This is a genomic window from Rhodococcus sp. 15-649-2-2 (assembly GCF_002258645.1).
GTDB lineage: Bacteria > Actinomycetota > Actinomycetes > Mycobacteriales > Mycobacteriaceae > Rhodococcoides.
In genome coordinates, this window is the sequence record NZ_NPFM01000004.1 from 1 (window position 1) to 56591 (window position 56591).

The window sequence follows — 56591 nt, forward strand, 5'->3', positions numbered from 1 at the left end:
CCTGATCGACACGACGAACACGGGGTGGGGACTTTCAGTTGGCCACCAGTGGGGACCTCGACCTGGCCACCAGTGGGTACTTTTTCATGGCCACGGACAGCAAGCAGGCAGGAAGGTTACTACGGAACTATCTGGTCGACAATCAGATCGGGAATTATGTTCGACAACACGACTGTGGCTTCGAACCTCGACAACGGTGCAGGACTCAGCTGGCAGCTGACAATTCCTGGGTCAGCGTCCACTGCAATCCGGTCACGCTTCTCCCTTGACGAACCGGAAGGAATCGGCCAGTCCGCCAGAAGAGGACAGATAGACGACGGAAGTCAGGATCCGCCCAAGCCCCAATTCGGATAGCTGACAGCGAGACAGGGACCGCGTGCAGATACGCGGTCCCTGTCCATTTGAGCGGGATGACTAAGCGGGACTGCGTGCACGGACGTGCCGTGCTCGAGCGGGATCCCGTCGATGGGGCCCAGTAGTGTGCAAGCCTGCCCAAGACGACGGTCCCTACACTCCCCCACCGAATGCGAGTCCCAGCAAATACGTTGCCCCAGCCGCGCCGTAGCCGATGGCCAGCTGGCGCAGTGCACGTTTGACGGGCGGGCCACCGCTGAGGAGGCCAACCACCAGGCCGGTGCAGATCAGCGCAATTCCGACGAGGACGGCCGCAACGGCAAGGGCCACATAGCCTTCGAGACCGAACAGGTACGGCAACACCGGGATCACCGCTCCCGAGGCGAAGAAGCAGAAGCTGGCTCCCGCCGCTCCGAGTCCTGTTCCGATGGACTCGTGCTCGTCGACGTCGGGTGCCATCTCGTCGTCGGTGGGCAACAGCCGCAACACTTCCGACGCTTTGGCGTCGGCCTCCTCGTGTGTCATTCCCCGGGCCCGGTACACCAGCGCCAGTTCGTTGGCGTCGACGTCGAGATGTTGGACGGCATCGCGCGCCGCACTGTCCGGGGACGACGCTTCGAGCAACTCGCGTTGTGAACGGACGGAGACGTATTCGCCCGCACCCATCGACAGCGCACCGGCGAGCAATCCGGCCAGTCCGGTGACCAGCACGATGTGATTGGACACTCCGGAGCCGCTGATGCCGAGCACGAGCGCGAGGTTGCTCACCAGCCCGTCGTTGGCACCGAACACTGCGGCCCTGAACGTGCCGGACAGCCGATTGCGACCGCGCGCGGCGAGCGCTCTGATGACCTCGGCGTGGATCTGCTCGTCGGCAGTCATCGCCTCCGTTGCATCGGCGTCCGTGGCGTACGGCGAGCGAGTCTCGGCTCGTTGCGCCAACGCGAGTACGAACACCGAACCGAAGCGACGCGCCAGGACACCGAGGATTCGAGTGCGAATGTCGCCTTTCAGCGGCATGCCGACCCGCTCACCCAGCAGATTTCGCCAATGCTGCTCGTGGCGGCCTTCCGCATCGGCGAGTTCGAGCAGTATCTCTCGCTCCTCGCCGGTGCGTCGGCCTGCCAGATCGCGATATACGGCGGCCTCGGCCCGCTCGTCGGCGAGATACTGCCGCCATCGCTTCACATCTCGCGAACTGGGTCCATCGTTCATGATCGTCAAGATAGACCCGTCGGAGATCAACTCGGGTCGTACACCCCGGACTGCACTGCTTTGATCAGTCTGCGCGGCACTCGAAACTCCTGGCCACCCACGCGCACCGTCACCAGATCCGGGGCGACGGCCTTCCACTGCGCTCGCCTGCTTCGGGTGTTCGAGCGCGACATCTTTCTCTTCGGAACAGCCATGACTAGACGTCCTTTCGGCTTCGGCGGCCGTATCGCTTCTCGAACTTCTCGACGCGTCCCTGGGTATCCATCACGCGTGCGGCTCCGGTCCAGAAGGGGTGCGATTCGGACGAGACGTCGACGACGACCAGCGGGTAGGTGTTGCCGTCCTCCCACTCGGTCTCGCGCGCAGACGTGAGGGTGGATCTGGTGAGGAACTTGTTTCCGGTGCTCGAGTCCTGAAACACGACCGGGTGGTAGTCGGGATGAATGCCTGGTTTCATTCTGTTGCCTCTCGTGATTGTTCTGCGTACGGGGATTCGCTGCTCTCGCAGGGGTCTTCGTGCCACTGACCGAACGGGTCGGTCCAGGTGGACCACACAGTGGGGTCGATCATCTCGTCATCGGAGACCAAGGCCCACTGGAGCGTTCGGTCGATCTCGGTGGGATCGGCCTCGTGAACGAGGATCACCAGCGAGGTATCGCGATCGCCGAACTCGTCGTCCCACCGCAGTGCCGCCATCGCCCGTCGAGTGGTGTCGATGCGATCCTGCTGCTCCGGAGTCATTGCGGCGAGCCACTTTCCGGCGCTCGCAACCCGCAATCCGCCGCCGGCCGATTCGATCCAGAGCGCCTCGTCGGGCTGTGTGGCAACCCAGGCCCGTCCGCGGGCAGTGACAACGCCGTCGAGCAGCACGTCGATGGCCTCGTGCAATCGCTCCGGATGAAACGGCCGGGTTGCGGTGAACTCGACAAGTGCGACGCCGCAGTCGACGGTCAGCGGGGGCTGACCCCGCAGCAGCGGCGAGTGGGCATCGGTGATCGCACCGCGCCGGGCGTCCGCGGGCACAGAGGCGAGAAGCGCCGGGGCGTCGACCATTGCGTCCTGGGCGACCCAGACAACAGGTGCGTTCGGTGCCAACCGCGCGAGGACAGCGGCAAGCCGAGCACGTTCCCACGCGTCGACCTCGGGACCGGCGGTGACGACAAGGGCGTCGGCGTAATCGACCTGGCCGACGACCAACTGCGCGACCGTTCGATCGTCGTCACCACTGGCGACGACGCCTCGATCGGCCATCGCGTCGTCGCCGGTGGCGTCGGCCAACCAGGTTGCGGCGTCGAGGCAGTCGATCACTGCTTCGACGCGGACGTCACGCGAGGCCGGACCGTCGATTTGCCCGACGATGCCCGCCACGACGACGTTCTCGACAGCCCAGCACAATGCCTCGGGTTCGAGTGCGGGGTCCATCGCGAGCACGATGCGATCGACACTGCTGCGGGTCGACAGTGCACGCAGCAGCGGCAGCAGGTCCTCGCGGAGTGTGCAGGACACACAGCCGTGCGCCAGTTCCAGGATGGTCTCGCGGGGATTCTCGCCCAGTACACAGAGCGTGCGCCGCACCACTCCTTCGGTGACTCGGCTCAGATCGTGGCGGACCGCAACGGTCCCGGGCGCGAGCAGCGACGTCACCACTGCGTCCATGGCTCCGGTCCAGCCGGAGACGAGGACCATCGGGGTTCGATCGTCCGGTGAGTTGTTCACGAGCACCCTTCTTTTCGACAACGATTGTCATTACCTGTGGATGCACGCTACATTCGAGAACACGCTTTGTCGAAAACGATTGTCATAACGGCAAGAAAAGGAGTGCTCATGTCAGCGCACTGCCAAGTCACCGGCCGCACCCCGGGATTCGGAAAATCGGTCTCGCACTCCCACGTGCGCACCAGCCGCAGGTGGGACCCCAATATCCAGCGCAAGACGTACTACGCGCCGAGCCTCGGCCGTCGCGTCACCCTCACGCTCTCGGCCAAGGGGATCAAGACCATCGACCGCGATGGCATCGACGCCGTGGTCGCCAAGATCCGCGCACGCGGGGAGAAGGTCTGATGGGCAAGAGCACCGACGTCCGGCCGATCGTCAAACTCAAATCGACTGCCGGTACCGGCTACACCTACGTCACTCGCAAGAACCGTCGCAACGACCCCGACCGATTGGTGATGAAGAAGTACGACCCGGTCGTCCGCAAGCACGTCGATTTTCGGGAAGAGCGTTAGCCATGGCAAAGAAGTCGAAGATTGAGAAGAACGAGCAGCGCAAGGTCATCGTCGCCCGCTGGGCAACGCGTCGCGCAGAGCTCAAGGAGACCATTCGCAAGCCCTCGAGCAGCGATTCCGAGCGCGTGCAGGCCCAAGCAGCACTGCAGCGTCTGCCACGCGATTCGAGTCCGGTACGATTGCGCAATCGTGACGCTGCGGATGGACGTCCGCGCGGTTACCTTCGGAAATTCGGGCTGTCCCGCGTGAAAATGCGCGAGATGGCACACCGTGGGGAGCTGCCAGGCGTCCACAAGTCGAGCTGGTAAGGGAAAAGGTAGAGATGGCAGTCAAGAGAGCACCGTCGAAGAAGGTCCGCGCAGAGGCGGGTCGTCGACCGAAGAAGAACCCGTTGAACGCCGCCAAGGTCACCACGGTGGACTACAAGGACATCAACCTTCTTCGTCAGTTCATTTCCGACCGCGGCAAGATCCGCAGCCGTCGGGTCACCGGGCTCACCCCGCAGCAGCAGCGCCAGGTCGCTGTCGCAGTGAAGAACGCTCGTGAAATGGCATTGCTGCCGTTCACCAGCCGCTGAATCAGCTTTCGAGAAAGGCCACGTAGCCATCCGGCTACGTGGCCTTTCTGTCGTTCCCTAGCAAGAGATGAGCACTTCGACGATGTCCGGCGTTCTCGAGGGCTTCACCGTCATCTTCGTCGTCATCGCACTGGGTTACCTGCTCGCCCACCTGAAAGTGCTCGGCGAGCACGGCCAATTCGTCCTCAGTCGACTCGTGTTCTTCGTCGCGACACCGTCACTGCTGTTCGTCACACTGGCGAACTCGGACCTGTCGGTCATCCTCTCGCCCGTGTTGGCCGTCGCCGGCTCCACGGCACTGCTCGTCGGAGCAATCTATTTCGTCATAGCGAAGCTCGCGCTGAAACGGGCCGTGCCCGACGCGACCGTAGGTGCGCTGGCGAGTTCGTACGTCAACGCCGCCAACCTGGGCATCCCGATCGCCGTGTTCGTACTGGGCGACGCCAACTTCGTCGCTCCCCTGCTGCTCTTCCAGATCATGATCTACACCCCGATCGCCGTGACCATCCTCGACATCTCCACCAAGATCGACGAGGTCTCGCTGTTCAAGACCGTCACAACGCCGTTCCGAAACCCGATCGTGCTGGCCGGAGCCGCGGGACTCGTTCTGTCGATCACGGGATTCGAGCTGCCCGAGGCGTTGATGCAGCCGTTCCAACTCGTCGGAAATGCTTCCGTACCCGGTGCCTTGCTTGCCTTCGGTCTGTCCCTCTACGGTGCCCGCGTGCTGCAGAAGGGCATCAGTCCGCGGCGGGACGTCGCCCTGGCGACGGTGTTCAAAATGGCGCTGCAGCCACTGCTCGGATACCTGATGGCCCGGTTCGTCTTCGGTCTGGACGGTCACGACCTGTTCGCCATCGTCGTCGTTTCGGCACTGCCCACCGCACAGAACGTGTTCGTATTCGCCAGCCGCTACCAGCGCGGAGTGGTACTCGCCCGTGACACTGCGTTCGTGACCACGCTCGTCTCGATACCCGTCATCGCACTCGTGACGGTGTTCCTCGCGTGAGCCGAACACAAAGGTTCTCCTCAGCTCACGGCGCTAGTTTGGAAGCATGAGGTTTCTCGCTGCAGGTGTCATGTTGTGCCTGCTGCTGGCGGGCTGCAGTACGGTCTCCGGTGGCGACGAGGACACAACGCCCACGGTCGGTTCCACCACTCCCGTCGGCCACATCCAGCAGCCGAGCGCCCCTCCGGTTCCACACGAGGTTCCCGTCGGCGACGTCGGCACCATGTTCGAGCCGACTCCTGATCTGATCCGAGCCACCACCACTCCGTTCGAGTCGTGGAGCCAGGTTTCCCCCAACACCATCGCCGTGCACTTCGTGACCGGAACTCCGGAGTGCTACGGGGCCGACGCCACGGTGACCGAGACCGACGCGACGGTCACCGTCGAGCTGCGTACCGGCACCAGACCCGACGCCGCCGACAAGTCCTGCATCATGGTTGCCGTCTACGCCACCATGCAGATGACGTTGGCATCGCCTCTCGGTAGCCGCTCAATCTTGAATGCGGCCTGACCGCTACGCAGGTAGGGTCCGAGCGGTGAGCGATCAACTCCCCGACCGAGATCGAAGCCAGGTACGCGCGGCCGACGCCGACAGGAACCTGGTCGCACAGTTGCTCAGTGATGCTTTCGCGAACGGCCAGCTCACCGTGAGCGAGTACGACGAGCGCACTGCCGCGGTGTACCAGGCCAAAACCTACGGCGAACTCGATCTGCTGACCGGCGACCTGGCACTGTCTCCGCCTCCCGCGTCTGCACCGTCGGGTGGTTCCTCGAACGACCGCGTGATCGCCATCATGAGTGGTGCCGTGCGCAAAGGTGAGTGGACAGCCGCCTCGCGCATCGACGCTGTCGCCTTCTGGGGCGGAATCGAACTCGACCTACGACGGGCCTCGTTCTCCGCACCGGACACCACCATCAACTGTGTGGCCATCATGGGCGGCATCGAGGTCACCGTGCCGCCCGGGGTGAGCGTGGAAGTACGTGGCATGGGCATCATGGGCGGTTTCGAGCACGTCAGCGCGGCCCACCCCGGTGCACCGCGCGTCATCGTCACCGGCTTTGCGTTCTGGGGCGGCGTCAGCGTAGACATCAAGGCTCCCGACAAGTGAGCTAGGACCGCCGACGCTTGAGGTAGTCGCTCACCACCGCAGCACCCAGCCCGTCCAGATCCGGCGCGATGACACGTCCACCCACCCGTTCGGCCATCTTGTCGACGACTCTGGCCAGGCCGGGATCGTCGCCGAGCCGGAAGATCGTCACCTGCGCACCGAGTTTCGCGACGGTATCGAGTTCCCGCACGGTCAGTCCCAGAGTCTTCGACGACGGCGGGTAGTCGAAATACGCATGGCCGTCCGGCTCGAGATGCGCAGTCGGCTCACCGTCCGTGACGATCAACACCACTGGCTGCGCGTTGGGATGACGCCGCAGATGACGCACTGCCAGCATCAGTGCGTGGTGCAGATTCGTGCCCTGATCGTAGGCACCGTCCAACCCCGCCAGCTCCGACGCCGTCAATGTCTGTGCGTGCCTGCCGAATCCGATCAACTGCAGATCGTCCCCGCGGAATCGAGTGCTGACCAGATGATTGAGAGCCAGTGCAGTGCGCTTCATCGGCACCCAGCGGCCGTCCATCACCATCGAGAACGACGTGTCGACCAGCAATGCAACCGCGGCCTGGGTTCGAGTCTCGGTCTCGCTGATCTCCACATCGGTCACCTGCAGCTGCACCGGAAAGCTTGATCCTGTTGCCGCTGAACGCAGTACCGCATTGTTGACGGTGCGCGTCACGTCCCACGGTTCGGTATCGCCGAACTCCCACGCCCGCGACGCTCCCGTGGGCTCGCCCATCGCACCCGCCTTGCGAGTGTCCCGCTCGCCGCCACGTCGAGACAGTTTTCCCGCGACATCCTTCAGCGCGGACTGCCCCAGCTGACGCATGGCCTTGGGTGACAGTCGCCATTGGCCGTCGGCACCCTTGTCCATGAAACCCTGCTGCTGCAGCGCCTTTTCGAGCTCGGAGAGCATCCGCGCATCGGCCGCCGCCTCGGGCCCGAGTTGCTTCAGCAGAGCGTCCGCGTCGATGTCGTCCAGTGCAGCACCGTTGTACTGCTGCGAGAGCTGATTACCCAGGTTCTCCAGGTCCGCGATGTCCTGGAGCGCACCGGTACCATCGCCCAGACCCATTCCGTTCTCGCCGCGGAAGTTCTGCGAGCCGTCCCAGTCCTCACCGGGCCTGGCCTGCTGCAGGTTCTGATCGAGTTGATCGAGCTGGTTCAGCAGGTTCGAGTCACCGAAAGCCTGCTGCGCCAATGCATCCAACTCGGCCCGCTGCTCGGGAGTCAACGAGTTACGCAGCCGCTGCGCCGCTGCGGCCCGCTGCGCGAGCGAATCCAACAACTCGTCGACGTTCTTCGGGTTCTCCGGGAAGTGCTGACCGTGCTTGTTCATGAACTGGTCGAACTGCTCGTCGGTGTCCTCACCCTTGTTGTGGGCGTCGAGCAATTCGTTGAGGTCCTTCAGCATCTCGCTGATGGCCTGACGGTCCTCGTCGGTGGCACCTTCGAGGGCCTGCTTCATGCCGGCGAAACGCTGATCGAGCATTTCGCGTCCGAGCAGGTCCTTGATCTTCTCGTAGTTCTCGCGACCCTCCGACGAGCGCCAGTCGTAGTCCGAAAGCTCCTGCACTGCTTGGGCAGTGGACGGTGAGAGGTCGCCGATCTGCATCTCCTGGAACCGAGCGTCGTCATCGAGCGCACGCGCCAAGGCCTTGCGCTCCTCGAGCACCGCCTTGTCCAGCAGCTCACGCACTTCTTCCAGAGTGCCGTCGAGGTTGTTCTTCTTCAAGAGGTCTCGACGACGCTTGGCCGCCTGAGCGGCCAGGTCGTCGAGCCCACGCAGGTTCTTCGTCCCACGCCGCAGCATCTCCTGCAATGCCCGACGCGGCGACGCCCCCTCGAGTACATCCTCGCCTATGGCGTCGAGCGCCTCGCGCAGATCCACCGGTGGTGCAAGGGGATCCGGCCCGTCGTGATACCGCCCGTATCGCGAGCGTCGCATCAGCTGTACACCGTCTGACCGTCGTCGTCGGGATCCTTGGAGATCCGACGTGCGAGGTAGAGACCTTCGAGTGCGAGTTCGACCGCGGCTGCTTTCTCGCCGTCCGAGGTCGCGTTCAGCCGCTCGTGGATATCGCCGATGACCTCGACGTCAGGTAGCTCGTCGAGCAGAGCTTTGGCGGTGATCCGGTCGCCGGTGACGATCGGCTCGCCGGTCTCGACTGCCGTCACCAGCGCAGCGAGGTTGATGCCGCCGAGATGTGCCCGGACGGTATCGGCGGTCGCGCGGCGCAGCATGTGCTCGAGTACCTCGATTTCGCGTCCTTCCTCACCCGACTCGAACTCGACCTTGCCGCGCAGCACCTCGATGATGGTGCCGAGATCGACCGGCCGGGCCACGGGCTCGGCCTCGCCGAGTATCGCGGCCCGGTGAACGGCTGCGGCAGCGATGGTTTCGGCAGCTGCGATCGCAAATCGAGCGGAGACGCCGGAGCGCTGGTCCACCGACGGCGACTCCCGCAGCAGTCGAGTGAAGCGAGCGAGCACCTCGAGGAGGTAGGTCGGGACGGCGGCCTGAAGATCCGCTTCCTGTTCGATGACGGCTACTTCATCGTCCAGTTCCAGGGGGTAGTGCGTCCTGATCTCGGCACCGAAGCGGTCCTTGAGCGGGGTGATGATGCGTCCGCGATTGGTGTAGTCCTCCGGGTTCGCGCTCGCCACCAGCATGACGTCGAGTGGCAAACGCAGGGTGTAGCCACGAACCTGAATGTCACGCTCCTCCATGACGTTGAGCAGCGAGACCTGGATGCGCTCGGCGAGGTCCGGAAGCTCGTTGATTGCCACGATGCCGCGATGGCTGCGCGGAACGAGCCCGAAGTGAATGGTCTCCGGATCGCCGAGGCTGCGACCCTCGGCCACCTTGACCGGATCGACGTCACCGACGAGGTCGGCCACCGACGTATCCGGAGTGGCGAGCTTCTCCGCGTATCGCTCGCTGCGGTGCCGCCACTCGATGGGAAGGTCGTCGCCGAGTTCTCCGGCTTTGCGAATACTGGCCGGCGTGATCGGTTCGTAGGGATGCTCACCGAGTTCGGCTCCGGCGATCACCGGCACCCACTCGTCGAGCAACAGATTCAGGGTGCGCAACAGGCGCGTCTTGCCCTGACCACGCTCGCCGAGCAGTACCACGTCATGACCGGCCAGAATCGCGCGCTCGAACTGCGGCAACACCGTCGAGCCGAATCCCACGATCCCCGGCCACGGATCCTCGCCGTCGCGCAATGCCTTCAGAAGATTCTCTCGCAACTCTTCCTTGATCGACCGCTGCCGATGTCCGGATGCCTTGAGTTCGCCGAGAGTGGAGATGCCAGGTTTGGTAGAGGTCACTTCTCCACGCTACGAGCGTTTGGCAATTGCTGCCATCGAGAGTGGAAGACCGCTCCCGCCGAACTCGAAGTTATGGACAAAATTCGGGCAAATTCCGTCCATAACTTCGAGTTCGGCGGTCGATGCACACCTGGGCCCCAGATCAATCACAGGCACATAACTGTGGACAACTATTTTGTTCATCCACAGCCAGCGCACGACCCACTTTTCGCGTGAATCCGATGCCACTGTGCGTGGATGGACAGCGCACCGTTCGTCGGATCCGAGGCAATCGCCAACGGATTGGTCACCCGCCAAGACCTACGACATCGCTTCCGTCGCATCTATCGTGACGTCTACATCGACCCGGGTTGCGAACTGGATGCGACGACCAAGGCAAGGGCGGCGTGGTTGTACTCCCGAGGCAAGGCAGTGGTCTCCGGCGTCAGTGCCGCGGCAATCCACGGATCGGACTGGATCTCGGCAGACCAGGATGCCGAACTCATCTGGACGGAACATCGACAGAAGTTGGCAGGACTTCGGATCGGCTTCGACGAGCTGGCAGCGCAAGAAATCGAGATCGTCGACGGTCTGGTAGTCACAACGGCGGCACGCACCGCGTACGACCTCGGCCGCCGCAGACCGTTCGGCACTGCGGTGGCAAGGCTCGACGCACTGTGCCGTGCGACCGGGGTGGGCATCTCGGACATCACCCGGCTTGCCGAGCGTCATGGTGGAGCGCGCGGGGTCGTCCAGTTGAGGGAAGTCCTCGACGTCGTCGACGCCGGTGCCGAATCACCGCAGGAGACACGCACCAGACTGGCACTGATGGCCGCCGGCCTGCCTCGACCGCAAACCCAGATAGAGGTGGTGGGATCGGACGGCAGAGTGTTCGCACGCATCGACATCGGATGGGCACGCTGGAAGGTGGCGGTGGAGTACGACGGCGAGCAGCACTGGTCCGACGAAAGGCAGCGAGCCTGGGACATCGAGCGTCAACACTTACTCGAAGCACTCGGCTGGACCGTGATCAGGGTGAGCGCACTGCAACTGCGCACCGACCCGTGGGGCGTTGCAGCGCGGGTTCGCGACAAATTGCGCGCCGCAGGGGCAAAGGTCTAGTCGAGCTCGAAGTTAGGGACGGATTTCGCCGGAAATCCATCCATAACTTCGATCTCGGCGGGGTCGCTCAGTGAGCGAAGTGCCGCGAACCCGTCAGGTACAGCGTCACGCCTGCGTCCTGTGCGGCAGCGATCACTTCGTTGTCGCGAACCGAACCACCGGGCTGTACAACAGCTTTGACGCCTGCGCTCATCAGAACCTGCAGGCCGTCGGGGAACGGGAAGAAGGCATCGGAGGACGCGACCGAACCGGCGGCGCGATCCCCTGCCCGCTGCACAGCGAGGTGGGCGGCGTCGACGCGGTTGACCTGGCCCATTCCTACGCCCACCGACGCACCGTCGTGAGCCAGCAGAATCGCGTTGGACTTGACGGCTCTTCCTGCGCGCCAAGCGAATTCGAGATCCTTCAACGTCTGCTCGTCGGCGGGTTCGCCGGCCGCGAGAGTCCAGTTGGCCGGATTGTCGCCGTCTGCATCGAGTACGTCGCGCTCCTGCAGCAATGTGCCGCCGGAAATCGGCTTGAGCTCGACGCCGGAGGTGGGCGGCGCCTCCGCCAACAGGACGCGAATGTTCTTCTTGCGCTGCAACACTCCGAGGGCACCGTCGGCGTAAGCCGGCGCGATGATGACCTCGGTAAAGATTTCGGCCACCTGCTCGGCCATCTCGACGGTGATCTCACGGTTGGCTGCGATGACGCCGCCGTAGGCACTCACCGGGTCGCAGGCGTGCGCCTTGCGGTGCGCCTCCGCGATGTCCTTGCCGACGGCGATGCCACACGGGTTGGCGTGCTTGATGATCGCGACAGTGGGCTCGGCATGATCGAAGGCCGCCCGCCACGCCGCGTCGGAATCGGTGAAATTGTTGTAGGACATCTCTTTACCGTGCAGCTGCTCCGCCTGCGCGATGCCGGAGCCCGCAGGGTCGACGTACAGCGCGGCAGCTTGGTGCGGGTTCTCGCCGTAGCGAAGCACGGCCGCGCGGTCCCAGGTTCCGCCGATCCATTCGGGGAACGAAGACTCGGACTCGACCAGCACGTTGCTCATCCACGACGCCACCGCGACGTCGTAGGCAGCGGTGTGCTGAAATGCCTGCGCTGCAAGCGAAGTCCGCTCGGCGAGGGTGAATCCGCCACCTGCGACGGCAGTCAGCACGTCCTCGTAGCGGTTGGGGTCGACAACCACGGCAACCGACGGGTGGTTCTTGGCCGCGGCGCGCACCATCGAGGGTCCGCCGATGTCGATCTGCTCGACACATTCGTCGGGCGTCGCACCACTGGCGACGGTCTCGGTGAACGGATACAGGTTCACCACAACGAGCTCGAATGCCTCGATGCCCAGCTCTTCCAGCTGCGAAAGATGCTCGGGCTTACGGGTATCGGCGAGCACTCCGGCATGTACCCGGGGATGCAGCGTCTTGACGCGTCCCTCGAGGGTCTCGGGGAATCCGGTGAGGTCCTCGACCTTGGTCACTGGGATTCCGGCGTCGGCGATCTTGCTCGCCGTCGATCCGGTGGACACCAGAGCGACGCCCGCGCCGTGCAAGCCCGTCGCCAGTTCGATCAGTCCGGTCTTGTCGTAGACGCTGACCAGTGCGCGGCGCACTGTTTTACGTTCACTCATCGGATTATCTGAGCCTTTCGTCCATCGGAGGTGACACCTGTGGTGGCCACGGCTGCGATCACGTCGACCAGCAACCGTCGCTCGACAGTCTTGATGCGTTCGTGCAACGCGGCTTCGTCGTCGTCGTCGAGAACCGGAACGGCTTCCTGCGCCAGGATCGGCCCGGTATCGACGCCGGAATCGACCAGATGAACCGTCGAACCGGTCAGTTTGACGCCGTGATCGAGTGCATCCCGAACGGCGTGCGCACCCGGAAACGACGGCAGGAGCGCGGGGTGAGTGTTGACGATGCGTCCGGCAAAAGCGTCGAGAAATCGCTCGCCGAGGATTTTCATGAAGCCGGCGGTGACCACCAGATCCGGCTCGTGACCCAGGACGGCATCGGTGAGCGCAACATCCCACTCGGCACGCTCGGCATAGTCTCGCAGCCCGATCCGAAAGTGCGGTATCCCGGCTTCGTCCGCACGCCGGGCTGCTTCGCAGTCGCGATCGACTCCGACGGCGACGATGCGCGCGGGATAGTTCTCGGACGCTGTCGCCGCGATGATCGACTGCAGCAGCGAGCCGGTCCCCGACGCGAGGACGACGACCCGCGCGGGTGTCTCACGCAAGGCAGTCAGCGCACTACTCCTGAGGTATCGAGGGGGAACGTTCGAGCCAGCAGAAAGCCTAGTCGCTGCGCCCCACACACCGACTACCGGGCAGGTCCGTCCGTGTCCCCGGGCGGGGCGACGATCTCGGCGTCCAGCGGCTCGTCGGTATCGGCATCGACCGCCGGCTCGGCGACCGGTTCCTGGGCAGGCTCGGCCGGAAGTTCGTCCACGACCTCCGCCTCGACGACGTCTTCGACGTCCAAACCGTCCTTCGGCTCGGAGGCGGGAGCCGCTTCGATTGCCACCTCGGCGGCGGGCACCACAGCCGAGGCCGGTTCGTCGTGTTCGGGTTCGGGTTCTGCTCGACGCCACACGACGATGGCCGCGGATATCGTGCCCGCGACGGCCAGCCAGGCAAATGTCAACAGTCCAAAGCTCCAGACGGTGACCTCGACGGTTCCGAAGGTGCCGAGGCTTCCACCTGCGGCGTATCCGAACAGGGCTGCGAGTACTCCGGCTGCAGCTGCCACCACCCACACCGAGGACACAGCGACCTGGATGTCGACGCTGCGGATGGCGCAGTCACGGCCGAGCAGCAGCCCCGCGCCGATCGGGACGGCGAGCATGACGACCCAGATCGTCTGTGCAGGGCCTTCTGGAAGGACGGCCAAGATCGGCAACGGCGGAAGCGGGCCACCCGTCGTCGCGAAGAGACTCACCGATGCGTCGCCGAAACCAGCTGTGGACCCGGTCGCCACGGCGAGCGCGCCGATCAGGACGTTGGGGAGGTAGAGCACCGACAGAGCGGTCAGGCCGAGCATGCCGACGAAGTCGCGCCCACTTTCGACCAGTGCACCGGCGGTTTCCCAGGAGGCGAGCAGAGCGAGCAGCACCACGGCCGCGCCACCTGCGACGAGGATCGACAGTGCGCGCACGAGCGGTGCGACGAGGGCACGAACCCATTCCGGGACACCGCGGCGGAGCACAAGGGAATCCCAGCGCGCAAGGATCAACCCGGTTCCGGACGCGGCCGCGTGAACGCCGGCTACCCAGGAGAAGGCCGCGAGAGCATTGGGGCTCGACAGGCCGATGACGGTGGACGCGTCCCCGGCAACAGCCAAGGCGATCGCGGTGACGGCGAGCGGACCGGCCAACGAGGCGGCGAACACCCACCGAACCATGCGGCGTTCGGTGTCCGGATCCACCGCGCGGTGGACGGTACGAGCGACGGACCAGCCGATGATCAGGGTGGGCAGTAGCGGTGCGACGCCGAGGGACGTCCCGCCGATGGTCAGGGGAACCAGATGCACGGCGAACCACGTGCCGGCAATAGCTCCGAGAGTTCCGGTGAGATCGCTGTTCACCGAGACGAGAGTGACCAGAACGAGGGTGGTGGCGATCACCACGACCAGCCCGGAGGTCTTGAACGCCACGGCGGCGAGCATGCGCGACTGGTCCGGGGTAGGCCCGGTGCCGACCCGGGCAGTCCTCGCAGCCGCGCGTCGAGTGTCTCGATTCAATAGATCGCTCATCGCAACGAGAGTCGCATCAACTTCGCGGCACGCCGGTCAGGCGCGCCGCGAAGTGGGATGTGATGCCTGAATCAGTCGTGCTTCTTCTCGTCGTCCACGGCGGGCGTGGCACCGAACGACTGCGTGGGCGCGCCGTAGGGCGTCGACTGATCGCCCGATGTGGGCTCCTCGGGCTTCACCGGGGGCTGGCCGTAGCCCGACGGCTGACCGTACTGATACTGATTCGGTGGGTACGCCTGCCCCGAGGCGGGAGTGCTCGGACCGGTGTAGGGCGGCGGCGAGTACCCGCCCTGCGGCGACGTACTGGGCGCAGATGGACCGCCGTACGACGGCTGCCCACCCGGGTTGTACGAATGCTGACCCGACGACTGTCCGCTCGGAGCCTGACCGTAGGTCGACGGAGCTCCCGGAGCCTGTCCGTACGACGGCGGATTGTTGTAGTTCTGGGGCTGCGACGGCCCACCGAACGATGTCGTGGGCGCGTTGTACGGGTTCTGCTGTCCGTATCCGGCCTGCTGATTCTGACTGCCGTAGCCTGCGGGCTTGGGGGCAGGTGCCTTGACGATGCCCGCGTCGAACAGCAATGCCACCACAGCGGCCGCAGCTTGTACGAAGCCGAGGACCAGCACCAGGATTGCGCCGATACCGAGCGAACTGGTGGTGCTGGCGAACTCGTTGCCCTCGGCGCTCGGCAGACTGAACGACTGGAAGACCAGCACCAGGAATCCGGTGATCGCCAAGGCGGCAACCACGGCCTGGTTCTTGACATCCTTCTGCAGCAGCGACGCACCGGCGATCAGGCCGGCGGCCAGCAGCAGCGCCACCGACACCGCGCTGCCACCGGAAGCGAAGAACGTGGTGCTGAACGACGTCTGGATGCTGCTCGGCAGTTCCTGCGCCGAGCTGACTTCGGCAGTGACGAGATCGAGCAAACCGAGCAGGAAGTTCACGATGCCGAGCCCGAGCACCACGAACGTGAGAATCCTCGGCAGGTTCGTCAATCCCGATCCGGGCGACTTACGTTCGGGTGCAGGGGATCCGGGCGCTGACGTCCCGGGCGCGCCGGGTGCCGAGGTGCCCGGCACCGGAGGCCCGAAAGGATTGGATACCGACGGTTGATGGAACGGCTGACCCTGACCGTGGCCCTGCGCAGGTGACGGAGGCTGATTCGGCGAGGAGGACTGACCGTAGGAAGGTCCGCCTCCGCCGTAGCCACCAGAGTTGGAGCTGCCCCCTGATTCAGGGCCGCCGGGCGAGTAGGTCATCGCGTCTCCTCATCCTGATAGTTACGTACCCAGGGTCGGTCGGGTCCTTTCGACTCACGCTACTGCACGGACCCGACCGATCCAGGCACTCCAGGTCAACGGGCCCCGACGAGCTCCTGGTCGTCGGCTTCGGCGGCCTCGAGTTCCCGAACCAGCGGAAGCACCTTGGCTCCGAAGTACTCGATCTCCTCCTGGAAGTGCAGGAAGCCACCGAGAATCAGGTCGACGCCGCGGCGCCGGTAGGCAACGATCCGCTCGGCCACTTGCTCCGGCGTCCCGATCAACTGGGTCTTGAAGCCGTCGTTGTACTGGACGAGATCCTCGAACGACGAGTCGGCCCACATACCCTTCTTGTCACCCGTCGAATTCCCGGCTTGCTGCACCGCTCCCTTGAAGCCTTCGACGGCGGGCTTGTTCGCCTTCTCGATGATCTCGCGCAGCGTGTCTCGCGCTTCCTTCTCGGTGTCGCGGGCAATGATGAAGCCATTAAGGCCGAACTTGACCTCGCGCTGATGATCACGCGCGATGCGTCGAAGATTGTCGAGTTGCTCGGTGACGCCGTCGAAATCCTTGCCGTTGCTGAAGTACCAATCCGAGTACCGACCGGCATTCTCCTGCGCCGCAGAAGAATTCCCGCCCTGGAACAGCTCGGGATTGGGCCGCTCCGGGGTGTTGAGCGGTTTCGGCTTGAGGGTGAAATCGTGGATACGATAGAAGTCGCCCCGGAAGTCGACGTCGTCCTCGGTCCAGATCTTGCGCAGTACCTGCAGGAATTCGGCGCTGCGACGGTATCTTTCGTCGTGCTCGAGCCACGGTTCACCCAGGTGGGTGAACTCGTCCTTGAACCAACCACTGACGACGTTCACCGCGAAGCGGCCGTTGGACAGGTGATCCGCGGTAGCGCCCAGCTTGGCCAGAACGGCCGGCTGCCACAGCCCCGGATGCACCGCCGCAATGACTTTGAGCCTCTCGGTGGCCAGCAGGAGTGCGAGCGAGAAGCTGGTGGATTCGTGCTGGAACTCCGCCCCGTAGCTGGCCTCGTAACGCACCTGACTCAGCGCGTACTCGAAGCCGTTGTTCTCGGCGGTCTGCGCCAGCTTCTTGTTGTACTCGTAATCCCAGCTGGTGCGTTGCTCGATGGTGCTGGTAACCAGACCACCCGAGACATTGGGTACCCAGTACGCGAATTTGATTGCGCCGGCGATTTTTTCGGTGCTCACAGTCCTTCTCCTCCGAACATGTTCTACGAATACCAGGTGGGCTCGGGCAGCTCGCCGGTGAGAACCCAGCGCCCTACCTCGCGTCGCTTGTACGCGACCGGATCGTGCAGAGTGTGGGTACGCACGTTGCGCCAGAAGCGGTCGAAGCCGTACTTGCTGGCCGTCGCACGCGCACCGAGGGCCTCGAACACCGTCGACGTGATCTCGAGCGACACCTCGGTGGCGCGAGCCTTGACCGCGGCCACCCGTACCTCGTGATCACCGCGCTCCTCGGCGGTGACGTTCCAGGCATTGTCGTGAATCTTTTTGCCTTCCAACGCTACTGCGTCGGCAAGGGCTTCGACGGCCCACAGCTTGGCGGTCAGGTCGCCGTAGATGTCGATGATGTACGGCTCGTCGACCGCCTTGTCCACCGTGCTGTGCAGCCACGCACGCGTCTTGTCCTTGGTGTACGACGCCGCCTCCTCGAGAGCACCCCTCGCGATTCCGAGGTAGAAGTTGACGAACACCAGTTGGATGGTCGGGACGTTGAGCGTGTTGTAGACGCGAGGCTGAAAAGCCTTGTCCACGAATCCTGCTGCGCTGGCCCAGTCGACGCGAACCTTGTCGATGGTCACGCTGCCGCTCTCGGTCTGGCGCTGGCCGATGTTGTCCCAGTCGTCGTGGAAGGACAGGCCCTCGATGTTGGACGGCACGATCGCGAACACGTGATCGGTACTGCCCTCGAGCGCACCTTCGAGCACGGTCACGTCCGAGACACGGCTGCCGGTGGAGAAGGTCTTGGAACCGTCGAACACGATGGTGTCACCCTCGTCGGTGACGGCAACGTCGTTGTCCCGAGGATTGACGGCACCGCCGAAGAACCACTTGTTCTTCGTTGCGTCGGCTTCGACGGCCTCGATCTGCTCGGGTGTGCCGACGAGTCGGGCGGCCCAGAACCACAACAGGTGATAGCCCAGCAGCTGACCGATGGATCCGTCGGCGGCGGCGACGGTACGGATCACCTGGTACGCCGTCGGCCAATCCTGCCCTGCACCGCCATGTTCGACGGGGCCCAGCAGCGTGACGAGACCGGCGTCCTTGAGTAACTGAACTTCGGCGGTGGGAGCCTCACGTCCCTTGTCGCGGGCGACCGCGTCGACGGCGAGAAGCTGCGCTACCTCACCGGCGCGAGAAATCCACCCGGCAGCGGTGGTGGGAGCGTCGGGCCAGTCCTTGGTGAGAACACGGTTTTCTGTGGTTGTCATGACGCACAGTGAAGTCCTGCGCCGAAGCAATGACCACAGTTCGATTCATCGTGATTCCAACCCGATCGTCAGCTACGCAGAATCTTCGTCATTGCCTTGCCCTTGGCGAGTTCGTCGATCAGTTTGTCCAACAGCCGGATCTTCTTCATCAGCGGGTCCTCGACATTCTCGACGCGAATGCCGCAGACGACTCCGGTGATCAGTGTCGCGTTCGGGTTCAGGTTCGCTGCCGCGAAGAAGTCCTCGAACGTCGTCTCGGCCTCGAGATGTCGATCGAGGGTGGCTTGGTCGAATCCAGTGAACCACCGGATGATCTCGTCGACCTCCGCTGCAGTGCGGCCCTTTCGTTCGACCTTCTTGACGTAGAGCCGATGGACCGTCACGAAGGCGGTGGTGAAGATGTTGTGCACGGGGGTCAATCTAGTCCACTGGTGTGCCCGCGAAATAGGCCCGCACGCGCGGAGTGAACAGCAGCAGTGCCACCGCCAGCAGGATCACCACTTGAATCGCTTGCACCACGTGGGTCCACGGAAGATTCGGGGTGAAGATCAGGTAGGAGTAGGCGGCCACTCCGAAGATGCTCCAGCTCAACAAGAGCCGATGTTCGGATGGACTGCGCCTGGAGAGTCGCTGGACAAGATACGAGTAGCCGAAGATCAGGCTGACCACAGTGATCACCCGCAGCGAGTAGGCCCCGTAGACGATCGCTTTCGCCGAGGCCGGAAGGGAGCCGTCGTCCATGCCCTGTCGATGCATCTGGAAATCCGCCAGCGACTTCGCCAGCGCCACCGAGGCGAGTGCATACAGACACGAGACCACCATGGCCGCGATCATCAACCGGCCGACCGGTCGCACGGCGGGGTCTGCCTGCCATCCCTCCCGATGCAGGCGACGCAGAAACTCGGACATGCACCCAGTGTCTCAACTTATTGTTACTTCCGCTATTGATATCCGTTTGACTCGACTTTGGAAACGAATTACCTTGCTGGACAGCCCTTTCGGTGCACAATAGAGTCAGTCCAGTGGGGAGGGAGACATGACGCGTAAGAGATTCGAGTACTTCAAAGTCGGCCTGTTCCTGATCTGCGCAATCTTGATGGCGTGGGCAGCCGGAACATTCGGGTCGATCTACTACGCCCTGATGTCGGCACTGTTCGGCGCGATGACCGTGTTCGTTCTGTGGCGAGTGGACAAGTTCGAGACTCAGTAGCGCCGCCCGGTCCGCGTGAATGTCACATTGCCGCGCCCAGACGTATGCAGTGGTCTATTCACGCGGCGCGAGCGCACGAAAAAGCCCGCCACCGGATTCGGTGGCGGGCTTCTTACGATGTGAAAATTACTTCACAGAAAGCGATTCCAGGATTTCGCGCGCGAGTGCAGCGGTCTCGGACGGCGTCTTGCCGACCTTGACGCCTGCGGCCTCGAGTGCGTCCTTCTTCGCCTGCGCCGTTCCCAGCGAGCCGGAGACGATGGCGCCGGCGTGGCCCATGGTCTTGCCCTCGGGAGCGGTGAAGCCTGCGACGTAGCCGACGACCGGCTTGGTCACGTTGGCCTTGATGTAATCGGCTGCACGCTCTTCGGCGTCGCCGCCGATCTCACCGATCATGACGATGATCTTGGTCTCGGGGTCCGCCTCGAACGCCTCGATGGCGTCGATGTGGGTGGTTCCGATGACCGGGTCGCCGCCGATGCCGATGGCCGTCGAGAATCCGAAGTCGCGGAGCTCGAACATCATCTGGTAGGTCAGCGTGCCACTCTTGGAGACCAGGCCGATGGGGCCGGTTCCCGAGATGTTGGCGGGCGTGATGCCGACCAATGCCTCACCGGGAGTGATGATTCCGGGGCAGTTCGGGCCGATGATGCGGGTCTTCTTGCCCTTCTCCACGTTGTAGGCCCACGCGTACGCGGAGTCCTGCACGGGGATGCCCTCGGTGATGACGACGAGCAGCGGGATCTCAGCGTCGATGGCCTCGACGATGGCGTCCTTGGAGAATGCCGGCGGCACGAACGCGATGGACACGTCGGCTCCGGTCTTCTCCATGGCCTCGGAAACCGAAGCGAACACCGGCAATTCGATGTCGTTGCCCTGAGCGTCGACGTGCTTGACCGTGGTTCCGGCCTTGCGCGCGTTGACGCCGCCGACGACCTGGGTGCCGGCCTTGAGCATCAGGGCGGTGTGCTTGGTGCCTTCGCCGCCGGTGATGCCCTGGACGATGACCTTGTTGTCCTTGTTCAGAAAGATAGACATTGTTTCCTCTACTTCGCTGCCAGCTCGGCGGCCTTGTCGGCGCCCTCGTCCATGGTTCCGGCGAGCGTCACCAGCGGGTGCGCGGCGTCGGCGAGAATCTTGCGGCCCTCTTCGACCTTGTTGCCGTCGAGACGGACGACCAGCGGCTTGTTGGCGTCGTCGCCCAGCTTCTTCAGCGCGCCGACGATGCCGTTGGCAACCGCGTCACAGGAGGTGATGCCACCGAAGACGTTGACGAACACACTCTTGACCTGCTCGTCGCCCAGGATGACGTCGAGTCCTGCGGCCATGACCTCGGCCGACGCGCCGCCGCCGATGTCGAGGAAGTTGGCGGGCTTGACGCCGCCGTGTGCCTCGCCTGCGTATGCGACTACGTCGAGGGTCGACATGACCAGTCCTGCACCGTTTCCGATGATGCCGACCTGTCCGTCGAGCTTGACGTAGTTGAGGTCGTGCTCCTTGGCCTTGGCCTCGAGGGGATCGGCTGCGTCCTTGTCCTCGAACTCGGCGTGCCCGGGCTGACGGAAGTCAGCGTTGGCGTCGAGCGTGACCTTGCCGTCGAGGGCGAGGATCTGATCGTCGGGGGTGCGAACCAGCGGGTTGACCTCGACCAGGAGAGCGTCTTCGTTGATGAAGACCTCCCACAGCTTCTGGATGGTCACCGCAGCGGCGTCGAGCACCTCGGCGGGAAGCTTGCCCTTTTCGGCGATTTCACGAGCAAAAGCAAGATCGACACCCTTGACGGCGTCGACCGGGATACGTGCGAGTGCGTCGGGGTTCTCCTCCGCCGTCACCTCGATTTCCACTCCACCCTCGACCGAACACATTGCGAGGTAGGTGCGGTTGGTGCGATCGAGCAGGAAGGAGATGTAGTACTCCTCGGCGATGTCGGAGGCTTCTGCAACGAGAAGCTTCTTGACGACGTGGCCTTTGATGTCGAGTCCGAGAATCGCTTCTGCGTTCTCGGTGGCTGCTGCGACGTCCTTGGAGTACTTGACTCCGCCGGCCTTGCCGCGTCCGCCGACCTTGACCTGTGCCTTGACCATTACTGGCTTGCCGATTTCTTCGGCAATCTCTGTTGCTCCGGCGACCGTGTCGGTGACACGACCGGCGGAGGTGGGTACGCCATGCTTGGCGAACAATTCCTTCGCCTGGTATTCGAAGAGATCCATCAGCTCACCGTCTCGTCTACGTTGACGCCCGCTCCAGGGGTGTGAGCGGGTCTGAGCATGGACTTTATCCAGGTGCCCCGACGGCGCATCGGGCGCATGCATGCTATGTGGCCTATCTCACCGCCGAGGGCGCGATGAAATGGCCGTCACCGATCGGCGCGGCGGGCCGAAAGTGCCGCAGCGACACCGAGAACGACGATTCCCACCACCAACGGCAGAACGGCGGGCCCCATCACCGGATCTGTTGCACGCGCAGATGTCAGCGGCCACGACGCGAGATGAACGATGCCGGCGACCGCTGCTGCCGCGAGCAGAACCGTGCCGCGCGCGGCCCGAGCTCGCGCGGCGACGAGGGCTGCGACGACGATGCCGACGGCGAGCACCATCTGCCCCCAGGTATCCCAACCCCACGGAAATTCGGTGACGGTTGCCGCGGTGACGTCGCTGCCCCGATACAGCGGCAGCGCCAAGCCGATCGCGAGAAGTGCGGCACCGAGCAACCCGGCGCCCAGCACGACGCCGTCCGTCGACACGTCTGCGGATGTGTCGACATCGTCGCGTTCGGCCGATCCGGCGAACAGTGCCAGGAGTCCCGTCACTGCCGCTACGACGACGCCCGCGATGACCGCCAGAGCGCCGATGCCGGTGTCGACTCCGTCCACGTCCTCGGCGAGCACGACCGATTGCAACACCGAAGCCGCTGCCGACACCGCGCCGAGCCAGAACAAGGCCACGAACGGGCGTGCAGCAGAGGCGAATTCGGAGAACATCAGCGGCACCGAACCCAGAATCATCACGAAGCCGGCGACCAACACCACCCGGGTGGCCAGGATCTGCGGCACGGCGGTGCCCGAGTCGGTCTCGAGAATCGGCAGCAACGATCCGACGACGAACAGCGCGCCGGCGAGAACGCCTGCACTGCCGGCTGCGGCATGCCATCTGGTCGCTCCTGGACCGGCAACGCCGCGGGCACGTCGCGCACCCGCCTCCCGTTCCTGCGCGCGCTGCAGCGCGCGCCGGTCTCGGGCAGCGGCGACGGGTGCGAGCGCTGCGCCGCAGACCAGCAATCCGATTCCGGCCGCGGTCCCCAGATAGGCCCCGAGCCCGGCGCTCACCCGAGCGCCAGTGCTCAGTCCGGCGAGCAGACCGACGCCCGCGAACCCCAGCACGCCGAGTCCGGCTCCGACGGACGCGCCCGAGGCCACCAGCGGCGACAGCGAGGCCAGCGCCGACGCAACCACCACGAGTGCCGCGACGCCGACGACCCCGGATCCCACGGCGACGAACACCGGCGATTCCACGATGGCGGTGACGATCACCACCGGGTCCTCCGAGCGGTACAGCGACGAGAACGCCGCGACGGCCGCGAGCACACCGAACGCGCCGAGCAACGCCCCCAGCAACGAACCGACCCGACCCGCCGACGCGCGCCCCACATGCTCGGAATAGACCGAGTGGCCGTACCCGTCACCGAGCCCGGCGCGATGCACCGCAGACCACCCCGCAACGCCCGCCAGCACCGACGCTGCGTGACCGACGAGCAGAATCTGGGCACCGATGGTGGAGTCGAGCATGGCGGCGCTCAGGGGACGAAAGAGCTCGAGCCGATTCGCGTCGATCGGATCCGACAGCAGAGCGATGTCCAGCAGCGTGATTCCCAGAGCCACCGCGCCGTACCCGGCCAGGAGTGCCGCGGCGAACTCCATACGCCTCGTGGCAGCACCCACCGCCGCTGCGACGGCAACCAGGATCGGAAGAGCGACGGCAACAACCGCGGCCGACGCGGCGCCGCTTCCCACCGGCGAACCGTCGACGCTTCGGACGACGCCGACGAGTGGGGCCGCCACCGCGGCAGCTGCTGCGATCAGAGCGAAGACGAGTGCAACCGCGACGCGCGACGTGGGTGACGGATCGTCCGCTCTGTCGCCCGGCCCATCGAGCGGCTCGATTCGTTGCGGTTCCGCACGCTCGGAACCGCGGGCGGACGAGTCGTCGAAGGTGGGAGTCGGCATTCGGATCACGGTATCGGCTCGACGGACGTGGACACCGTTACTGTTGCTTCATGCACTCCGGGTGTCCGATTACGGATGTGGCTCCTCACGACATAAACACTGGTCGGCCTGTGAGCCATCTCACATATCCTCTCAGTTTGGGCTGTTAACTTGCGCGCCCCGCAATCATTTCGTTACCGTCTGCCGAGTCTTTCAGTAACGGCCAGGTCACGGATAACGGAGGTTGTAGGTCTTGCAGCAACACCGTGCGTCCTTCACCTCCAGCCGGTTTTCTCGACCCGCCGCTGAAGAAGCGACCACGGTCTACAGCTACGAGCCTGCCGACGACAACGGCGCGTACGACGCTTACTCCTACCCCACGCACCAATACGCCGAGGCCCAGTACGCCGAGGCCGAGTACGTCGACACCGCCTACGTAGCACCCGACGAAGCACCAACCGTCGTCACGACGTTCGCGACCACCGCAGACGCCACCCCCGTGGCCCGTCGCGGCGGCGCACACCGAATCCCGCTTCCCCCCACCGCCCTCAAAGGCCGCGCTGCTGTACTCGCCGTGGCTGCCGGTGCTGTCGTGGCTGCAGGCCAGGCCGTCATCAACGACGACTCGCCCACCGCGGTCGCCACCTCCGAGTACGCGCTCGCCGCCGGTGAAGCACCCGCCGCCGCAGTCGCGGCCACCACTGCCCCGCAGACGGCCGAACTCGACGCAGATTCGTCGAGCGCAACACCGTCGCAGGCACCGCAGATCCTCAGCGTCGCGGCACCGGCCGATCTGAGCCAGTTCAACGACTTGCTCGCCAAGGGGCAGCGCTTCAGCGAAGAGCGTGCTGCACGTGAAGCAGCCGCCCGCCGGCCCCTGTTCGCCCTCCCCGCGCAGGGCACCTATACCTCCAACTTCGGTACTCGATGGGGCGTTCTCCACGCCGGTGTCGACGTTGCCAACGCCATCGGAACTCCGATCTACGCCGTCGCCGACGGCAAGGTCATCGACTCCGGTCCGGCCGCAGGCTTCGGCATGTGGGTTCGACTGCAGCACGCCGACGGCACGATCACCGTCTACGGCCACATCGACAGCACGCTCGTCACCGTCGGCCAGGATGTCATGGCCGGCGATCAGATCGCACGTATGGGCAACCGCGGCTTCTCCACCGGACCGCACCTGCACTTCGAGGTCCACCTCCCGGGCGAAGTCAAGATCGACCCGCTCCCCTGGCTCGCCTCCCGAGGAATCTCCCTCGGACCCGAAATGGACTGAGTCTCTTCCACTACTGCACAACAAGCCGGACCCCGCTCTCGCAGGGTCCGGCTTTCTGTTGTCGGGGCTTCTACAGCTTGGTCATCGGGACGCCACCGATGAGCATCATCTTGACGCGGCCGGCCGAGCCGAAGTCGATCAGGACCATCGCTTTGACCCCGGCACCGGTCGATTCCAGCACCGTACCCAGGCCGTACTTGTCGTGACTGACTCGATCACCAACGGCGAGCACAAGATTGGAGTTGCGCCCCTTGGCGGCACCGAAGCTGGGCGACGAGCTCTGGCCGCGTGACGAGGAACCGCCGTAACCACCCGAGCCATAGCTGTTCGAGCCGTAACCACCGCCCGAGCCGTAACTGTTCGAGCCGTAGCTGCCGGATCTCCCACCGCCGATCGCGCGGCCGCCGCCGGTGCCGGGATCCTCACGTCGCCAATCGATCAGGTGTTGCGGGACTTCTTGCAGGAAGCGCGATTCCGGGTTCGCGATAGGCTGGCCCCACGCCGACCGCATGATCGCGCGCGTGAGATAGAGCCGCTGCCGTGCGCGAGTAATGCCCACGTATGCCAGGCGTCGTTCCTCGGACAGTTCGTTGGGGTCACCCAGTGCACGCATGTGCGGGAATTGGCCGTCCTCCCAGCCGGTCACGAAGACGACCGGAAACTCCAGGCCCTTCGCGGTGTGCAGCGTCATCAATGTGACGACTCCGGTGCCCGAGTCGGGAATCTGATCGGTATCGGCCACCAGGGAGACCCGTTCGAGGAACGCCGCGAGCGACCCCGGTTCGGCCAGCCCGTCGACGCCACCGTCGTCCTCGCTTCGGTCGTCGCCTGTCTCGAGCGCTTCCTCCGCCACCGCGGCCTGGTTTCGCGCCTCGGACGTGAACTCCCTTGCCACGCTCACAAGTTCGTTGAGATTGTCCAGGCGTGCACCGTCCTGCGGATCACTGCTGGCTTCGAGTTCGGCGCGGTAGCCGGTGCGGTCGAGAACGGCTTCGACGACATCACCGATATCTGCGATGTCGTTTCCGTCGCCGTCGGTCGCGGTGAGTACGGCGCGCAGTTCGTCGAGCAATTCCATGAACTGTGCGATCAACTTCTGCTGCCGCGAGTTGAGCAACGCCACCTTGCCCGCGGCCGCGTCGTGCAGGGCGCGCGAGAAGCTGATGTCACGTTGCTCCGCGTGGACGGCGACACACGCCTCGGCACGATCGCCGATACCTCGGCGCGGGGTGTTCAGGATGCGTCGCATGCTGACGGTGTCGTCCTCGTTGGACAGCACCCGCAGATACGCGACCAGGTCCCGTACTTCCTTGCGCTCGTAGAACCGGACGCCGCCGACGACCTTGTACGGCAGACCGAGTCGAATGAAGATCTCTTCGAGCGCACGCGAGGAGTTGTTGGTGCGATAGAACACCGCTACCTCGTCGAAGCGCACATCTCCGCCGTCGACGAGTCGGTCGATCTCCGAGGCCACGAACGACGCCTCGTCGTGCTCGTTGTCTGCGACGTAACCGACGATCAGCTCGCCCTCGCCGGTGTCGGTCCACAACTTCTTCTCGCGGCGACCGATGTTGCGAGAGATCACGGCATTGGCGGCCGAGAGAATGTTCTGCGTCGACCGGTAGTTCTGCTCGAGCAAGATAGTGCGAGCGTCGGGGTAGTCGCGCTCGAATTCCTCGATGTTGCGGATGGTCGCGCCGCGGAAGGCGTAGATGGACTGATCGGCATCGCCCACCACACACAGCTCTCCCGGAGCGACGGTGCCCTCGAGCGCTCCGTCGGCATCGGGAGTGCCCACCAGCTCTCGCACGAGCATGTACTGAGCGTGGTTGGTGTCTTGATACTCGTCGACCAGCACGTGCCGGAATCTGCGGCGGTAGTACTGGGCCACCTGCGGGAAGGCCTGCAGAATTCCCACTGTCTCGCCGATGAGGTCGTCGAAGTCCATGGCGTTGGCCGCGCGCAGACGCTGCTGATAGATGCGATAGACCTTCGCGACGAGCCGCGGCAGCTCGGCAGGGTCGCCGTCGGCGTCCTCGGTGGCCTTGTCCGGGCCGATCAGTTCGTTCTTGAGGTTGGAGATCGCCGTCGAGAGCAGCCGCGCCGAGAACTTCTTGGTGTCGATCTGCAGATCCTTGGAGATCATCGTCAGCAATCGGCGCGAGTCGTCGGCGTCGTAGATCGAGAAGTTCGAGTTCAGCCCGGGCAGCAGCGCTGCCTGTGCCCGCAGAATTCGCACACAACTCGAGTGGAACGTCGATACCCACATCGCATTCGCTCGCGGTCCCACCAGACCGGCGACTCGCTCGCGCATCTCCGCGGCGGCCTTGTTGGTGAACGTGATGGCCAGAATCTGACCTGGGGACACCCCGCGCTCGGCGAGCAGATACGCGATACGACGCGTCAGCACCGCTGTCTTGCCTGAACCGGCTCCAGCCACGATGAGCAGCGGCGATCCGGTGTGCACAACGGCCTCACGCTGCTGGGGATTGAGCCCTTCCAACAACGCGTCGGACGCAGCATTCTTACGGGACGCGAGGCCTTGAAGGAATGTGTTCATCGTCAGGTCAGGTTACCGGCGCGTACCGACAAACCCACATCGCGTGGTCCCGGCCTCGACGGATGACTTTTCAGGACGGTCGGCCCGTGGCACACTGGATCGGTGATCGAAAAAACCGTACGTCATCGCCTGCGTCGGGTCGGCCGCTCCTCAGCCACACGTACGGGAGCCTGTCGATAGACGCAACGCCCCTGGTTCCAGGCGGGGGCTCGAAGGTCCGGGCAGGAAATTCGAGCCGGGAACCGAGCCGCCGAGCGATGCAGCTCCGAATACGAAAGGCGTAACGGTGACGGACGACGCAGCGATCCAAGATGTGACCCGAGGAGAGACGATGGCCATGACGACGAAGATCGACTCAGAGATTGCAGTGCCTTCCAGCGAGGCCGAGATCAACGATTTGCGCCAGGAAATCGACCGCCTCGATGCCGAGATCCTGACGGCAATCAAGCGTCGCTCCGAGGTCTCGCAGATCATCGGCCGCACCCGCATGGCCTCCGGTGGTCCGCGCCTGGTGCACAGCCGCGAGATGAAGGTCCTCGAGCGTTTCAGCAGCCTCGGTCAGGAAGGCCACACGTTGGCCATGCTCCTGCTCCGCCTCGGTCGCGGTCGCCTCGGACACTGATAGACCCCTCGGTTGGGCGCGCGGATGCACGCCCAACCGACGTTCTACTTCAACGCGATGTACTTGGTCTCGAGGTATTCCTCGATGCCCTCGGATCCGCCCTCACGGCCGAATCCCGATTCCTTGACTCCACCGAACGGCGCAGCCGCGTCCGAGATCACTCCGCGGTTGACGCCCACCATTCCGCTGTCGATGGCGTCGGCCACCCGTAGTGCGCGGTCCAGGTTCTCGGTGTAGATGTACGACGCCAGGCCGTATTCGGTGGCGTTCGCTGCGTCGATACCTTCCTGCTCGGTGTCGAAGCCGACAATGGGAGCGACAGGCCCGAACACTTCCTCTCTCAGGATCCTGGCCTTGGCTGGCACGTCGGTGAGCACGGTCGCCGGGTAGAAGTACCCATCTCCGCCCGGTGCGGTACCGCCGAGCGCGACCGTCGCTCCCTTCTCCACTGCATCGTCGACGAGCTCTTGCACGGTTTCGAGCTGATCTGCGTTGATCAGTGGCCCGAGCTTGGTGTCGGGGTCGACGCCGGGTCCGAGCTTCATCTCGGACATCTTCGCCACCAACTTGTTGGTGAACTCCTCGCGAACGCTGTTGTGCACGTGCAGCCGGTTCGCCGCGGTGCAGGCCTCTCCGCCGTTGCGCATCTTCGCCAGCATCGCGCCGTCCACCGCGTCGTCGATGTTCGCGTCGTCGAACACTACGAACGGGGCATTGCCACCCAGTTCCATCGACGTCCGCAGCAACCTCGTCGCAGATTTCTCGACGAGCGATTTACCGACTCCCGTCGAGCCGGTGAACGTGAGTTTCCGCAGGCGTGGGTCTTCGAGAAGTGGTCCGGTGACGTCGCCGGACTTCGACGTCGTCAGTACCGAGAGCACACCTTCGGGCAAGCCGACCTCGTCGAAGATCTGCGCGAGCAGCAGCATCGTCAGCGGGGTCTCGCGGGCGGGCTTGACGACGATGGTGCAGCCGGCGGCCAGAGCAGGCCCGATCTTCCTGGTACCCATCGCGAGCGGGAAGTTCCACGGGGTGATCGCCAATACCGGGCCCACGGGAGCCTTGGTGACGAGAATTCGACCGTTGCCCGCAGGAGCCGGGGTGTAGCGCCCGCCGATGCGCACGGCTTCCTCGGCGAACCAGCGGAAGAACTCGGCACCGTATTTCACTTCGGCCTTGGACTCGGCGAGTGCTTTGCCCATCTCGAGCGTCATCAGCAGCGCGATGTCGTCGGCGCGTTCGGTGACCTTCTCGAAGGCCGCTCGCAGAATCTCGCTGCGCTCGCGCGCAGGCGTTGCCGCCCAGCTCTTCTGCGCTGCAGCGGCGGCGTCGAGCGCCTTCATCGCGTCGGCGGGCGATGCGTCCGCCACCTCGGTCAGGGGCTTGCCGGTCGCCGGATCGTTCACCGCGAACGTCTTGCCTCCCTCTGCGTCGACGGCCTTGCCGCCGATCCACAGTTTTGCCGGAATCGATTCGATCAATGCACGTTGGTCCATACCGTCCATGATGCCTCCGCAGGGCCTGACGCAAACGACAAACGACGCGCGCGCGACTCGGCACGGGATTACTGTTGGTTCGTATGAGCGTCGATATCACCGGCACGGATGCCTGGCAGAAGCTGACCGATCACCACTCCACGATCGCCAATACTCATCTTCGGACACTGTTCGCCGAGGACTCCGACCGAGCGCACACATTCACCCTCGACGCCGCCGATCTTCACATCGACTACAGCAAGCACCGAATCACTCGCGAAACCGTCGAGTTGCTCGTCGAGCTCGCCCGCACCGCCGATGTCGAAGGCAAGCGCGACGCGATGTTCTCGGGCGAGCACATCAACACCTCCGAGGACCGCGCCGTTCTGCACACCGCGTTGCGTCTACCGGCCGACGCGTCGTTGACCGTCGACGGCCAGGACGTCGTCGCCGATGTGCACGAAGTCCTCACTGCTATGGGCGAATTCACCGATCGTGTGCGTTCGGGCGAATGGGTCGGTGCCACCGGCGACAAGATCTCCACCGTCGTCAACATCGGCATCGGCGGATCCGACCTCGGACCGGTCATGGTCTACAACGCGCTCCGGCACTACGCCGACGCGGGGATTTCCGCGAAGTTCGTCTCCAACGTCGACCCAGCCGATCTGGTCGGTGCACTCGACGGACTCGACCCGGCATCGACGCTGTTCATCATCGCGTCCAAGACGTTCTCCACCCTGGAAACATTGACCAACTCGACCGCGGCCCGTCGCTGGCTCGTCGACGCACTCGGTGAAGACGCCGTCGCCAAGCACTTCGTCGCCGTGTCCACCAACGCCGAGCGCGTCGCGGATTTCGGCATCGACACCGCCAACATGTTCGGCTTCTGGGACTGGGTCGGCGGACGCTATTCCGTCGATTCGGCAATCGGTCTGTCGGTCATGGCCGTCGTCGGCAAAGACGCGTTCGGCGAATTCCTGGACGGCTTCCATCGGATCGACGAGCACTTCCGGTTGACGCCTCTCGCCGAGAACGCACCGGTGCTGCTCGGCCTGATCGGCCTGTGGTACAGCTCGTTCTTCGGCGCGGAAACCCGTGCAGTGCTTCCGTATTCGAATGACCTCTCCCGCTTCGCCGCGTACCTGCAGCAGTTGACGATGGAGTCCAACGGCAAGTCCGTCAAGGCCGACGGCTCCCCCGTCACCACCCCCACCGGCGAGATCTTCTGGGGCGAGCCGGGCACCAACGGCCAGCACGCCTTCTACCAATTGCTGCACCAGGGAACACGTTTGGTGCCTGCCGACTTCATCGGATTTGCCGAGCCCACCGACGATCTACCCACCCGCGACGGCACCGGCTCGATGCACGACCTGCTGATGAGCAACTTCTTCGCCCAGACCAAGGTGCTCGCCTTCGGCAAAACGGCCGAGGAGATCGCCGCCGAGGACACACCGGCAGATGTGGTGCCGCACAAGGTGATGCCGGGCAACCGTCCGTCCACCTCGATTCTCGCGTCGAAGCTCACGCCGTCGGTGGTCGGCCAATTGATCGCCCTGTACGAGCATCAGGTGTTCGTCGAAGGCGTCATCTGGGGCGTCGACTCCTACGACCAGTGGGGCGTCGAACTGGGCAAGACTCAGGCCCTCGAACTGACACCGGTGCTCACCGACTCCGAAGCTCCTGCTGCACAGTCGGATTCATCGACCGATTCCCTGGTGCGCTGGTACCGGGCGCAGCGGGGTCGCTCAGCCTGAGGTCGGTCGGTGGATCTACGGCCCTGGTAGGAATCTGCGCACCCTGCAGGCGGTGCGGATCTCTGGACGGGCCGTAGATTGCCGCTCGGCGGATCCAAACAGAGCGGCCGTGCGTCCAATCGAGCATGGACTTCGACCAACGTGGGCTCTTCACCCGTGCCGATGCGCTCGCGTCGGGCTTCACCGATGACGACCTTCGCCGGGCACGCGCACACAGGACCATCGTTGCAGTCCGTAGAGGCTGGTTCGTTCGAGGCAACGTTTTCGCGACACTGAACTCTGCGCAGCAGCATGCCCTCCTGGCTCAGGCGACTTATATCGATTCCGGCGACGACGTCGTGCTCAGCCATGTGTCCGCAGCGGTGGTTCTCGGACTCGACGTGTGGAACTTGCCGCTCGACACGGTGACGATGACCACGACGCGCGGCCACTCGGGCAAGCGCAGTCGACGCCGGTTCCTCCACGGCACCGAATTACTCGACGACGAATGGCTCCATATCGACGATATGCGTGTCACACGCCCAGCGCGCACAGTCGTCGACATTGCCAGGACTCATCCACTCGACGTCGCAGTGTGCCTCGGCGATCGGGCATTGCGGCACGGCCTCACCACAATCAAGGAACTCGAGAAGTATTGCGAAGCAGCGCAACACAGAAGTGGTGCCGGACGCGCCAGACGTGCTGTCAGCATGATGAGTGCGCGCAGCGACAGTGTCGGCGAGAGCCGATCGCGACTGATCCTGCAGACGGTGTCGACTCCGCTGACCAATCAGACGATCTTCGACGAAGGCGGTCGACGCATCGCCCGTACCGACTTCCTGTTTCCCGACCTGGCCGAGGTGATCGCCGAGTTCGACGGGGAAGAGAAGTATGGTCCGCAGCCACGGAAAGCCGTCATCGCAGAGAAGAATCGCCACAACCGACTCGCCGAGCAGGGCAGGACCGTATTCAGATTCGACTGGCGGGACTTGTCGACTCCGCATGTCATCATCGACCGGCTTCATGCTGCCCATCGGCGCGCAGTGGTCCTCGGCCCGCCGAGTGGACGGTACGCCGAGCTACCCCTCCCCACATCTACGGCGCTCGTAGGAATATGCGCACCCTACAGGCGGTGCGAATTCCCACGAGGGGCGTAGATCCGCGGCATCACACCCGCGCCAACACCGCTGCCGTATCTACTCCCGTCGGCAGGGTGCCGAAGGCGATGCCCCAGTCGCGGTCGAGTCGAGTGGCGCAGAACGCATCGGCCACAGCAGAATTCCCGTGCATCACCAGCTGCGCACCCTGGAAGGTCAGAGCCATCAGTTCGACGACTCGCCTGGCCCGATACTCCATGTCGGAGGTGTCGGAGAGCTCTTTGCCGACACGCGCGATGGCGTCGTCGAGGCGAGAATCCACGCCCGATGCCTGGCCGATCTCACCGAAGAAGGCCTCGACGCTGTCGGGCTGCCGCGCCAATGCGCGTAGGGAATCGAGTGCGGCGACGTTGCCCGACCCTTCCCAGATCGACATCAACGGCGATTCGCGGAACAACCGAGGCATACCCGATTCCTCGACATAGCCGTTGCCGCCGAGACATTCGAGGGCCTCGGCGGCATGTGCCGGTGCCCGCTTGCATACCCAGTACTTGGTGATGGCCAACGCGATTCGGCGCAGTGCGCTCTCCTGCTCGTCGCCGCGGGCCGAGCCGTCGGTGGCCTGCGCCAGACGAATCATGGCGGCGGTCGCGGCCTCGGATTCGATGGTCAAGTCCGCCAGCACGTTTCGCATCAGTGGTTGATCGATCAGCTGAGCGCCGAACGCCGCTCGGTGCCGAGCATGATGAACCGCGCGGACTGTGGCGTTACGAAGTCCCGCCGCGGATCCTATGACGCAGTCCAGTCTCGTCATGTTGACCATCTCGATGATGGTGCGCACGCCGCGGCCCTCATCACCCACGAGCCAACCGGTCGCCCCGTGGTACTCGAGCTCGCCGGATGCATTCGACTTGTTGCCCAGCTTGTCCTTCAAGCGCTGCAGCATCATTCGGTTACGGGTGCCATCGGGCAGGACGCGCGGAAGCATGAAACACGACAGCCCACCCGGTGCCTGCGCCAGGGTGAGGAACATGTCCGACATCGGCGCAGAGGTGAACCACTTGTGACCGGTGATCGAATACGTCCCGTCCGACGACGGGGTTGCGGTGGTGGTGTTGGCGCGGACGTCGGATCCGCCCTGCTTCTCGGTCATCGACATACCGGCGATCAGTCCGCGTTTCTCGGACGGGACACGCAGACCGAAGTCGTATTCCCGCGAGGCCAACAGTGGCTCGTATTGTGCTGCCAGAGAGGGGTTGTGCCGCAGAGCCGGAACGACGGCATAGGTCATCGAGATGGGGCACATATGACCCGCCTCGGCCTGTCCCCAGACGTAGAACTTCGCTGCGCGGGCAACATGTGCACCCACGCGATCGTCGGTCCAAGGGCTGGCATGGAGTCCGTGCTCGACGGCGACGGTCATCAAATCGTGCCAGTGCGGGTGAAATTCGACCTCGTCGATGCGATGACCGTACCGATCGTGAGTCTTCAACACCGGTGGGTTCTCGTTGGCGAGCCGCCCCCATTCCTGGGCCTCCGCTCCGCCGGCGAGGACTCCCAACTGCCGAACCTCGTCGAGCGCCCAGCCGCCACCGGCCCGCGCCAGGCCGTCGAGCAACGACGCGTCCGCGGATGTGTCGTACGGGCTCAGGTCGATTGCCTGATTGAATACCTCATGCGTGTCCATCTCGAACTCCTAACGCGCGCAACGACAATGCGACTAGACCCGGGACCGGATCCTTGGATTCATGGGAAGACAACGGACCGACCAGAACTTCGCCGACGGCCCCGACCAGACCTGCTGCCGAGATCGCTGCGTCCTGCTCGGGGATCTCCCCGGCTGCGATGCCTGCAGCGATCGCGTCGGCGAATGCCTCGGTGAATTTCCGCCGGAAGACCAACCGCTCGGCGTCGACGGCGGGGTCCACCGGTTCGGCGAGCAGCGCGTACGCCATCGTTCGGTTCTTCAGGGCTCGTCCGGCGAAGGTCTCCACCACTGCCGTCACCCGCTCGGCAGTGCTTCCATGCCCGGCAACAGCGACCACCGCGGCGACCTCACGGCCGCAGACCTCGCGGAAGATGGCGACCACCAGGTCCGCCTTGCCCTCGAAGTGGGTGTAGACGCTGCCTGCGGATACTCCCGCGGCCGCGGCGACCGACGCGATCGACAGCCCTGCGTAACCCTGCGTCGAGAGCACCTCAATGGCGGCAGCGAACAGCTTCTCGCGGCCGGCGTCGAGCCTGGCTTGCACCGCGGGGGTTCGGCGATAGGGCATGCAAGGATTGAAGCATTGATTCATTGCTTCACGCAAGAGAACTCGAGTAGGGTTCACAGACATGCCGGTACGGATCGAACGATCAGGCCCCGTCACCACAATCGTTCTGTCGCGCCCGGAGGTGCGGAACGCCGTCGATGGCCCCACCGCCCAAGAGCTGATTCAGGCGTTCGAGGAGTTCGACGCCGACGAGGCCGCATCGGTGGCGGTGCTGTGGGGCGACGGTGGCACGTTCTGCTCGGGAGCCGACCTGGGGGCGCTCGGCACATCCCGCTCGAACCACGCGACCGAACACGGTGACGGCCCGATGGGTCCGACGCGAATGCGGTTGTCCAAGCCGGTCATCGCGGCGGTCTCCGGGTACGCCGTCGCGGGCGGACTCGAGCTGGCACTGTGGTGCGACCTGCGTATCGCCGAGGACGACGCCACGTTCGGCGTGTTCTGCCGCCGGTGGGGTGTTCCGCTGATCGACGGCGGCACAGTGCGATTGCCGCGCATCATCGGTACCGGTCGAGCGATGGACATGATCCTCACCGGTCGCGCCGTCGATGCCCAGGAAGCTCTGAACATCGGACTGATCACCCGAGTCGTTCCGGTCGGGCGGGCCCGCTCCGAAGCGGAGGCCTTGGCCGCCGAACTCGCCCTACTGCCGCAGACCTGCATGCGCGAGGATCGATTGTCCGTTCTCGAGCAGGACGGCCTCGACGAGGAGTCCGCGATGAAGAACGAGTTTCGACATGGTGCCATCTCGATCACCGCCGACGCGCTCTCGGGCGCGAGCAAGTTCGTCTCGGGCGCGGGACGCCACGGCACCCCGAGTCCGTGATCTCGACACGCTTGTCGGTGATCGACGAGATTTTCCTCCGCACCCATCGCGGATATGGCATTCCGATTGCACTGCAGGGCATCTGGCGTACCACCGAGACGGTGACGAGGCAGGAACTCGGCCGCGTACATCAAGAATTGGCCGTCGGGCAACTCGGCCGCAGAGTCGGCAAACCCCGGATACCCGGTGCCCGACTCCGCTGGGACATCTCATCGGACTCGCTGCCGCTCGAGTACGGCACCGACGCCGTCGACGACGTCATCGGATGGGCCGATGCCCAGGCCGACGTTCCACTCGACCCGCAGTACGGTCCCGGTTGGCGATTGACGGCCGCTCCCCTCGCGCACGGCGGCACCGTGGTGTCGTTGGTGTGCTCGCATGCACTGGCCGATGCGCGAGGTCTCATAGATGCTGCCGCACAGGCATTCTCCGGCGACACAAGGCCCGTGCCCGTCCCGCATCCGGGCTCGGATGCCCGAGACGCGATCGCGATGATCCTGACCGTCCTCGTTCGATCCATCGCAGCGACGGCGAGGTTGTGGGTCAGCAAGAAGGCGCGAGCCGAACTGCGTGCGTTCACCACCGCCGACACCGGTGGCGTCGCCCCGCACCGGGCGCGGCAGATGCACGCGGTGATCGTCGATATCGATGCTGCAGAATGGGATTCGACGGCAGAGCGTGTCGGCGGTTCGGCCAATTCCTTGTTCGTCTCCATTGTGGCCACCACGATGAGCGAACTCGGTTCACCTGCCGTGACCGTCGACATCCCCTTCCGCACCGGATCCGGTGATGCCAACTCGATCGGGATGGCCACCGTCGCCGTCCGTGGAAGCGACTCACCCGCGGACATCCGAATCGCCTGCAAGGCCGCATTCGGAGCTCCCGTCGGAGCGCCGGCCGGCTATCCACCGGAGATCGTTCAGCTGCTCCCCCACCGCATCGCCGCAAAGCTGACGTCGACACCGGGACGCGGAGAAGTGTTGTGCTCCAACATCGGCGATATCCCGAGTGCCGTCACCACCCTCGGCCCCCACCGATCGCGCGGGCTGGCCACCCGGGCGATCCACCCGAATCCGTCGGGCGCAGTGTCCACCATCAGAATGTCGACCTACATCTCTCGAATGAACGGCAACTACACGCTCTCGCTCGTGTGCACCGACGACGCCCTGGTCGGTTCGTCGGCCGAGCTCGCATCGGCTGTACAACGAGCTCTCGCGACGCGAAACCTGGCCGGTAAACCCTGGTAGGTCTACCGTGGTCGCCATGAACGAGCACGATATCCACACCAAGATCCAGCAGCTCATCGCCACCGAGCACAAGCTCCGCAGCGAGACCCAGGCCGGCGACATCGACCCGACTACCGAGAAGGCCGAATTGGCCTCCCTCGAGCACGCCCTCGATCAGTGCTGGGACCTGCTTCGCCAGCGCCGCGCACGCATCGACGCGGGCAAGGACCCCGATACCGCAACCGCCAACAGCGTCAACCAGGTCGAGGGCTACTTGCAGTAGTCAGACCATTCGATCCGTCAGCACGTTCGGCAGAAACCGCAGCGCCGCGTCGATGCCTCGCCACTTGAGGCCGGGCAGCGCGGCGCGGCGAGTTTCGCTCTCGATCGCGTCGATCATGGCGGTCACACCCTGGTCCAGAGTGGCTGTGAGAGCGCCACTGTCGCCCGCCTTGGCGGACATGTCGGTGGCGATGAAGCCCGGCAGCAACGTGGTGACGGCAATGTCGGTTCGCGCCAGTTCGGTCGCCAGCGATTCGCCCAGCGAGGCCACGGCAGCCTTGCTCGCCGAGTAGGCCGCCTTGGCTCCCGGCAGTCCCCGGTCTGCACTGATCGACGAAACGAACACCAGGTGCCCGCGCTTCTGCTCTCGGAAGATCGAGAGTGCGGCCTCCGCCTGCGACAGGGCACCGACGAAGTTGGTGCGCGCGGTCTCCAGGTTGGCCTCGGCCCGCCCGGTGCCGATCTTCGCGCCCTTGCCGAGCCCGGCATTGACGATGACTCGATCGAGTCCGCCCAGTTCGTCTCGCAACGTGCCGAACACCTCGCCCACTGCATCGTGATCGGTGACGTCGAGGGCACGGACCGAGACGGTGATGTTCGGGTTCTGGTGCATCAACTCGACGCGGAGTTCGTCGAGTCGCTCCACCCGCCTGGCACACAGCGCCAGATCGCGGCCCATGGCGGCGAACCGTCGGGCCATTTCCTCACCGAGCCCCGAGCTCGCTCCGGTGATCAGAATCTTGTTCCGAGTGGTCGCCATAAACGGCGAGCCTATGTCACTGTGGAGTGATGGCCCCAGAGAGCTCGGAATTCGATGTCATCGTTATCGGCGGTGGCCCGGTCGGCGAGAACGCCGCACAGTACGCAATACAGGGCAGCGATCGCACCGCAGTGATCGTCGAGCACGAACTACTCGGCGGTGAATGCTCCTATTGGGCCTGCATGCCCAGCAAGGCACTGCTGCGTCCGAGCGAGGTTCTCGACACCGCGCGAAACATGCCGGGAGTCAAAGAATTGGTCGGTGATCAGCCCCTCGATGCCGACGCTGTTCTGGCCCGACGCGAGTCCTACACCCACGGCCTGGACGACTCCTCGCAGGTGACGTGGGCCGAGTCGGCGGGCATCTCGGTGATCCGTGGCCATGGGCGACTCACCGGGATCAAGACCGTCGAGGTCGACGGCCGCACACTCACTGCCCGTCACGCTGTTGTCCTCGCCACCGGAACCACCGCATCGGTACCGAACACCCCCGGTCTGCGCGATGCCCAGCCGTGGATCTCCCGCGATGCCACCAACATTCACGAGACGCCCGGGCACATCGCGGTGATCGGCGGTGGCGTCGTCGCGACGGAGGCGGCCACCTGGTTGCTCTCTCTCGGAGCGAAGGTGACGATGATCGTGCGCGGATCGTCGCTGCTGGCCGGTTCCGAACCGTTCGCCGGCGAACTGGTCGCCGAGGCTCTGAAGAAGCGCGGCGCAAAGATCATGCTCGACGCCTCCCTCGAGTCGGTGTCACGAGAGAACCCTGCCGCCACCGGCATCGGACGAATCCACGGCGGCCAGGTCACTCTGGTCGTCGGCGGTAGCGAGATGGTCGCCGACGAAGTTCTCGTCGCTGCGGGACGTACTCCGGCGAGCTCTGACCTCGGCCTGTCGAGCCTCGGACTCGACGAGGGCCACTACATCGACGTCGACGATCACCTGTCGGTTCCGAGTCACGACTGGCTGTATGCAGTGGGTGACGTCAACGGCCGTGCGCCGCTGACACACATGGGGAAGTACCAAGGCCGGGTGGCCGGTGACGTCATTGCCGCCAGGGCCGAAGGAAAGCCGCTGGACCAGAAGCGGTTCCGCGCCACGGCGGACCACGGACAGATTCCCCAGGTGGTGTTCACGCCCGTCGAGGTGGCGTCCGTCGGACTGACCGAGGCAAAGGCCCGAAAGGAAGGCATCGACGTCGAGATCGTGGCGCAGGACATCGCCGTCGCGGGTTCGTCTCTGCAGCAGGACGATTACTCGGGGCGGGCGCAGCTGGTGATCGACCGCGCCACCGACACGATAGTGGGCGCGACGTTCGTCGGGCCGGGCGTCGCCGAGCTCGTTCATGCCGCCACTGTCGCGGTGGTCGGTAAGGTCTCGCTCGACGATCTGTGGCATGCGGTGCCGTCGTATCCGACGGTCAGCGAGATCTGGCTCCGGCTACTCGAAGCTCGTCGAACAACCGATCACTGACGCATGTAGGCGGCGGCGATGCCCTCGTAGGTCTTCGGATCGGCACGCCTGATGCGCAGTGCCACCAGGACTCCGAGGATCGCCGCAAGGATCAGCACCACGGGAATTGCGTTGACGATCGCAGAATCGGAACCGGTCAGGATGCTGTAATGCGTTCCGGCAAGCACCAATCCGGTCATGAACCCGGCGAAGCCGATGCCGGGGGCAATTCCGGTGCGCCACAGTGAGCGATCCGGATGGCCGATGAAGAACACCACCACCGACAGCGCCGCAGCGGCTTGAAGGGCGATCACTCCGAGGGTGCCGAGGCCGATGGCACCTGCGGCGTAGATCAGGTACGGGTCGGCACCGGTCACCGCGAACGCGGTCAGCGACACGGCAGCAACGACCGAGGCGGTGACGCTGCCGATGTGTGGGCTCGAGTGGCGCGGGTGAATTCGGCCCAGTCGCACGGGAAGTACGCGCTCTCGCCCGAGGGCGAACAGATATCGACTGGCCGCGTTGTGCACGGCGAGATACGACGCGAGCACACTGGTGCACAGCAGCACCGCGGTACCGTCGTACAGCACGGTTCCTCCGTACTGCTGCGCCAGCGTGAACAGAAGATTGCCCAGTTCGGTCTGGGCCAGCACCGGTGCGTCGACTCCGCCCGCGGCCCCGACGATGATCCAACTGGTCAGCACGTAGAAGACGGCGATGAGCGTGACCGCGATGAACGTCGCGCGCGGGATGCTGCGCCTGGGATCCTTGGTTTCCTCGCCGTACAGTGCCGCAGACTCGAATCCGATGAAACTCGAGAAGGCGAACATCATCGCTATCCCCAGAGATCCGGAGAACACCTGCGTCGGGGTGAACGACTCCAGCGGCACTGCCGCGGTTCCCTTGTCACTCACCACCAGGACGTTGAACACTGTCAGAAAAGCGAACTCGAGCACCATCAGCGTTCCCAACACCTTGGCCGAGAGGTCGGCATTTCGGAAGCCGAGAAAAGCGACAATCACGACAGCGGCTGCCGTGAAGACGTACCACGGAATGTCGATACCGGAATCAGCGAATACCAGGTGCGTGAAATATCCGAATGCGCCCGAAAGCCCGCACGCCAGCGAGGTATACGCGACAACTGCGACATATGCGGCAGCAACACCGGGCGGTTTCCCCAGCGCCAGACCGATGTAGGTGTAGAACGCACCGGTGCTGTACACCTGCTGGCTGATCGCCGCGAATCCCACCGAGAAGCACAGCAGCACAACGGCACTGATCGCATAGGCAGCCGGCAGACCGGCACCGTTTCCGCGGATCAGAGCCAACGGTACGTTGCCGATCATGGCCGCCATCGGCGCCGCGGCGGCGACAACGAGAAACACAACTCGACCGGTGGTGAGAGTACGTCGCTCGGACATCGTTGGGACGCTACTCGCAGAGGGAGCAGAATGCTGACATGGAATACGAGCGTGGATTCGACAGACTGGTCAACTTCAGCGATGCCGTGGTCGCGATTGCCGCTACATTGCTCATTCTGCCGTTGGTGGAGCTGGCCGAACCGGACGAAAGCGCACAATTCGTCGATATTCTGCGTGACCACGGCGTCGAGCTGTTCGCATTCGTACTCAGCTTTCTGGTCATCTTCTCGCAGTGGCTGAGCCACCATCGTGTCTTCCGAAACCTGGTCGGATACACCCGGAGTCTGATGTGGGTGAACTTCGTCTGGTTGTTGTCCATAGTGTTTCTGCCGTTTCCCACCAAGTTGATCGCCGAGAAGAGCGGCTACGACGCGAGCGCGTCACCGCTCTACGTCGCGACCATCGCGGTGTCGGTCATCGCGATGTTCGTGGCCGACGTGATCGTGTCTCGGCACCCGAACATCGTCGCGAGCGATACCCCGACGTCCGCGAGCACGCGCAACGGAGCCATCACCTCGACACTGATGCTGGTGGCTCTCGGGCTGTCGTTCACCCCGCTCGGTCTGTGGTCGCTCCTGATTCTGTTGCTCACCGCGCCCATCAACCGCCTCGAGGATCGAGTGGCCAAGTAGATTGGACGTGTGAGCACCGAGAGCACGTCGAAGCAACAGCCGCTTCTGGTGCTGGGCAAGATCACCGAGATACTCGACGCCTTCTCGTTCGACCGTCCCTCGTTGACCCTCGGCGAGATTCAACAGACCACCGGACTACCGACCTCGACTGTCCAGCGTCTGGTCACCAATCTGGTGCAGCAGGGATTTCTGGACCGGAGCGGCGATCGCATTCGCATCGGGGTGCGCATGGCCTACTGGGCCGCGACGGCGACCAAGGACCTCGACGTGCTGTCGATCGTCAACCCGATACTCAAGGACATGCGCGATCTGACGACCGAAACGGCGTGCTTCTTTCGGCCCGAACAGAACTATCGCGTGTGCGTCGCGATCGCCGAGACGCGACATGCGTTGCGACGAGACATGTACGTAGGCAAGGTCATCCCGCTCAGCGCGGGATCGGCCAGCCGCGTCCTGCTGGCCTGGGATTCGGAACTGGCCGAGCGTGTTCTCTCCCGTGAGCTCGAATCGATGACCGAGCAGACGGTGACCGAGGCCGAGACGATGCGAGCGTTGTTGGCACAGACCAGGTCCGACGGCTACGCGATCACTACCGGTGAGCGCGAGACCGGAGCGTCGGGCCTGTCCGCTCCGGTGTTCGACTCGGCTGCGGACATCGTCGGTGCCGTCACGATCAGTGGCCCGACACTGCGGATGCCGCAATTGCAGTGCGAGGCCTGGGTGGATCTGCTGATCTCCCACGCCGAGCAGATCACGAGAACCTTGGGCGGACGCTACCCCGCGTGACCCCACGCGTCGGGATTGACCGGATGCGGTGGCATCGAACCACCGAACATCGCTGCTGCATTGGTGGCGCACAGCCGAGCCATCTCCGAACGCACCGACACCGTCGCGCTCCCCACGTGTGGGAGCAACACCGTGTTCGGTAGCGACGCCAGCCCCGGTTCGAGGTCCGGCTCGCGCTCGTAGACGTCCAAACCTGCTGCGGCAACGGTGCCCTCGCGAAGCGCGGTCACCAGGGCTGCCTCGTCGATCACCGGCCCCCGCGCAGTGTTGATCACGATCGCCGACGGTTTCATCGCCGCGAGTACGTCCGCGTCCACCAGATGGTGCGTGGAATCCGACAACGGCACATGGAGGGAGAGGAAGTCGCTGGTCGTGACGATCTCGTCCCAGGACGCGTGCTCGACGCGACCCGCGAATTCCCCGAGTTCGTCGTCGGAGACCTCTCGGTCGTCGGGCGGGCGGGGACAGAACTTGACCGTCATTCCGAAACCCAGTGCTCGACGCGCGGTGGCGCGGGCGATACGACCGAACCCGGCCAGCCCCAGCACTCGACCCGAGACATCGCTGCCGAGAAGCAGTTCCGGCTCCCATCCGGTGAACGAGCCGGAGCGGACGAACGCGTCGGCCTCGACGGCGCGGCGGGCAGTGGACAGGATGAGCAGCATCGCGATGTCTGCCGTCGAATCCGTCAGCACCCCGGGGGTATTGGCGACCGTGATGCCGCGTTCGGTTGCGGCTGCAATGTCGATGTTGTCGAATCCGACAGCGTAGTTGGAGATCCCGACGAGTGATGCCGAGGCCAGCAGCTCCGCATCGAACCGATCACGCAATTGGGACACGACGACCGAGTATTCCCCGGAGGAGCAGGCGGCGACCAACTGCTCGTGATCGACCTCCCGAAGGTCCACTTCCCCGGCGGCGCGCAGGATATCCATGCCCGGGGCCGGGATCTCGGTGGTGACGAGGATGCGACTCATACGACCCACTCGAAGGCGCGCGCCTCGGACCGTGCACCCTGAACTGTTTTCGACCTCATGGGCTCGCCCAATTCGGTGAGCAACTCCTCCGACAGAGTCGCCATGGCTGCAAGGGTTTTCGGCTCGAACCAGTCCGGCCGCGTCGCGAACAGAATGTCCTCCGACGAGGTGTTACCACTGGCACCGGGGGCGAAAGGACAACCGCCGAGTCCGCCGAGCGAACCGTCGACCATCGTTGCTCCGGCGGAGATCGCGGCAAGAGTGTTCGCAACGCCCAGGCCCCAGGTGTCGTGACCGTGGAACACCACTCTGCGATCGGGAGTTTCGGCTCGCACCCGCGAGATCAGCGACTGCACCTGCACCGGCACCGCCTGCCCAAGGGTGTCACAGATGATGATATCTGTTGCGCCCATTGCTCGTTCGTCGTTGGCGATCTCGATGACCCGATCCGGCGGCACCTGTCCCTCGAACGGGCAGGTGAAGGACGTCGCGATGCACAACTCGATCTCACCGCCCACCGATCGCGTGATGTCGACGGCATCGGGCATGGCCGCCAGCGACACCTCGTTGGTACGACCGATGTTGGCCTGATTGTGCGAGTCCGACGCGGAGAAGCAGTACTGAAAGTTTCGAGCCCCGGCGGCAGCGGCCTTCTCGACGTGACGTGGAGTGGCGACCCACACCCAGCATCGCGCGAGTTCCTCGGCGGTCAATTCACCGATGACCTCGAGGGTGTTGGCCATCGGCGGCACCTTGTCGCCCCGCGCCATCGACCCGATCTCGAGCGACGGTACACCGAGTTCGATGAGCGCCCTGATGATCTCGAGCTTGCGTTCGGTGGAGAGCATCTTGCCGGTGAGCTGAAGTCCGTCGCGCATCGTGACGTCGCGTAACTCCGCGGCGGGGGTGAATCGGTACATCTACAGGCCCATCTCTTCGTCGGTGCGGCCGAGCAGGGTCGACAGTACTTCTCGGGTGTGTTCGCCCAGATCCGGTCCGACCGAACGAATCGGCAGAGACGTATCACCGATCACCGGAACGACACCGACGAATCCGACGTCGGTCGGCTCGTCCTCGCCGGTGTCGACCTGGAAGTGCTGGATCATGTTGCGGGCTGCATACTGCTCGTCGGCGACGATATCGGCCGCGGTGTAGATCGGTCCCGACGGCACCCCGGCGGCGTCGAGGATCTTCAAAGCCTCTTCGCGCGAGTGCAATCCGGTCCAGGCCGAGATAGCGGCGTCCAACTCGTCGCGTCGACGCCATCGGCCGGCGTTGGACGCCAGGTCCGGATCGGCTCCCAGATCGGGACGGTCGATGGTCTCCATGTAGCGCTGGAAGATGGCGTCGCCGTTGCCGGCGATGATGATCGAGTGACCGTCGTTGCACGGGTATGCGTTCGACGGTGCGATGCCTTCCATCCGGCCGCCCGTCCGTTCGCGCTCGACGCCGTAGGCGAGGTAGTCCGGGATCAGCGATTCCATCATCGACAGAATCGACTCGTTCAGTGCGACATCGATGGAACGTTGCGCCAGCGTGAGCGGAGTCTGCTGATCCGGTGCCTGCGCCGCCCGCAGAGTCTGTCGCTGAAACAGGGCCATGACACATCCGAAGGCCGCGTACAGACCGGCGATCGAATCCCCGATCGAGACACCGACTCGCACCGGGGGCCGGTCCGGATCACCGACGAGGTTGCGGAAGCCGCCGTATGCCTCTGCGACAGCGGCGAATCCGGGCCGTTGCGACATCGGGCCGGTCTGCCCGAAGGCCGAGATACGCGTGATGATCAGTTCGGGGTTGGCTGCGCTCAGCACCTCCGGTGAGATGCCCCACTTCTCCAGAGTGCCGGGCCGAAAGTTCTCGAGCACGATGTCGCACTTCGCCGCGAGATCGACGACGTCCTTACGCCCCTGCTCGGTGCGCAGGTCCAGCACGATCGACTTCTTGTTCCGGTTGATCGTGCGGTAGAGCATCGACGTGGTGCCCGAGTACAACCGCCAGTTACGCAGTTCGTCTCCGGTTCCCGGCCGTTCGACCTTGATCACCTCGGCACCGAAGTCAGCGAGCATGCGTGCCGCAGTTGGTGCGGCTATGTAGTTGCCGAGTTCGAGAACTCGAACTCCGCTGAGCGGCAGTGCCATCGTGTTCCTTTCGATACTCCCAGAATCAGGGCTCACAGAATCAGGGCTCACAGGATCAGGGCTCACAGGATCCAGCTCATCGGCACGATCAACGCGATGGCGATGACCGAGGCAAGCGAGACGCCCACCGAGCACGTCTTGAGTGTGCCCCTGGTCGACTGGCCCATCAAGGACTGCAGCAGCCAGAAGGTGTTGCTGGTGACGTGCACGGCGAACAGCGACCCCGCGCCCGCGGCCAACGCGATGAACACCGGGTCGAGGCCGATGAGCGGAGCGACCGGGGCGAGGATTCCGGCCGAGGTGATGGCGGAGATCGTCACCGATCCGACGGCGATGTGCAACGCGGCAGCGATGACCCACACCATCAACAGCGGAGCCGCGGTGCTGGCCGTGAAGTACTGGCCGAGGATGTCGCCGAGACCCGCCTCGTTGATGACGGCCGCGAGCGAACCACCGACACCGGTGAGGATCAGAATTTGCCCGCTCTCGGCGAAACCACGAGCCAGTGCTTTCTCCACTCGTGCCTGACCGACGTGGTAGCGGCCGATGAGACACGTCCCGACCAAGCCGATGAGCAACGCGATGACCGGGCTGGCGATGAATTCGACCACCGGAACCGATATTTCGGCCACTTCGAGTACGGCACCGATGGCGATGAGGACGAGCGCGAGCAGCAGCGGCGAGAGCAACACCACCAGCGACGTCTGCTTCTCGGTACGCACCTTCTGCGCCACGCCACCTCCGGTTTCGAGGGGCTCGTCGTCGGAATCGACAGGCTCAGGAACCACAGGCTCTGGGACTACGACGATCTGCTGCTCGTCCTTCTCCTCGTTCCACCAACCGTGCCGGAACACGAACGACATTATGGCCACCGACAGCACGACGACCGGAACGATCAGGATCAGTCCGTAGATCATCATCTTGCCCAGCGGCACGCCGAGCAGGCCGGCCAGCGCGAGCGTCGCGACACCAGGGACCATGAACACGATTCCGCACTCGAGCGAGATGGCCAGTGCCGTGGCCATTCTCGCTGTTCCGTATTTGCCGATCTTGGGGGCGAGGTTGCGAGCGAGCGGAGCGGAGATCACCAACAGCACGTCGAGGAAGATGGACTGCAACACAGTCGCGATGGTCAGCGACAGCGCATACGGGAGCCGTTTGGGCCCGAACGTTTTCAGCAGGGTGCCGACGAGACGCTGGATAGCGCTCATCTCCTGCAGCACTGACCCCATCAGCACACCGAACGCGATGAGCAGCCCCACCTCGGCCATGATCTCGCCGAAGCCGCCCGTGATCGTGTCGACGGTGGCCCCGACTCCGAGCTTCGTCGCCAGACCCAGGTACGCAGCCCCGAGTACGAGCGAGATCACCGGGTTGAAGTGAAAACGAACGATGAAGACCACCACCGCCAGCACGGCAACGACGGTGTTGATCACGATCCACATATCGGACATCGGCAATTCTTCCCGCTGGATTCAGTGACCCACGCCATGGCGCGGTTTGGTGTGATCCGTCACACCAATACTCATATTATGGGCACAGATTTGCTTCGTGAGCAAGCAGGTGGGTTGCCTTCGACGCCGGAGGCGCAACGACGAGGAGGTCAGATCGGCTGCGCGCGCCTGACCGACAGTGCTGCACGTGCCGCATCCAGCTCGACCGGGGAGCGCACCGCCAACTCTCCGACCCGCAGAATGCCGTCGGACAGCGGTTCGACACGGAGCCCGCCACGACCGATCAGCGCCTTGCGCGCACCGTCGGCCACCATGCGGTCCATCCACGCGCACGGGTGAGCCGGCCTGCCGCCGCGGAACGTGATCCAGCCGTCGCCGGAGTTCAGCTGAAACTCCTCCCCTCGCAGCGGGTCGAGTTCGAGCCCGCGAACGACGAGGTTGCGCCTGGCCACGGCCGGATCGGGTACCTCGACACCGAGCACAGCTCCCACCGCCTCCCAGGCCTCGACAGCCAGGAGGCTCACCGCGGCCTCCGTGTGCGCCTTCACGCCGAAGAAGCGATCGCCGCGGATGCCCTTGTGGGCCACGATCTCGACACTGAACGGCAGATCGGTCGGTACCTCGGCCGGGCCGTCCTTGGATCTCCCGAAGTACGCGTGCGTCGGCGCTCGCAGCAGCTGCACGATTTCGGCGCGATATTCGAAAGACATGTATTCGAGTCTGCCCGGTACCCAACCCCGCCGGTTCTTACCCGGGAGTAAGGACCGGTCAGTACACTCGCGACATGGCTGTGACGACACGCGTGACCACCTCCGACGGCATCATCGAGGGCAAGCCCGTCGGTGACCTCACCACCTGGCGAGGCATTCCCTACGCCGCCCCGCCCGTCGGCCCGCTTCGATTTCGAGCGCCGCAACCCACCGAGCCGTGGGAGGGCGTGCGCGACGCCACCGAGTGGGGCAACGCCTCGATTCAGCACAAGCGCGGCACGATGCTCGCGATCGGCAAGTATCAGCCGTCGAGCGAGGACTGCCTGACGCTCAACGTGCTGGCACCGAACGCACCGAGCGCGAATCCGCGTCCGGTCATGGTGTTCATTCACGGCGGCGCGTACACACTCGGTACGTCGGCCACCCCGCTGTACGGCGGCGGCTCTCTGGTGCGCCGCTCGCTGAAGGACGGCGACGGCATCATCTACGTCTCGGTCAACTACCGACTCGGCGCTCTGGGCTACCTCGACATGTCCCAGTTCTCCACTCCCGAGCGGCCGTTCGACTCCAACCTCGGCTTACGGGATCAAGTTGCGGCTCTGGAATGGGTACAGCGCAATATTGCCGAGTTCGGCGGCGATCCCAACAACGTCACCGTCTTCGGCGAGTCCGCGGGCGGAAACGCAGTCACCACGCTGCTGGCGGTTCCCGCCGCGAAAGGCCTTTTTGCTCAAGCTATTTCCGAGAGCTCCGCCCCGGGCATGACGACCACCAAGGAACGCGCCGATCAGTGGGCCCTCGAATTCGTCGGCTACCTCGGCGGCACGGTCGACAACGCTGCCGAGACGCTGGAGAACGCCGAGGTACTGCGGCTCGGACGGGCGGGCACCAAACTCGGTCTCACCACGTTGCACCGCACTCCGGGCCTGCTACCGTTCGGCCCGGTCATCGACGGCGACTTCCTGCCGGTCAGCCCGATCGAGGCCTACGCGAACGGCACCGCGCACCGCGTTCCACTGATCATCGGCACCAATGCGCGTGAGGGAACACTGTTTCCGAAGTTCCTCGACGCGTTGCCCACCAACCCCGAGCGCATCACGAAACTGTTCTCGCTCACCGACCCCGACGCCGAAGCCGTTGTCACTTCAGGCTACCGGGGCTACCCGAACGAGCGCTCAGCCATCGACTTCGGTGGCGATTTCACCTTCTGGAAGCCGTCACTGGAAGTGGCCGAGGGGCATTCGCGTCACGCATCGACGTACTTCTACCGGTTCGACTTCGCGCCGCGGTCCATGAAGGTACTGGGCCTCGACGCCACCCACGGGTTCGAGTTGTTCGCCGTGTTCGGCATCAGCAAGACGCTGTTCGGCAAGGCGCTGACGCTCGCCGGCGGACGAAAGGCCTTTTCCGACGTCACCGAGCAGGTGCAGTCGCAGTGGATTGCGTTCGCCACCAACGGCAAACCGCTGGACTCGTGGCCGGAGTACGACGAGGCCGAGCGCAAGACGTTGATCTTCGACACCCGCACCCGGGTACAGAAGGATCCGCGGAGCGACCGGCGCAAGGCGTGGGCCGGCTACCGCGGCTACGACAGCCAGAAGCTCGAACCCGTTACTTGAGCAGACGGGACATGCGGCGGTCGGCGAGGATCTTGCCGGCCGTCTGACACGTGGCGCAGTACTGAAACGATCGATCGACGTACGCGACTTCGCGTACCGGGTCGCCGCACACCGGACACGGCAGTCCGGTCCTGGCATGCACCCGCATGCCCGATCGCTTCTCCCCCTTCAGACGCGCCGCGTCCTGTCCGGCCGAGCGCGCCACCGCGTCGGACAGCACCGAGCGCATCGCCGCGTAGAGCGTCGCGACGGATTCGGGATCGAGCTTGCTCGACGACGCGAACGGCGAGAGCTTCGCGACGTGCAATATCTCGTCCGAGTAGGCATTGCCGATGCCGGCCAACAAGGACTGGTCCACCAACGAGGTCTTCAGTCGCGCAGTGGTACTTCCGAGAATCTCGGCGAACTCGAGCTCGGTGACCGTCAGCGCATCGGGCCCGAGGCGCGCGATGCTCGCGACCTGCTGAGGATCACGGACGACCCAGACCGCCAGTCGCTTCTTGGTACCGGCTTCGGTCAGGTCGATGGCAGGCGTGGCTCCTTCGGGGGTGAAGAAATGGATGCGCAGCGCCAACGGGCCCTTGCCGGGCTTGGGCGGCGCGGCGCTGGGATTGTCCACCCACCGCAGCCACCCGCCGCGCGAAAGGTGCGTGATCAACCACAGGTCACCCGCGCGCAGTGCCAGGTGCTTGCCGAAACGGGCAGCATCGGTGACGTCCTTGCCCTGCAGCTCGGTGAGCGGCGGATCGAACGTCTTGAGAACACTGAGTGCGGCGATGTCGATGCGTCCGATCACAGCACCGACGGCATGCTCGCGCAGAAAGCCGGCAAGGGCTTCCACCTCGGGTAATTCCGGCATGTGTCCAGTATGCAGCTACGATGACCGTCGTGATGGTTCCGACTCCGTACGAAGATCTGCTGCGCCACATCCAGGGCACCGGGACGGCGAAGTCCGACCGAACCGGGACCGGCACCACCAGCGTGTTCGGGCATCAGATGCGCTTCGATCTGGCTGCGGGCTTCCCGTTGATCACCACCAAGAAGGTCCATCTGAAGTCGATCGTGTACGAGTTGCTGTGGTTCCTGCGGGGCGATTCCAACGCCACGTGGCTACAGGAGCGCGGCGTGAGCATCTGGGACGAGTGGGCAGCTCCGGACGGCGAGCTCGGCCCGGTCTACGGAGTGCAATGGCGGTCGTGGCCCACCCCGTCCGGCGAGCACATCGACCAGATCAGCCAGGTCATCGAGACTCTGAAGACGAATCCGGATTCGCGTCGGATGATCGTCTCGGCCTGGAACGTCGGCGAGATCCCGCAGATGGCACTGCCGCCCTGCCACGCGTTCTTCCAGTTCTACGTGGCCGACGGCAAGCTCTCGTGCCAGCTGTACCAGCGCAGCGCAGACATGTTCCTCGGTGTGCCGTTCAACATCGCCAGCTACGCGCTGCTCACGCACATGGTGGCGGCGCAGACCGGGCTCGAGGTGGGCGATTTCGTGTGGACCGGCGGCGATTGCCACATCTACGACAACCACCGCGAGCAGGTTGCCGAACAGCTCTCCCGAGAGGCATATCCGTACCCCACTCTGAAACTGGCACAACGGGATTCGATCTTCGACTACACCTTCGAGGACATCGAGATAGTGGACTACCGGCACCACCCGGCGATCAAGGCCCCGGTCGCGGTGTGAGTGCCGAACGATTCGTCGGTCTGATCTGGGCTCAGAGCCGGGCCGGAACCATCGGTGACGGGGGTGGCATCCCCTGGCGCGTTCCCGAGGACATGGCGCACTTCAAAGCCACGACGGCCGAGCATCCGGTGATCATGGGCCGCAAGACCTGGGACTCACTGCCCGCGAAATTCCGTCCGTTGCCGGGGCGTCGCAACATCGTGATCACCCGCAATTCCTCGTGGTCCGAAGACGGTGCCGAGAACGCATCGAGTGTCGCCGACGCCGTGGCCAGGGTGGGCGAAAACCCGGTCTGGATCATCGGCGGCGGCGAAATCTATCGCAGTGCAATGAGTATCGCGACCCACCTCGAAGTCACCGAGGTCGATCTCGACGTCGACGGCGATACCAGTGCTCCCGAGATTCCGGAGGGCTGGATCGCGAAGGCCGGCGAGTGGCAGAGCAGCCGAGTGAACGAGACTCGGTTTCGCTGGGTCGAGTACGGAAAGGCTACCCAACCTTCCTGAGCGCGTTCAGGATTCCCCCGTCGTGACTGCGGGCAGTGCGTCATACTGACGATCATGGACAAGAAGTCACTCACCGCCCTTGCCCGTCAACAACTCAAGCTTGCCGTCGGCGCGTCGAGTGGCCGCAGTTCGCAGACGGTCTACGGCGGTCATCGACGCCACCTGAGGCAGACCGTCGTGGCCCTGGCCGCCGGGAACAAGTTGGCAGAACACGATCTGTCCGGCGAATCCACCGTCCTGGTCCTGAGCGGAAAGCTCGAGCTGATCAGCGGCGAGCGATCGTGGAAGGGCTCGACCGGCGACTTGCTCGTCATCCCCGACGCCCGCCACAGCGTCGAGGCCATCGAAGACGTGAGCTTTTTGCTGACCGTCGCTATGTGAGCGCTTTTCTCACTACGAGCACGGGGCAGTCCGCGGTGTTGACGAGTGCGAAACTCGTGGACCCCAGCAGCATTCCACCGAATCCGCCGCGTCCCCGGTTGCCCACCACTATCAATGCCGCGGTTTCGGACAGGCCACTGAGAACTCGTACCGGTCGGTCCTGAGCCACGATGCGCTGCACCTCGACCTCGGGAAACCGCTCCTGCCAGCCGGCGAGACTCTCGGCCAGTAGCGCCTCTTCGCCGTCCGCGATGGCGTGCCAATCCTTGGGCGCGCGTCCGAACGATTGCGTCAGATCCACATCGGACCACACGTGTACCGCGATCAACACGGCCGCCCGCGCCGACGCTTCGGCGAACGCCCACTCGACGGCAGCCTGATTGACGTCCGACCCATCGATGCCCACGACGACCGGGCCCTCGGCAACCGGGCGACCGTCGATGTCACGACCCCGCACCACGGCCACCGGCGAGACGCTGTGAGCCGCCAAAGACAATGTGACAGCGCCGGTTTCGCTGGCACCGATCACCAGAATCTCGGCCTGCGCCGAGACGCCGATGAGAACGTCCATGACACCGCCCTCGATGGCACTCGACGTCACCTCGAACGCGGGATCATCGACGACCAGCGCGGCCAGAGTCTCGGCCGCCACCAACCTGGACTTGGCTGTCGCAACGAATTCCGTTGCTTCTCCGGCAAATTCGCTCAGGTCGACTACTCCCGGCATGTCGACGGCAGTGACGATGTGCAACCGCCGATCGCGTCGGTGCGCGCAGAGGGCCGCCCATATCACCGCCTTGTCCGCCGCGGCGGATCCGTCTATTCCGACGATGATCGGTCGAGAGCCTGTCACGATGGGGGCCTCCGGTCGTTGCCCCGAACACGAGGTGTGGAGCGTGAAGAAGAGTAGGAGTTCAGGTTAGTCGATGGACCCCGCCGAGGTAAGTGGTCTCAGCTGGCGCGCAATGCGTTTGCGTACTCCTGCGTTCGCATGGAGCTGCGCTCGATGGTGGCGGCCTGGGCATCGAGATGGTCCAAGTAGTCCGCCAGTTGATCGCGTTTGCGCGCTCCGGCACCGAGATCTGTCCGCTCGAAGATGCGCCACTGGGCCAACATGGGTCGCAGCACCTCGTCGAGATGGCGAGCGAGGTCGTAGATACCGTCGCGCGCGATGAGCATCGCACTGCGGGCGAAACCCGGCAGGTTGGTACCCGGTAGCTGGAAGTTCATGACGACCTCGGTGATGGCCGTGACCGTCAGGCCGGGTGCCACGGCGAGCGCTGCCGAAACCAGGTTTTCGAAGAATCGGACGTGCAGTTCCTGATCTGCGACGATGCGCCCGAGGAGACGATCTGCTACCGGATCATGGCACTGATCTGCGGTGTTGCGATGACTGATGCTCGAGACCGACTCGTCCAGGGCCACCTGAACCAGTGACCGGAGCAGGTGTGCGCCGTTCATCGGGGAGTCGAATCCCACCGCCATACATTGCGCTCGGGCTCGTCCGAGGGCGACCGGATCGACGCTGCGGGTGGCGACCAGGTAATCGGTGACGGCCGCGGCATGCCGACGTCGTTCGTTGCTCCAGTCGGTGAGCCAGGACGGCCAGGCACCGACCTCGGTTGCCACCGCATCCCGGCGGTAGAGCGGAATGTTCTGCTCTACCAGAAGATTCGTCACCAGCGCGGCTTTCGCAGTTTCGGTCAGCGTCGAGGGACGCGATCCCCAGTACATCTCGGCACGGACGAAGTCGGCCGGTTCCCACTGAACGGACTCGGCGCGGTGACGGGCGAGATTCTCCTCGATGGTCGGGCGCAACTCCCGGAGAACAGTGAACTGACCGATATCACTGTGCATGCTCGTCCCTTCGTCGCCCACTCCCAACGAGATCAAGGTAGATGTGCGCTGCACACCCCGTGAACGGCTTCGCGATTGTTTAGGGCAAGTCGCAGCCGTCCGCGCCACTCGCTCGAGATAGATCACAACGAGTTTTGCCGAAAACCTGGATCACACGTTGATAACAACCTATGATCGATCCTGTTAGAGGCCAGGAAACAAACTTGAAGTACGAAAACACCGCGGTTTTACGCTCGGTTGCATAGATTGAGCCATGGAAGCGCGTTGATACGCGTGAGTAAGTTTGCAGTCCGAATGACCTGAAGAATCCAACACGAAGGGTTGATCTGTGACCGTTCACAACTCGACTAGCCTCGGAATCATGGTCGCGGGTCAGCCTGCGTCGGCTCCTCTTCGCGACTTCCGCGCGGTGGCGCGGCTCCTGGTAGGGCATTTCGCAGCCAACACTCCCTGTGGGTCGTTGCCGGGCGAACAGCTCCACGGCGACGTCACCGAATTCACCGTCAAATGCATCAGCATCGCCGTCCAGATGCTCGACGAACGCCGCGCTCCGGCCGAGTCCGACCTGGCCGAGCTCCGCGCCAAGGCCAGCCAGTGGGCTCGCGAAGGTGTTCCGCTCGAATCCGTGCTCAGCGTCTACCACGAGGGCATCCAGATCGGTTGGAACCTGGTGTCGAAGCGGGCAGGCGAGGGAGATGCCGCACAGCTGATCGAGGCCGCGCGCATGTTCGTGCTGCTGTCGGAGAAGGTATCCATCGCCGCCAGCAAGAGCTACGTCGAAGAACTGCAAGCAGTGGCCAGCGAACACCACACTGCAGCGCACACTCTGGTCACCTCACTTCTCAGCGGCCACAACGCGGTGTCGATGGCACGTCAGTCCGGCATCGAACTCGCCGACAGTTACCTCGTGCTCGCCATTTCGGTGCCGCCGCACCCGGACGAGAACGACCCCAACATCCAGAAGACGGTCGCCGCTCGCAGAAAGCTGCGTCGTGTGCAGGCCGAACTGGCCACGATCTGCGGCCGCACTCCCCTGTCCCTGCTGAGCACCGAGGGCGGCACCGTCCTCATCCCCGGTGTGCACGACGACGAGTGGGTCGAGGCTCTGGTGCATCGCATCGGTACCGCCGCCGAGGTGCCCGTCACCGTCACGGCCGAGCAAGCCGCCACCGCGGACATCCCCACCGCAGCCGATCAGGTACACGAACTATTGTCCCTGGCCCATCAACTGCACCGCCCGTCCGGCCTGTACCGCATGGACGACCTCGTGCTGGAGTACCAGCTGACGCGTCCGGGCCCCGGCCGTCGCCACCTGACTCAGATCCTCGAGCCGCTCGATTCGTCACCCGAGTTGCTCGAGACCCTCGAGATCCACATCTCGCACGATCTGAACCGGCAGCGATCTGCCCGCCAGCTCCATCTGCACACCAACACCGTGGACTACCGCCTCAAGCGGATCGCACAGCTCACCGGCTTCGACCCCACGCGTCCGTCCGGAATCCGACACCTGCAGGCCGCGCTGGTGGCCCGCCGACTCGAATCCTCGCGCGGCGCAGCCTGATCTGAGAGTTCCGACCGGTTTCTCGATCCGACGACAGGTAGCGTCGAAGATACATTCGAGAAGCAAGGGGATTCGTCCGTGGCGAAGTTGATGCTGGAGTTGTCCGGGGTGGTCAAGGAGTACCCCACCGGAGAGCAACCGGTGCGGGCGTTGGACGGCATCGATCTCACGATCGAGGGCGGCCAGTTCGTCTCGCTCGTCGCACCGTCCGGTGCCGGCAAGTCGACGCTGCTGCACATGCTCGGCGCACTCGACACCCCGACGGCGGGTTCCATCCGGTTCGACGACGTCGAAGTCACCACCCTCGACGACAACGCGCAATCCGATTTCCGACGCCACCAGGTGGGCTTCGTCTTTCAGTTCTTCAACCTGTTGCCGACGATGTCCGCGTGGGAGAACGTCGCCGTCCCCAAGTTGTTGGACGGCACACCCATCAAGAAGGCCAAGGCCGACGCGATGCGACTGCTCGAGATGGTCGGGCTCTCGAATCGATCCGAGCACCGGCCGGCTCAGCTGTCGGGCGGCCAGATCCAACGCATCGCGATCGCCCGAGCATTGATGATGAATCCGGCACTGTTGATCGCCGACGAACCCACCGGAAATCTCGACTCGAAGACCTCCCACAACATCCTCGAGATTCTGGCGGACGTGGCACACGCCAGCGAGGGGCGTCGAGCAGTGGTGATGGCGACCCACGATCTCGAGGCCGCGCGCTCCACCGACCGCATCGTCAGCATGATCGACGGTCGCGTCGAGTCCGACACACCGACGGCCGGTCTCGATCGGTGATCGGGACCGCGCTCAGCAGATTTCGAGTCATCAGCCTTCGCGACCTCCGCATGCACTGGGTGCGTTCGCTCGTCTCGGCCGGAGTCGTCGCCGTTGCAGCCGGGTTGCTCATCGCTGTGCTCGGCACGTACGGGTCGTTGACCGGATCGGTCGAACGTCTCGCGGTGACGATCGCAGGCAACGCGAGTTACGAAGTCGTCGGCGTCACCGACTCGGGCTTCGACCAGAGCGAACTCGACGTGGTGCGCTCCGTTCCCGGCGTCGACACCGCGGTTCCCCTGCTGCGCAGCACCGTTCGGTCCGATGTCGGCGATCTGACGGTTCTCGGTGTCGACGCGTCCATCACGGCACTGCAGTCGGATCTGCAGGGTGCGGTCGGCAATGCGGCCGGGCTGTTGTCCGATCCTTCCGGTGTATTGGTCGGTGCCGCAACGGGTCTGAAACAAGGCGACACCGTCACCATCGACGACGTTCCGACGACTGTGGTCGGCGTGGTCGACGGCCCGGGTACACAGCGCATCGGTGGAGGCATGTTCGCGGTCGCGCTCCTTCCCGCTGCGCAGGCACTGACCGACCGTCCGGGTGAGCTCGACTCGATCTTCGTCCTGGGCAGCGGCGACAGTCTGCGTCCCGACCTCGACGCCGCGCTCGCCGGCCGAGTGTCGGTGATGA

At 64.4% G+C, this 56591-nt stretch carries 57 protein-coding genes (1 of these 57 running past the window's edge); 26 read left to right on the forward strand and 31 right to left on the reverse strand.

All coding sequences use genetic code 11. The annotated features are described in order from the left end of the window. Window positions 1-507: 507 nt before the first annotated feature. From CH305_RS02135 to mrf, 4 genes are read right to left on the reverse strand one after another with little or no spacing between them, the layout of a single operon-like run. On the reverse strand, window positions 508-1569 hold the full coding sequence (locus tag CH305_RS02135; RefSeq protein ID WP_032404317.1) for a VIT1/CCC1 family protein: 1062 nt from the start codon (window positions 1567-1569) through the stop codon (window positions 508-510). 26 nt (window positions 1570-1595) lie between these two features. Beyond that, window positions 1596-1763 (reverse strand): 50S ribosomal protein L32, encoded by a 168-nt coding sequence (rpmF, locus tag CH305_RS02140; protein WP_037155125.1) that lies wholly within the window; start codon window positions 1761-1763, stop codon window positions 1596-1598. A 2-nt stretch (window positions 1764-1765) separates the two neighbouring features. After that, window positions 1766-2026: a type B 50S ribosomal protein L31 gene (locus CH305_RS02145; protein WP_032377314.1), complete on the reverse strand. Its 261-nt coding sequence runs from the start codon at window positions 2024-2026 to the stop codon at window positions 1766-1768. Continuing rightward, a complete protein-coding gene (mrf, locus tag CH305_RS02150) occupies window positions 2023-3255 on the reverse strand; it encodes a ribosome hibernation factor-recruiting GTPase MRF (RefSeq protein WP_094702498.1) in 1233 nt (410 codons plus the stop codon). Before mrf ends, CH305_RS02145 begins: the two co-directional genes overlap by 4 nt. A 138-nt stretch (window positions 3256-3393) precedes the next feature. On the opposite strand from mrf, the gene rpmB reads away from it, so the two are divergent. From rpmB to CH305_RS02185, 7 genes are all read left to right on the forward strand, one after another. Further along, a complete protein-coding gene (rpmB, locus tag CH305_RS02155) occupies window positions 3394-3630 on the forward strand; it encodes a 50S ribosomal protein L28 (RefSeq protein WP_094608391.1) in 237 nt (78 codons plus the stop codon). Continuing rightward, a complete protein-coding gene (gene rpmG / locus CH305_RS02160) occupies window positions 3627-3797 on the forward strand; it encodes a 50S ribosomal protein L33 (protein WP_170944568.1) in 171 nt (56 codons plus the stop codon). The genes rpmB and rpmG overlap by 4 nt, the downstream gene beginning before the upstream one ends. 2 nt (window positions 3798-3799) lie before the next feature. After that, entirely contained in the window at window positions 3800-4105 is a 306-nt protein-coding gene (rpsN, locus tag CH305_RS02165; protein ID WP_032404321.1) for a 30S ribosomal protein S14, read from the forward strand. Between the two features lie 14 nt (window positions 4106-4119). Continuing rightward, window positions 4120-4374: a 30S ribosomal protein S18 gene (gene rpsR / locus CH305_RS02170; RefSeq protein WP_008719028.1), complete on the forward strand. Its 255-nt coding sequence runs from the start codon at window positions 4120-4122 to the stop codon at window positions 4372-4374. A gap of 82 nt (window positions 4375-4456) precedes the next feature. After that, the gene (locus tag CH305_RS02175) at window positions 4457-5383 is read left to right on the forward strand and encodes an AEC family transporter (RefSeq protein WP_032404322.1); all 927 of its coding nucleotides are present in this window, start codon (window positions 4457-4459) and stop codon (window positions 5381-5383) included. Between the two features lie 46 nt (window positions 5384-5429). Further along, window positions 5430-5894 (forward strand): hypothetical protein, encoded by a 465-nt coding sequence (locus CH305_RS02180; RefSeq protein ID WP_094702404.1) that lies wholly within the window; start codon window positions 5430-5432, stop codon window positions 5892-5894. Between the two features lie 25 nt (window positions 5895-5919). Beyond that, on the forward strand, window positions 5920-6492 hold the full coding sequence (locus CH305_RS02185) for a DUF1707 domain-containing protein (protein WP_032404324.1): 573 nt from the start codon (window positions 5920-5922) through the stop codon (window positions 6490-6492). A 1-nt stretch (window position 6493) separates the two neighbouring features. Here the strand turns inward: CH305_RS02185 and CH305_RS02190 are convergent, their stop codons facing one another. Beyond that, window positions 6494-8440: a VWA domain-containing protein gene (locus CH305_RS02190; protein WP_094608309.1), complete on the reverse strand. Its 1947-nt coding sequence runs from the start codon at window positions 8438-8440 to the stop codon at window positions 6494-6496. Then, window positions 8440-9825 (reverse strand): ATP-binding protein, encoded by a 1386-nt coding sequence (locus CH305_RS02195; RefSeq protein ID WP_032404326.1) that lies wholly within the window; start codon window positions 9823-9825, stop codon window positions 8440-8442. The genes CH305_RS02190 and CH305_RS02195 overlap by 1 nt, the downstream gene beginning before the upstream one ends. Before the next feature lie 237 nt (window positions 9826-10062). Here CH305_RS02195 and CH305_RS02200 point away from each other — a divergent pair, with 237 nt between their 5' ends. Further along, complete coding sequence (locus CH305_RS02200; protein WP_094702406.1) at window positions 10063-10926, forward strand: DUF559 domain-containing protein; 864 nt, start codon at window positions 10063-10065, stop codon at window positions 10924-10926. A gap of 67 nt (window positions 10927-10993) precedes the next feature. Here CH305_RS02200 and purH read toward each other — a convergent pair whose 3' ends face one another. The 8 genes from purH to CH305_RS02240 form a co-directional block, all read right to left on the reverse strand. Then, window positions 10994-12544: a bifunctional phosphoribosylaminoimidazolecarboxamide formyltransferase/IMP cyclohydrolase gene (purH, locus tag CH305_RS02205; protein WP_094702408.1), complete on the reverse strand. Its 1551-nt coding sequence runs from the start codon at window positions 12542-12544 to the stop codon at window positions 10994-10996. Beyond that, a complete protein-coding gene (purN, locus tag CH305_RS02210; RefSeq protein WP_094702410.1) occupies window positions 12541-13233 on the reverse strand; it encodes a phosphoribosylglycinamide formyltransferase in 693 nt (230 codons plus the stop codon). Before purN ends, purH begins: the two co-directional genes overlap by 4 nt. A 5-nt stretch (window positions 13234-13238) precedes the next feature. Further along, on the reverse strand, window positions 13239-14669 hold the full coding sequence (locus CH305_RS02215; protein ID WP_179278152.1) for a DUF6350 family protein: 1431 nt from the start codon (window positions 14667-14669) through the stop codon (window positions 13239-13241). A gap of 71 nt (window positions 14670-14740) precedes the next feature. Beyond that, window positions 14741-15934, reverse strand: a complete 1194-nt coding sequence (locus CH305_RS02220; RefSeq protein WP_143545225.1) for a DUF5336 domain-containing protein — start codon at window positions 15932-15934, stop codon at window positions 14741-14743. A gap of 95 nt (window positions 15935-16029) precedes the next feature. After that, the gene (gene sfnG / locus CH305_RS02225) at window positions 16030-17154 is read right to left on the reverse strand and encodes a dimethylsulfone monooxygenase SfnG (RefSeq protein WP_094702416.1); all 1125 of its coding nucleotides are present in this window, start codon (window positions 17152-17154) and stop codon (window positions 16030-16032) included. 23 nt (window positions 17155-17177) lie between these two features. Next, window positions 17178-18401, reverse strand: a complete 1224-nt coding sequence (locus CH305_RS02230; protein WP_052058782.1) for an acyl-CoA dehydrogenase family protein — start codon at window positions 18399-18401, stop codon at window positions 17178-17180. 68 nt (window positions 18402-18469) lie between these two features. Next, on the reverse strand, window positions 18470-18811 hold the full coding sequence (locus tag CH305_RS02235) for a DUF2200 domain-containing protein (RefSeq protein WP_037155106.1): 342 nt from the start codon (window positions 18809-18811) through the stop codon (window positions 18470-18472). A gap of 10 nt (window positions 18812-18821) precedes the next feature. Continuing rightward, window positions 18822-19310: a hypothetical protein gene (locus tag CH305_RS02240; RefSeq protein WP_037155104.1), complete on the reverse strand. Its 489-nt coding sequence runs from the start codon at window positions 19308-19310 to the stop codon at window positions 18822-18824. A gap of 127 nt (window positions 19311-19437) precedes the next feature. Here CH305_RS02240 and CH305_RS28885 point away from each other — a divergent pair, with 127 nt between their 5' ends. Continuing rightward, a complete protein-coding gene (locus CH305_RS28885; RefSeq protein ID WP_155292698.1) occupies window positions 19438-19611 on the forward strand; it encodes a hypothetical protein in 174 nt (57 codons plus the stop codon). Window positions 19612-19737: 126 nt separating this feature from the next. Here the strand turns inward: CH305_RS28885 and sucD are convergent, their stop codons facing one another. The 3 genes from sucD to CH305_RS02255 form a co-directional block, all read right to left on the reverse strand. Further along, a complete protein-coding gene (gene sucD / locus CH305_RS02245) occupies window positions 19738-20649 on the reverse strand; it encodes a succinate--CoA ligase subunit alpha (RefSeq protein ID WP_032371251.1) in 912 nt (303 codons plus the stop codon). An 8-nt stretch (window positions 20650-20657) separates the two neighbouring features. Then, window positions 20658-21821, reverse strand: coding sequence for an ADP-forming succinate--CoA ligase subunit beta (sucC, locus tag CH305_RS02250; protein ID WP_094702418.1), 1164 nt, complete (start codon window positions 21819-21821; stop codon window positions 20658-20660). Window positions 21822-21967: 146 nt separating this feature from the next. Continuing rightward, window positions 21968-23833, reverse strand: coding sequence for a hypothetical protein (locus tag CH305_RS02255; protein ID WP_094702420.1), 1866 nt, complete (start codon window positions 23831-23833; stop codon window positions 21968-21970). 232 nt (window positions 23834-24065) lie between these two features. Between CH305_RS02255 and CH305_RS02260 the strand changes: the two genes are divergently transcribed. Then, entirely contained in the window at window positions 24066-25088 is a 1023-nt protein-coding gene (locus CH305_RS02260) for a M23 family metallopeptidase (RefSeq protein ID WP_094702422.1), read from the forward strand. A 70-nt stretch (window positions 25089-25158) separates the two neighbouring features. Here CH305_RS02260 and CH305_RS02265 read toward each other — a convergent pair whose 3' ends face one another. Beyond that, the gene (locus CH305_RS02265) at window positions 25159-27648 is read right to left on the reverse strand and encodes a UvrD-helicase domain-containing protein (protein ID WP_037155096.1); all 2490 of its coding nucleotides are present in this window, start codon (window positions 27646-27648) and stop codon (window positions 25159-25161) included. A gap of 331 nt (window positions 27649-27979) precedes the next feature. On the opposite strand from CH305_RS02265, the gene CH305_RS02270 reads away from it, so the two are divergent. Further along, complete coding sequence (locus CH305_RS02270) at window positions 27980-28270, forward strand: chorismate mutase (protein WP_032378292.1); 291 nt, start codon at window positions 27980-27982, stop codon at window positions 28268-28270. A 44-nt stretch (window positions 28271-28314) separates the two neighbouring features. On the opposite strand, the gene CH305_RS02275 is transcribed toward CH305_RS02270, so the two are convergent. After that, window positions 28315-29766 carry an NAD-dependent succinate-semialdehyde dehydrogenase gene (locus CH305_RS02275; protein ID WP_032404907.1) on the reverse strand — a complete coding sequence of 484 codons (1452 nt, stop codon included), beginning with the start codon at window positions 29764-29766 and terminating at the stop codon, window positions 28315-28317. A gap of 83 nt (window positions 29767-29849) precedes the next feature. Between CH305_RS02275 and pgi the strand changes: the two genes are divergently transcribed. Together pgi and CH305_RS02285 are read left to right on the forward strand one after the other, a co-directional pair. Further along, complete coding sequence (gene pgi, locus CH305_RS02280; protein WP_094702424.1) at window positions 29850-31499, forward strand: glucose-6-phosphate isomerase; 1650 nt, start codon at window positions 29850-29852, stop codon at window positions 31497-31499. Between the two features lie 125 nt (window positions 31500-31624). After that, entirely contained in the window at window positions 31625-32635 is a 1011-nt protein-coding gene (locus CH305_RS02285) for a hypothetical protein (RefSeq protein ID WP_094702426.1), read from the forward strand. A gap of 10 nt (window positions 32636-32645) precedes the next feature. On the opposite strand, the gene CH305_RS02290 is transcribed toward CH305_RS02285, so the two are convergent. Both CH305_RS02290 and CH305_RS02295 read right to left on the reverse strand, forming a co-directional pair. Continuing rightward, window positions 32646-34262: an acyl-CoA dehydrogenase family protein gene (locus CH305_RS02290; RefSeq protein WP_094702428.1), complete on the reverse strand. Its 1617-nt coding sequence runs from the start codon at window positions 34260-34262 to the stop codon at window positions 32646-32648. Continuing rightward, window positions 34249-34851 carry a TetR/AcrR family transcriptional regulator gene (locus CH305_RS02295; protein WP_032377336.1) on the reverse strand — a complete coding sequence of 201 codons (603 nt, stop codon included), beginning with the start codon at window positions 34849-34851 and terminating at the stop codon, window positions 34249-34251. Before CH305_RS02295 ends, CH305_RS02290 begins: the two co-directional genes overlap by 14 nt. A gap of 61 nt (window positions 34852-34912) precedes the next feature. Here CH305_RS02295 and CH305_RS02300 point away from each other — a divergent pair, with 61 nt between their 5' ends. Genes CH305_RS02300 through CH305_RS02310 form a run of 3 tightly spaced genes read left to right on the forward strand, consistent with a single transcriptional unit; the run spans window position 34913 to window position 37186 of the window. After that, window positions 34913-35677, forward strand: coding sequence for a crotonase/enoyl-CoA hydratase family protein (locus CH305_RS02300; RefSeq protein ID WP_094702430.1), 765 nt, complete (start codon window positions 34913-34915; stop codon window positions 35675-35677). Next, complete coding sequence (locus CH305_RS02305) at window positions 35674-36924, forward strand: hypothetical protein (RefSeq protein WP_094702432.1); 1251 nt, start codon at window positions 35674-35676, stop codon at window positions 36922-36924. The genes CH305_RS02300 and CH305_RS02305 overlap by 4 nt, the downstream gene beginning before the upstream one ends. 16 nt (window positions 36925-36940) lie before the next feature. After that, a complete protein-coding gene (locus CH305_RS02310; protein ID WP_032378297.1) occupies window positions 36941-37186 on the forward strand; it encodes a DUF2630 family protein in 246 nt (81 codons plus the stop codon). On the opposite strand, the gene CH305_RS02315 is transcribed toward CH305_RS02310, so the two are convergent. Then, entirely contained in the window at window positions 37187-37945 is a 759-nt protein-coding gene (locus CH305_RS02315) for an SDR family oxidoreductase (protein WP_094702434.1), read from the reverse strand. It lies immediately after the preceding gene. Window positions 37946-37974: 29 nt separating this feature from the next. Here CH305_RS02315 and CH305_RS02320 point away from each other — a divergent pair, with 29 nt between their 5' ends. Continuing rightward, window positions 37975-39417 (forward strand): NAD(P)/FAD-dependent oxidoreductase, encoded by a 1443-nt coding sequence (locus CH305_RS02320; protein WP_094702436.1) that lies wholly within the window; start codon window positions 37975-37977, stop codon window positions 39415-39417. Here CH305_RS02320 and CH305_RS02325 read toward each other — a convergent pair. Then, window positions 39411-40817 carry an APC family permease gene (locus CH305_RS02325; protein ID WP_037155087.1) on the reverse strand — a complete coding sequence of 469 codons (1407 nt, stop codon included), beginning with the start codon at window positions 40815-40817 and terminating at the stop codon, window positions 39411-39413. The genes CH305_RS02320 and CH305_RS02325 overlap by 7 nt on opposite strands. A gap of 38 nt (window positions 40818-40855) precedes the next feature. Here CH305_RS02325 and CH305_RS02330 point away from each other — a divergent pair, with 38 nt between their 5' ends. After that, the gene (locus CH305_RS02330; RefSeq protein ID WP_037155084.1) at window positions 40856-41449 is read left to right on the forward strand and encodes a TMEM175 family protein; all 594 of its coding nucleotides are present in this window, start codon (window positions 40856-40858) and stop codon (window positions 41447-41449) included. Window positions 41450-41458: 9 nt separating this feature from the next. Continuing rightward, window positions 41459-42235 (forward strand): IclR family transcriptional regulator, encoded by a 777-nt coding sequence (locus tag CH305_RS02335; RefSeq protein ID WP_032404346.1) that lies wholly within the window; start codon window positions 41459-41461, stop codon window positions 42233-42235. On the opposite strand, the gene CH305_RS02340 is transcribed toward CH305_RS02335, so the two are convergent. From CH305_RS02340 to CH305_RS02360, 5 genes are all read right to left on the reverse strand, one after another. Next, a complete protein-coding gene (locus tag CH305_RS02340) occupies window positions 42223-43212 on the reverse strand; it encodes a D-glycerate dehydrogenase (protein ID WP_094702438.1) in 990 nt (329 codons plus the stop codon). The two genes, CH305_RS02335 and CH305_RS02340, sit on opposite strands and share 13 nt — an antisense overlap. After that, entirely contained in the window at window positions 43209-44132 is a 924-nt protein-coding gene (locus CH305_RS02345; protein WP_094702440.1) for a hydroxymethylglutaryl-CoA lyase, read from the reverse strand. Before CH305_RS02345 ends, CH305_RS02340 begins: the two co-directional genes overlap by 4 nt. Further along, the gene (locus CH305_RS02350) at window positions 44133-45353 is read right to left on the reverse strand and encodes a CaiB/BaiF CoA-transferase family protein (RefSeq protein ID WP_037155079.1); all 1221 of its coding nucleotides are present in this window, start codon (window positions 45351-45353) and stop codon (window positions 44133-44135) included. A 62-nt stretch (window positions 45354-45415) separates the two neighbouring features. Further along, complete coding sequence (locus CH305_RS02355) at window positions 45416-46807, reverse strand: GntP family permease (protein WP_094702442.1); 1392 nt, start codon at window positions 46805-46807, stop codon at window positions 45416-45418. Window positions 46808-46956: 149 nt separating this feature from the next. Then, a complete protein-coding gene (locus CH305_RS02360) occupies window positions 46957-47517 on the reverse strand; it encodes a molybdenum cofactor biosysynthesis protein (RefSeq protein ID WP_094702444.1) in 561 nt (186 codons plus the stop codon). Window positions 47518-47591: 74 nt separating this feature from the next. Here CH305_RS02360 and CH305_RS02365 point away from each other — a divergent pair, with 74 nt between their 5' ends. Beyond that, complete coding sequence (locus tag CH305_RS02365; protein ID WP_094702446.1) at window positions 47592-49136, forward strand: carboxylesterase/lipase family protein; 1545 nt, start codon at window positions 47592-47594, stop codon at window positions 49134-49136. Here CH305_RS02365 and CH305_RS02370 read toward each other — a convergent pair. Next, window positions 49129-49995: a DNA-formamidopyrimidine glycosylase family protein gene (locus CH305_RS02370; RefSeq protein ID WP_094608328.1), complete on the reverse strand. Its 867-nt coding sequence runs from the start codon at window positions 49993-49995 to the stop codon at window positions 49129-49131. The genes CH305_RS02365 and CH305_RS02370 overlap by 8 nt on opposite strands. Window positions 49996-50024: 29 nt before the next feature. On the opposite strand from CH305_RS02370, the gene CH305_RS02375 reads away from it, so the two are divergent. Genes CH305_RS02375 through CH305_RS02385 form a run of 3 tightly spaced genes read left to right on the forward strand, consistent with a single transcriptional unit; the run spans window position 50025 to window position 51712 of the window. Beyond that, window positions 50025-50825 carry a thymidylate synthase gene (locus CH305_RS02375; RefSeq protein WP_283164489.1) on the forward strand — a complete coding sequence of 267 codons (801 nt, stop codon included), beginning with the start codon at window positions 50025-50027 and terminating at the stop codon, window positions 50823-50825. Then, window positions 50822-51331, forward strand: coding sequence for a dihydrofolate reductase (locus tag CH305_RS02380; RefSeq protein WP_094702448.1), 510 nt, complete (start codon window positions 50822-50824; stop codon window positions 51329-51331). The genes CH305_RS02375 and CH305_RS02380 overlap by 4 nt, the downstream gene beginning before the upstream one ends. Before the next feature lie 54 nt (window positions 51332-51385). Continuing rightward, window positions 51386-51712 carry a cupin domain-containing protein gene (locus CH305_RS02385; RefSeq protein ID WP_032377351.1) on the forward strand — a complete coding sequence of 109 codons (327 nt, stop codon included), beginning with the start codon at window positions 51386-51388 and terminating at the stop codon, window positions 51710-51712. On the opposite strand, the gene CH305_RS02390 is transcribed toward CH305_RS02385, so the two are convergent. Further along, on the reverse strand, window positions 51705-52565 hold the full coding sequence (locus tag CH305_RS02390) for a universal stress protein (protein ID WP_032404355.1): 861 nt from the start codon (window positions 52563-52565) through the stop codon (window positions 51705-51707). The two genes, CH305_RS02385 and CH305_RS02390, sit on opposite strands and share 8 nt — an antisense overlap. Window positions 52566-52663: 98 nt before the next feature. Continuing rightward, window positions 52664-53569 carry an acyl-ACP desaturase gene (locus CH305_RS02395; protein ID WP_032404910.1) on the reverse strand — a complete coding sequence of 302 codons (906 nt, stop codon included), beginning with the start codon at window positions 53567-53569 and terminating at the stop codon, window positions 52664-52666. Window positions 53570-53930: 361 nt separating this feature from the next. On the opposite strand from CH305_RS02395, the gene CH305_RS02400 reads away from it, so the two are divergent. The 3 genes from CH305_RS02400 to CH305_RS02410 form a co-directional block, all read left to right on the forward strand. Then, window positions 53931-55130: a CdaR family transcriptional regulator gene (locus tag CH305_RS02400; protein WP_230592574.1), complete on the forward strand. Its 1200-nt coding sequence runs from the start codon at window positions 53931-53933 to the stop codon at window positions 55128-55130. 87 nt (window positions 55131-55217) lie between these two features. After that, a complete protein-coding gene (locus CH305_RS02405; RefSeq protein ID WP_094702500.1) occupies window positions 55218-55919 on the forward strand; it encodes an ABC transporter ATP-binding protein in 702 nt (233 codons plus the stop codon). Then, window positions 55916-56591, forward strand: the 5' end (the start) of a protein-coding gene (locus CH305_RS02410) for an FtsX-like permease family protein (protein ID WP_094702450.1). 1796 nt of this gene lie beyond the right edge of the window; 676 of the gene's 2472 nt are visible here — the first part of the coding sequence; it begins with the start codon at window positions 55916-55918; its stop codon lies beyond the right edge, outside the window. Before CH305_RS02405 ends, CH305_RS02410 begins: the two co-directional genes overlap by 4 nt.

What these genes read in the sequence shown, in the direction of transcription:
- CH305_RS02135 (WP_032404317.1), bottom strand. Translation starts at nt 1,569, where the DNA reads ATGAACGATGGACCCAGTTCGCGAGATGTGAAGCGATGGCGGCAGTAT.
- rpmF (WP_037155125.1), bottom strand. Translation starts at nt 1,763, where the DNA reads ATGGCTGTTCCGAAGAGAAAGATGTCGCGCTCGAACACCCGAAGCAGG.
- CH305_RS02145 (WP_032377314.1), bottom strand. Translation starts at nt 2,026, where the DNA reads ATGAAACCAGGCATTCATCCCGACTACCACCCGGTCGTGTTTCAGGAC.
- mrf (WP_094702498.1), bottom strand. Translation starts at nt 3,255, where the DNA reads ATGGTCCTCGTCTCCGGCTGGACCGGAGCCATGGACGCAGTGGTGACG.
- rpmB (WP_094608391.1), top strand. Translation starts at nt 3,394, where the DNA reads ATGTCAGCGCACTGCCAAGTCACCGGCCGCACCCCGGGATTCGGAAAA.
- rpsN (WP_032404321.1), top strand. Translation starts at nt 3,800, where the DNA reads ATGGCAAAGAAGTCGAAGATTGAGAAGAACGAGCAGCGCAAGGTCATC.
- rpsR (WP_008719028.1), top strand. Translation starts at nt 4,120, where the DNA reads ATGGCAGTCAAGAGAGCACCGTCGAAGAAGGTCCGCGCAGAGGCGGGT.
- CH305_RS02175 (WP_032404322.1), top strand. Translation starts at nt 4,457, where the DNA reads ATGTCCGGCGTTCTCGAGGGCTTCACCGTCATCTTCGTCGTCATCGCA.
- CH305_RS02180 (WP_094702404.1), top strand. Translation starts at nt 5,430, where the DNA reads ATGAGGTTTCTCGCTGCAGGTGTCATGTTGTGCCTGCTGCTGGCGGGC.
- CH305_RS02190 (WP_094608309.1), bottom strand. Translation starts at nt 8,440, where the DNA reads ATGCGACGCTCGCGATACGGGCGGTATCACGACGGGCCGGATCCCCTT.
- CH305_RS02200 (WP_094702406.1), top strand. Translation starts at nt 10,063, where the DNA reads ATGGACAGCGCACCGTTCGTCGGATCCGAGGCAATCGCCAACGGATTG.
- purH (WP_094702408.1), bottom strand. Translation starts at nt 12,544, where the DNA reads ATGAGTGAACGTAAAACAGTGCGCCGCGCACTGGTCAGCGTCTACGAC.
- CH305_RS02215 (WP_179278152.1), bottom strand. Translation starts at nt 14,669, where the DNA reads ATGAGCGATCTATTGAATCGAGACACTCGACGCGCGGCTGCGAGGACT.
- CH305_RS02220 (WP_143545225.1), bottom strand. Translation starts at nt 15,934, where the DNA reads ATGACCTACTCGCCCGGCGGCCCTGAATCAGGGGGCAGCTCCAACTCT.
- CH305_RS02230 (WP_052058782.1), bottom strand. Translation starts at nt 18,401, where the DNA reads ATGACAACCACAGAAAACCGTGTTCTCACCAAGGACTGGCCCGACGCT.
- CH305_RS02240 (WP_037155104.1), bottom strand. Translation starts at nt 19,310, where the DNA reads ATGTCCGAGTTTCTGCGTCGCCTGCATCGGGAGGGATGGCAGGCAGAC.
- CH305_RS28885 (WP_155292698.1), top strand. Translation starts at nt 19,438, where the DNA reads ATGACGCGTAAGAGATTCGAGTACTTCAAAGTCGGCCTGTTCCTGATC.
- sucD (WP_032371251.1), bottom strand. Translation starts at nt 20,649, where the DNA reads ATGTCTATCTTTCTGAACAAGGACAACAAGGTCATCGTCCAGGGCATC.
- sucC (WP_094702418.1), bottom strand. Translation starts at nt 21,821, where the DNA reads ATGGATCTCTTCGAATACCAGGCGAAGGAATTGTTCGCCAAGCATGGC.
- CH305_RS02255 (WP_094702420.1), bottom strand. Translation starts at nt 23,833, where the DNA reads ATGCCGACTCCCACCTTCGACGACTCGTCCGCCCGCGGTTCCGAGCGT.
- CH305_RS02265 (WP_037155096.1), bottom strand. Translation starts at nt 27,648, where the DNA reads ATGAACACATTCCTTCAAGGCCTCGCGTCCCGTAAGAATGCTGCGTCC.
- CH305_RS02270 (WP_032378292.1), top strand. Translation starts at nt 27,980, where the DNA reads ATGGCCATGACGACGAAGATCGACTCAGAGATTGCAGTGCCTTCCAGC.
- CH305_RS02275 (WP_032404907.1), bottom strand. Translation starts at nt 29,766, where the DNA reads ATGGACCAACGTGCATTGATCGAATCGATTCCGGCAAAACTGTGGATC.
- pgi (WP_094702424.1), top strand. Translation starts at nt 29,850, where the DNA reads ATGAGCGTCGATATCACCGGCACGGATGCCTGGCAGAAGCTGACCGAT.
- CH305_RS02285 (WP_094702426.1), top strand. Translation starts at nt 31,625, where the DNA reads ATGGACTTCGACCAACGTGGGCTCTTCACCCGTGCCGATGCGCTCGCG.
- CH305_RS02290 (WP_094702428.1), bottom strand. Translation starts at nt 34,262, where the DNA reads ATGGACACGCATGAGGTATTCAATCAGGCAATCGACCTGAGCCCGTAC.
- CH305_RS02295 (WP_032377336.1), bottom strand. Translation starts at nt 34,851, where the DNA reads ATGCCCTATCGCCGAACCCCCGCGGTGCAAGCCAGGCTCGACGCCGGC.
- CH305_RS02300 (WP_094702430.1), top strand. Translation starts at nt 34,913, where the DNA reads ATGCCGGTACGGATCGAACGATCAGGCCCCGTCACCACAATCGTTCTG.
- CH305_RS02310 (WP_032378297.1), top strand. Translation starts at nt 36,941, where the DNA reads ATGAACGAGCACGATATCCACACCAAGATCCAGCAGCTCATCGCCACC.
- CH305_RS02315 (WP_094702434.1), bottom strand. Translation starts at nt 37,945, where the DNA reads ATGGCGACCACTCGGAACAAGATTCTGATCACCGGAGCGAGCTCGGGG.
- CH305_RS02320 (WP_094702436.1), top strand. Translation starts at nt 37,975, where the DNA reads ATGGCCCCAGAGAGCTCGGAATTCGATGTCATCGTTATCGGCGGTGGC.
- CH305_RS02325 (WP_037155087.1), bottom strand. Translation starts at nt 40,817, where the DNA reads ATGTCCGAGCGACGTACTCTCACCACCGGTCGAGTTGTGTTTCTCGTT.
- CH305_RS02330 (WP_037155084.1), top strand. Translation starts at nt 40,856, where the DNA reads ATGGAATACGAGCGTGGATTCGACAGACTGGTCAACTTCAGCGATGCC.
- CH305_RS02340 (WP_094702438.1), bottom strand. Translation starts at nt 43,212, where the DNA reads ATGAGTCGCATCCTCGTCACCACCGAGATCCCGGCCCCGGGCATGGAT.
- CH305_RS02345 (WP_094702440.1), bottom strand. Translation starts at nt 44,132, where the DNA reads ATGTACCGATTCACCCCCGCCGCGGAGTTACGCGACGTCACGATGCGC.
- CH305_RS02350 (WP_037155079.1), bottom strand. Translation starts at nt 45,353, where the DNA reads ATGGCACTGCCGCTCAGCGGAGTTCGAGTTCTCGAACTCGGCAACTAC.
- CH305_RS02355 (WP_094702442.1), bottom strand. Translation starts at nt 46,807, where the DNA reads ATGTCCGATATGTGGATCGTGATCAACACCGTCGTTGCCGTGCTGGCG.
- CH305_RS02360 (WP_094702444.1), bottom strand. Translation starts at nt 47,517, where the DNA reads ATGTCTTTCGAATATCGCGCCGAAATCGTGCAGCTGCTGCGAGCGCCG.
- CH305_RS02365 (WP_094702446.1), top strand. Translation starts at nt 47,592, where the DNA reads ATGGCTGTGACGACACGCGTGACCACCTCCGACGGCATCATCGAGGGC.
- CH305_RS02370 (WP_094608328.1), bottom strand. Translation starts at nt 49,995, where the DNA reads ATGCCGGAATTACCCGAGGTGGAAGCCCTTGCCGGCTTTCTGCGCGAG.
- CH305_RS02385 (WP_032377351.1), top strand. Translation starts at nt 51,386, where the DNA reads ATGGACAAGAAGTCACTCACCGCCCTTGCCCGTCAACAACTCAAGCTT.
- CH305_RS02395 (WP_032404910.1), bottom strand. Translation starts at nt 53,569, where the DNA reads ATGCACAGTGATATCGGTCAGTTCACTGTTCTCCGGGAGTTGCGCCCG.
- CH305_RS02400 (WP_230592574.1), top strand. Translation starts at nt 53,931, where the DNA reads ATGGTCGCGGGTCAGCCTGCGTCGGCTCCTCTTCGCGACTTCCGCGCG.